The following is a 56,643-nucleotide window of genomic DNA, read 5'->3' on the forward strand; positions in this document are numbered from 1 at the left end:
GTGACATTATCCGGCAGAGAAAATTGAAATTCAGTTAAATCCGGATATGCATTACCGGCAACAGGATGGCTGATTGTTCCATGTACCAATGTTCCGCCATCCACTTCTAAAGCTTCCATTGTAATTACGGGAACCGGAGTCATGTACCCGAGCAGTTCTTCATTTGAGAGAGTACGTTTGGCCAGTGCGTCCGGATCAAGACCTGCTTCAATGTGACTGAGCGGATCCGGCACAACCATTTCAATTACTTTTACAGTGGTCTTATCATCCGCGAAAATGGCAGATTCTACAAAACCGACTGACAAGTTCGGGTAAGATTTGATTGCTCTGTTTGTTTTGAAAAAGTCCGTGTAATCACCGGCTACTGAAAAATGAGTCGAATCAATAAACTGCGGAATCACGGCTTCTCCGCTCTGATCCTTGGGACGCATCCAGCATTCACTGGCCATCTCTTCCCAAGTCGCAGCGGTCATCCTTAAATGGATACGGCTTTCTACAGGGAACGGCATAGCAGTAACGGACTCTTCGCCACGGGAGACAGTCAGCACGTTCCCGTTACGAGCCGTCACGTTAATCCATTCAACCGCACTCGTTGCAGGATTCACCAGCGCACATCTAAAATGATCGCCAGCAAGCAAGCTTGGAAACAGATCAGCATGATCGGCGGGAATCGTGATTTCCGTTGCTGTATCCGAGATAGCGGAAGTGATGAAACTCTCCGCCAGATTTTTAAGACTTATCATAAACTCTTCCCCTCAAAAGTAATTGCCGGCCCGATCCCCTGCCGCTTAACCAGCGAATCTGAGAAAGCAGAACTGACAGAATAAATATCTCCGATCTTCATCAGAGTATGGACGGACTGCGTTGAAATGGATGATTCACTTTCACAATGACCAGTATCAAAAAGTTCAAGTGATCCTGTAAGTTCTGTAGTTGAACGACTCATAGCCTTGCCCGAACCTTCAGCTTCAAAATGGCAGAAACCACCCCCGAAACTGAACTCAGCAACACCATGGCCGCCTATGCATCCAGACAGAATCAAAACTAACCGTCCTCAATAGAAAGGGTTTCAAGACGCACATGGAAGGTGTCACCCATGTAAACAAGGCGGCCCAGCTCCAACTGCCCAAAATACAAAACATTGCCATCAGAGAACGAATCCATGACAGCGAAATGCGAGACAAAACCGGCATCATCAGTGAATTGAGGGAAGCGGATTTCATCACTGTTTAGAAGCTTGCCGTTAACTGGTTCAGTTCCGAAAATGATCTGCTGCCGTTCGTAGTTTGAATCAAACGAAAGTTCCTTAGCTCCGACCAGATCGCCCATACGCAGAGCGGCCAGAATAGCCCCGTTCTTTTGAAGTTTCACAGCTTCGGAATCTGTCTCGATAATTCCAGAACAAAAAAGAGCCAGATAGACCTTTTCAGGAGGCTGATAAACAACCCCTTTGAGAACATGACCAGCCAGTTTGTCTTTCAGATAAGTTGACTTACAGGTATCCATTAAACCTCTCCTTAAAAGTAATTTCCACTGCGCATCTCAAGCTTTTTATTGGTTCCGCCACGCATTTCTTTGACTCTAATCTCAGCCATAGCTCCATCGAACTTGCGCTGTTCAACCTGCGATCTGGCCGGATCTGACCACCCTTTATCGGGAACAAGCATGAGTTCGGCTTTGGCTCCCGCAGCAATGGCCAGTCCGTGAGTCTCTAAAAGAAACTTCGGACAGGTTGCGGCCGTAACAGACGGAGCAAGAGCATTCACAGTTTGGAGCATGGCGGTTGCATCTTCACGCGGACATGGAATCAGACGGACAAAACCCGGTTCTTCAATTTGATAGTAGCCGGGTACACCGGGTTCATCGCGTACAATTCTGTCATCCATTTCAAGCAGTGAATAATCGTTGAAACGGACTTCTAAAGTATCAGCTACAGTTGCATCAGGAGGAGTCACAAACACATAGCGGCACTCACCGTTGTAGACATCCATCAGGTCTGAAACATGTCTCCAGACTCGCGTTTGCTTGCAGTATTTGATTGCTGAATTCCTGAGCTCTGAAATGATTTGAGGAACTGGACAGCGAGACAGGGCAGGTTGAGCCAGTGGCAAAAATTCACGCCAGCCGACAGTAAGCAATTTAACCATTGCCGCCACCCTGCTTGCTTGCGTTTGGACTCATGAGTAGACGCGCCTTGGCTTCTTCACCAAGAGAAACGTACATCTGACGTAGATTATCCATGCCCTTCTGCCAGTTAGTTGGTGAAGTGCTGTTAACAGCCAAACACAGATAGAGAACGTAATTTACGATGGGCCCAAGGAAGATATCCGACAACTCCATGTCCTGTTCACCGTGAGTAAGCGGACCGGGCCTGCGTGAATATTCGAGTTCAACCCGAACATTCTCAGCAGGTGGCGGCGTTACCCAGTAGACAGTCGGCACTTTCTCTTCAAAAGCGTAGTTGTCGATAATTTCGGAAGGTGGATCCATGTGCCAGAGCAGATTTGAATCATCCAGCGAAGAACGATCAACGGACGTAATTGCAGTTCCAGGAGAGCCATCCGCTTTTACGTTCCTGACCAGACCGATAAACCGGCCCTGGTCAGGAACTTCCTGTTTAGTTGAATTCGCTTCCAACTTCACACGCTCTACGCAAGAGTTTGAATCAGGCCGAATCATAACGACCTGACGCTGTGCGCGAGTGAGATGCAGTAGCAACACATCATCACTAAAGCGCACACAGTCAGGGTCGTGCAGAGCTATGCGAATATCTCTAACAGCTTCGCCGGCAATCATTATTCCACAACCTTTATATTGAAACGGGGAACTGGACGGGCAGTATATTCGATATCTTCTCCGTCACCGCTTTCTTCATAAACAGTTGAGGCAGAATCAGTCAGAACCTTGTAAACGGATTTGGGTACTTTCACCTCAACGCCACGCTTAATTTGATATGAAATACCCTGCACACCGACAAAGACATCATCCCGTCCTTCTGAGCCTTCACCTTCCGCAATGACGATCTTCACTTTTTCTTCCGCTTTCTGGCGTTCCATTTCGGAGCCTTCGAGCTTGGCAACGTGGTCATCAAGTTTGCGGTTTTCAGCTTCTGCGTCTTCACGCGCTTTCTTTTCCAGATCAAGATCGCCTTCGAGTTTTACCTTTTCTTCATCAGCAGTTTTCAATGCGGCTTTTGCTTCAGCAAGTTGCTTTTTCAGATCATCGGCTTCAGAATTAACGGGAGTCTCTTGCGCCTTCGCACTAGTAGCCTCTTTTGCCAAATTTTCACTTTCATTTTTACCAGCCATGATATTCATTCCTCTTAACTGTCAGACGGTGTTTCTGTTACTGCCACTTCAAGGCGAATCATCCAGGCGTCATTCAAAATTGCGCCGGTGTAATAGGTAATCCAACCTACGTGACCGCGCTGGCCCAGCTTATCGCTTTTACTTGGAGTCTTTGGATTAACGACTTTCGGAACAATGGAATCTTTGCCCTTTAGAGCAACATCACCGTAGGCATTGGTTCCAATGATATAGATGGGATATACGTCAGCGTTTGTACCGGATTCAGAAAGCATGTCACTGCCTGAAGCTCCTTTTAAGCCCCCGGCATCGACAATAGGTTCAATGGAAGTGGAAACCACATAGCGGGTATCTTCCACCTTGCCGATTTCGTTTTCATAAGGAGTGAGCTGGCCGTATTCTTCAACAGGAACAAATCCTGGCAAATCCCGAATGTCAGATTCACAATCAGAATGAGTGATCCCAATATATGAAGCGGCAACGGGTTTTGTTCCGTAATGGACGGTGGAACTAAGAACCTTGGTGATCTTTCCGGCTCTCTGCTTTTTAAGTGCGCGAGTAGCCAGACGCTGCATCCCTTTAGTAATTGGCTTGACGACAGCGTTTCGAGCAGTTCCACCGGAATAAATTACATTTGTTCCGCCTCTGAGGATTCCTTCCAAAACCATATCAAGAGTAACTCCAGCCTGTTCACCGAGAATATCCATGGACTCACTAAGGACTGGATCCTCGTGAGTATCTTCGATTACATCAGTGAGTTCGATATAATCACCGTACTGTTTCAAAACAGCGGTAACGTCTGTCTTGCTCAGCTTTTTACCGGCAGGGGTAACACCTTCAACAATCGGAGTAAGAGCTGGAGCAAGCGCATTATATTTACGCCATTTAATGGTCTGCCCTTTGTTCTGAGGCATTTTAAGAGACTGCCCGAACATACCGAAAATATTAAAATGTGAAGCCCTTTCCAAAAATCCAGGTACTGCAAAACCAGCAGTTCTGGGGCTGATATCTCCATATTCAGTTAAAGCCATTTTGATCTCCTACTTATCAGCTGCATCATCAAAACCAGCACCGAAATCATTAGAATCCGGCTTTGATGGCGGCGAGCCTTTACGTTTACCGGGAACGGCAATAACGGCTGCGGCTTTATTCCGATCAACCTTATCCACCTTTCCGGAAGTTGCTTTTTTATACTTGGTCAACAGTTCGGACACTTCTGAAGCACTGCCGGATTTTGTTACTTTAAAAGCCAGTTGTGCTTCTTTGTAAGGAAGAGTTTCAATCCAACTGGTAACGTTACTAGTGAACTTCCCGAGTTCCTCTTTCTTTGCAGGATCAGCGACAAGTTCCATATAATCAGGATGAGCCTTGCCTACTTTCGCAAAGTGATTCTTGCGTTCATCCTGCTCATGGCTGCGAGTAACGGCATCAATCCTTGCTGAAACTTCCTGCGACTGCCAAATAGACTCCAGCATAGGAACAGCTGCTTCAGCTCCGAATTCATGCAGGTTCGCTCTAATTCGTTTTCCCTGATCGGAATCCTCCAAAAGGATCTTTTCATAATCAGGATTAACCCGCAGGATATCCTTCACATCATCAGCTATATCTTCATCAGGATCGACCAGAGCTAGTGTTTGCGGATCTTCGCCACCAGCAGTTCCCGTTTGATCATTGAAGTAGCGGTCAAGAACATCGCGCCCTTCAGCCAGAGAATCACCTTCGGAAGTTTCATCGCCTGTGTCCGCAGAATCCTGCACACTGCCGGATTCATCCTCTTCGGATAAGCTCTGGTCTGAAGCGGACGTATCATCGTCGTCCATTTCTTCTGACTGGGCATCACCGTCATGCCCATCATCAAGGTCGTTTTCAGAATCATCATTCAAAGATTCAGAAGCAGATTCAGCTTCCGTGAAACCTTGCTCAAATTCTTCCGACTCTGTTGTTTCGTCCTGTTCAACTACTTCATCCTTTGCGTGTAGATCTTCGCTTCCCATCACTTCCTCCTACGAATATGCGTCTTGACTCTTTCCAGTTTCCGGAACCGGAGTCAGATCATCTAAAATTTCCTGCAACCCTTGAATTTTGCCCTGAGTCTGCGGAACCTTGTCCACAGCAGCCGTTACAAGGGAGTCCTTTTCCTCTAAAATTTTCAGCTCTAAAAATTGTTTAATCAGCCGGATAGATTTACCGGTCCCAAGCTCATTCAGCTCAGCAAGAACTTCACGGCTATCCATCTTCACTCTCCGATCCCTCTTTAAAGCCATCTTCAAAACTTCCATCCGAACCGATACCCATCTTCACGAGCTGCAATTCAATCCTTTTTCCTTTGCCATCCGGTTGAGCACTTATCCCGCACACATAAGCTTCGGCTTGAAGCTTGATAGTTGAGCCGACCTTGATGTCCTTGACCTTCAGCCCAAGCTTGGTGACAGATTCGTCTTCAAGATGAATCCTCAGCCCATATGGAAAATCGTCTTCGGAAACAGCAACCGGTTTCGAATCCGGTTTTTCTTTGGTCGGCTTACGCCGCAAATCCACTAGCTTCATTCTGCCCTCCCTGTTCGGGCATCACCTGCCCAACTTGTTGCTGAAGCGTTTGAAGCAATCCCTGCGGAACATCCATGCCTTGCTTCTGCATCTCTTCAACAAGCGCACCTATGTTTGCTCTGGCTGATTGCATGGCATTTTCCTTTTCCCAGCTTTCTCGTTCCTTAGTGTTTCTGAGAATGCCTTCGGGCAATTCAAGATTGCTGAAAATTTCTTTGATAAGACGCTCATCATCCACCCAGCCCTCGAATCTGGGATTGTCGGTGATGGCTAGAATGGACTGCATCCTTTCAAGCTGAACCTCTTTGGCCATGAGCACCGAGGAGCCTGTAGCAATGATTTCAAAGTCGCCCTTGATATCCCTGCGTTCATTGAACTGCATGTTCCAGAAATACATTTTGCGGAAAAACGGACGGGTGATGTTTTCATCAAATGATTTGACCAGATCCTTTAAAATCTGGTGCGCTGCTCCGATAAGCATGGAAAGGCCACGCGCAGTTTTGCCGGCTCCGCTCATCTGGGAACCGTCACCGGACATAAAACGGGGAACAGACATATCATCAACCATGTCGTTGAAAACACGCACAAGACCAAGCAGCTCATTCGTATAAGAAGGCATTGACCAGAAATGGACCGCGTTACGGGCATCTTCGATGGATTTGAAAGGCCAGACTTTGAAAGCATGAATGTCGCGGAAGTCTTCGCCCTGCATGAAGGCAGAAGCATTAACCGCAGCTTGAGGACCGCAGGAAACAGCAGCATTATCAATCAACATCCGCATGGATGAATTGAGAGCTTTCTGAGGGTGGCGTAGCAAAGTAGGCAATCCGTCACCCCATATAGAATCTTCGTCTTCTACAAAGTAATCGAACTGGTAAGGAATAGTTGCGCCTTCAAGCGGATTAATGACCGCTTTGATAACTTTGTCGCCAATCATCCAGATATTGGCTGGGAAAATTTCTGCAAGATCCTCTTCGGGAATTTCGACTCCCGCACTCTGCAACTGTTCACCGCTGAGAGTTCCCCAGAATTCATACACACGGTAACGGTTCTCGATCTTGCGGCCGGATCCAGTTTTATCGTTTCTGATACGGTATGAAGATTTTGCATCCAGATCGCCATCGGGATTATCGCGAAGATACTGGCTTATGACCTTAGCTTTAAAGCCTGGGTAATCATTTAAATCGCGCACTTCCTGACGATTATAGACGTGATCCTGAATCACATATTCACAGCTCAGAGCATCCGTAGCATTTGGATCAGGGTAGATATTCCAGACTGAAACAGCTTCATAAAACGGGCGCAGCTCTTTTACCTGCGACTTCTCAAGCGTCCACGTCCCATCCTCATCGATAATGTACCCATCTCTGAATTCTTCACGGACAAGCGGCCCTTTTAGGATTCCGGTTCCATATTTAAGCTTCTGATTGATTACGCTCTTACAAACCGAAAGGTATGACTGACGATCGCCACTACCAACCAGCTGGTCAGCAATCTCATTACTCATTGCATCGGAGGATGCTTTTGCCTGCTTCTCAACAAAGGATTCAATGTCATCATCTGAAAGTTCCTGACCATTCTGCAAAGCCTGATTACGATAGTTCTCAATAACCGTTGGATGAAGTTCCGGATTTGGTGAAGGCTTAAGTCCCCAGTTGCGTTCACCGGAAGAAGGAAAAAGCAAATCCATAAGCTGCGAACGAACCGTTGTCATTTTGACTCTGGTAGCCGGAACAAACATTTTGCTACGCTTGATTTTCTCCATCTCTTTCGGACTGTACTCGCCCTTTTCCTGCAAGTAATCCAAGGCCCAAACCGCTTCTTTATCCTTTCTAGCGGCTTCGGCCTTGGTAAACAGACCTTTAAGGAACGTTCCTAAACTCTGGCTCATGCCGCAGCCTTAGCCTTGTTCGAAGGTCTGGAAGAGAACCACCAACCCACAGCAGAACTGGACATGAAAACGGTATTCATGACGATGTAACGAACCATCTCATTTGCTGTATCGCTGCTAACCAGCACATTGGATTCGGCCAAGTAGCCTGTGAAATGTTGATATGTAGACCATGTTATCCAGCATAGAAATACGGTCATAGTTGGGCGCGTGATGCCCCGCACAAAGTCCGCAACAACCAGCAGAAAATCTGCCCAAGTCTTCTCTTTGCCCCGAGAATAGGTTGCGCTGTCATGCAGCAAGGATTGCTGGTAATTCTGGCCGTCGATTATGGTTTCAGTCATGGCCCGTTCTTCACGCGCTTGCTGAACAGCGACTTCGCCTTCAACACGCATGACTTCAATCTGCTTATCCGCCATCACCATTTCTTGCTTGTGCTGAAGCTCAATTGTTTTGCGCTTCTGCCATTCAGTGATCCAACCGGAAATACCGCCAAAAATGTTTTGAGCGATGGTCGCTATGCCGCCGGTTCCGATACCCAGCAAGGATGAACCGATAATATCAAACAGTCCTGCATCAGCCATGACTAAGCCTCCCGAATTTCGAGCAACAGATCCCGGCCATAGGTAGCGGCCAGAAATTTGCGAAAAGTGTTTTTGGAATTACCGACAGCGAGCTGGCCCCAGATCTGACAAACCACTGAGCCTAAAAGCACACAACCCTTAGAATGAGATTTGAAGCCCTTAGATTTTTCACCTGCAACATTGCCCCAGTGAACCTGCACCGCTGAGCGATCAGGCACACGGACAAACTGGTAAACATAGCTTTTCCAGTGATCTGACCAACGAAGGATGAGTTTATAAATACCGATTGGAATGCAGGAAATACCGTTTGCATTATCAAGCCAGGGAAGCTCGATGGTGAAGCATTTGAAATTCACTTCCGGAATAGTCAGAACGCCGATAGTTCCTTGTTCAGTACTGGGGCGACGCACGATAAAAGCGTCAAGAGGAGGTAAATTTTTCATTACTTAGCCGCCTTGACCTTGAACCACTCCCAACAGGCCATACCCACGAAGCCAATGCCGCCAGTTGCAACAACCCTAACAACCGCACGCCAAAACGCCTTGCGACCTTCAAGCATGATACCGATAGCACCGTGATGAGCACGCATAGCCTTAACGCCCTGACAATGATTGCCGTCACCAAGATCACGCACCATGTCCATGAGCGTGCCGACTTCCTTGGCCGCTTCCGGCTCAAGATTGCACGTGCAAGTGCCTGTCTTCTGCATGGCGACAATGATGCCTTCAGTAACGGCTTCAGATATCTCTTTCTTTTGTTCTGGACTAAGATCACTCACAGCAAACTCCGGTTTGCCGTCCGCCCCCAAAGGTACGAGACGGACGACACGAGGATTAGAAGGAAAGCAAAGCCTCCACGCTTATGAAATCAGTAACATGGGGTTTTGGAGTGAGGACGTGAGAGATCGCCACAGATCAGCAGGGATCAGTGAAGGTAGGGTTGACAGGGTATTGGGGAGGAGTATTTGTACAGAAAGACTAGGAGAATTATAATATGAACAGTACAAGTTTAATAATCGAAGCTAAAAGTATGATATTTCCATTGCTAAATCCGGAAAGTTTTAGCGTGATAATTGCGGCAGTGGCACTGTATTTGTCATACAATAACATACGAAAATCTAATATAACAAAAAGAGACAGTGAAATAAGCTCATGCGCAGTGAGAGCTCTTGAACGAGCGTATAACGCACTCACTAATGGGAAGGTAAATATACCTCCAGAGGCAAATCGTTTAAATTGGTTAACAGCAGCACGACTAATTGAAAATTACAAAAAATTAAAAAGCACAATTAAATTAGAAGAATATAAAACTGTCTGTGAAGAATCTGAAGAGCATTGGAGACATCAATTTTATTTAATTCTTAATATGCATAATATTTCAAGTATAGACTATTACAAAGGGATAAAGCCACCCAATTCTTCGAATAGAGAATATTTAGAGCCAAGGTCACTAATCGTTATTTATAATTTTGCACTTTGGAGAAAAGACAAAAAAGATCCTATAGATTCTGTTGATTTAGTAAAAATATTGGAAGAAAAAAATATTTTTGATGGCAACTATGGATTAAGATATTATCTTCTTGAAGAACTTCCAAAGCGAGGCTACGAGATAGAAGAAGATAGAATGAACCAAGTAGTAGTTAAAGCTAAAGTAAATAAACAAAAATAATTTCTTCGATAAAGGCACCCCGCTCCCGCGGGGTGTTTCATTTAATATCATCTCCAATTCCTAACTCATCCTTACCCTACTTCCCAACCCCCTTTACCCTATCCCACATAGCCCTTGCCGCCTTCCGAGATTTCTCCGATCGTGGGGGGGGGGGGTCGATGGCATTGCCTCCGAAACTTGCTATCTGCAATTTCAGATATTCTAGGACATAGAGCATTTGTTCTGTAGTGATGGACACAAGACACAAAAAAGCCGCAAAACTATCGGGAGTTGATACAGCTTGCTAGTTAAGGAGTGTTGAAGTTCCTGAAAAAATAAAGCTAGAAAATGCGGTTTGTGTCAAGGGAGGGGAAACGGAAAAGAGAAAACGTCCCAGTGACTATTAGGGGCGATGAGTTTGGTGCACTTTTGTTTCTGTTTAGATATTGAAATTTTGACATATCTTTCTGGTGGGAAGCTCATCCAATCGACACTGAATGTCTTCAATCATTGGAGCTGCGCCCATCTCTTTATAAAGAGCTAGAGCCTTGCTCCATAGTTCCTCAGCTCCAACAAGGTCACCCTGGGTTTTGCGGATGTTGGCGAAGTTGCAGCAATCCGCAGCCATGCCTTCTTTGCGGCCCAGCTCTTTGTTGATTTTCTGAGATTTCAGATAAAATTCCTCAGCTCCAACAAGATCACCCTGAATTTGGCGGATATTGCCAAGGTTTCCATAATCCATAGCAATACTTTTTTTGCGTTGCATCGCTTCGTTAATTTTCAAAGATTTTAGATAATAGTCCTCAGCTCCAACAAGGTCGCCCTGCGTCTTACGGATGGTGCCGAGGTTACATAAATTCGTAGCAATGCCTTCTTTACGTCCTAGATCTTCGTTAATTTTCAGAGATTTTAGAAAGTAATCCTCAGCTTTAACAAGGTCACCCTGCATTTTACGAATGAGTCCAAGGTTGCTGCATTGAATGGCAATACCTACTTTGCGCTCGATCTCTTCATTAATTTTCAGAGATTTTAGATAATAGTCCTCAGCTCCAACAAGGTCGCCCTGAATTTGACGGATGTTGCCGATGTTGCCGTAATCCGCAGCCATGCCTTTTTTGTGTCCTAGCTCTTCTTCAATTCTCAGAGATTGCCGATGGTATTCTTCAGCTCCCTTAAGGTCCCCCTGAATTTCGCGGATAATTCCGATATTACAGTATTGTTTGGCCATGCCTTCTTTGTGTCCTAGCTCATCATTAATTTTTAGAGCTTTCAGATAGTATTCTTCAGCTGTATTTAATTTTCCGAGTCGTCTCAGCAAACGCCCTAATTTATTCAAGCCATCGGCATTATCTGGATCAAGTTCAACAGATTTTTGATAGGCTTCAAGGGCATTATGTGTGTCATTTCTAAATGCCAATGCGCCTAAACGTCGATAAGCATGAGCTGATTCAATTTTCTCTGCTTGGGATTGTGCATCAGTTTCTTTTGATTTCTTAAATTTATTTTCAGCGATATTACGAAATAAATCCTTTGCCTTGGCTGGATTACCCGTAAGAAGTTCACGTTCTGCTTCGTCTGCAAGTTGAGCTGTCTCGTCGTGCTTTTCTAATTCTCGCAAGCCTTCAACAGCATCTTTCAGGGCGCGGATTTCTTCGTCTTTGGATTGGAGACTTTGAGTTGCTTCGTTGAGTTGCCCCTCTGTCTTTTCGAGGCGATCATAAATTTTTTCTGCAAGAGCCCCAGAGTCTTCTTTTGGGGGAGAGGTGACAGTGATATTGACAGATGAACCGCTTTCTTTCCTGTTACGCTTGCTCAAAAGCCAAGCAATAAAGCCAGCAATCAGACCTAAAGTTGGAATTAAGACTCCCCAAAAAGAAATCTTTTCTGCATTAGGTAAAGCCCAAAACCAATTATATACTTTATCCCATAATCCCATCATGCTATTTACTCCAATCAAAAACTATCTAGGTTATTTTGCATTTTAATATCATTCAAAATATAGTTACGTTGTTCAACGGCAAACATTTTATTTTAATATGAAAGGACATAAAACATTACTTCACTAATAACAACAAGCAATTATTGATTCGCATTCGTAAATATCATGCTTCTCAGGAAACAGGTTGTTATTTTCAATTTATAAACTTTCCACCATTGACAATCGTACCAAAAGTGGTACATTTATAATTAAGGATCAACCTTAAAAAGCAATCACAAGGAAGTGACTGCTAATCAAAATTACAGGATGTACACGTTAATGAAAAAAATATCCGCTGCTTTTTACAAAACTGAAAAAGGAAAAGAACCTGTAAGAGAATGGCTTAAATCCCTGACAATTGAAGAGAAGAAAAAGATAGGGGAAGACATTCAAACAGCTGAATTTGGTTGGCCTATAGGAATGCCAACCTGTCGGAAACTTGGCAAAGGACTTAATGAAATAAGAACCAATGTTGCTGATAAATGGGCAAGAGTTTTCTTTTGTGTCACTGATGATTTTATGATTTTACTTCATGGAATCATGAAAAAAACAAATACGACTCCCAAGCAAGATATCGATTTAGCAAGAAAAAGAATGAATAATTATAATAAAAAATAATTTCATAAATATTTTAACAAAATGTTAGTATGTGGTGTTGTGAGAGACCAAGGTAAAGATGTAGGTAGACAAGGGGTGTGTGAGATGAAAAACGAACATTTAGGATCTTCGTTTGACGATTTTCTCATGGAAGAAGGAATTCAAGAAGAGGTAACGCGAAACGCATTAAAGAGAGTTATCGCGTGGCAAGTAACTCAAGCAATGGAAAGTGCTAAACTTTCAAAGACCGCTATGGCCAAGAAGATGGACACCAGCCGTTCAGCATTAGATAGATTGCTGGACCCAGAAAATTCCTCAGTCACAATTCAGACTTTGGAAAAAGCTGCACGGGCAGTAAACAAAAGACTTGTAATGTGCCTTGTAGATGAAGGTGAAACCGTGCATGACGCATGCTGCCAATGCGCAGCCGTTTAACACGCTATAAATAAGCGGATTTGCCTTAAAAAGCAGGTCCGCTTTTTAATTTGCAACATGGTTATACCCAACCCCAGTATTCTCCTTAACCCACTCCCACAACTCAGCCTTCTCCGCCATATACTTCCCTTCAACTTGGCGGATAGGCGAACCTTCCTCCTGCGCCCATGCCCGAACAGTATTGCGCCCTACCCCGAAAAGCTTGCCGATATTCTCCAGCCCCGTAACAATTTCAACCGGCCTGACAACCATATCAGTACCCTCCTACTGAATGGGTATTACCCGATAGCCGCCCGTTATTCTGCCATGCGCTCATATCTCCGTCTTCCAGATCCAGCCCTGCCAGCGCATAGAGCATTGCCGCCACTACCGGAAACTCTTCCAACTTGCGCCCTAGATCATCCCGATTCAGCGTATTGTATTCGAGCACGGCCTGCGATTCACCGAAAAATAACGTCTTAATATTCCTAGTTCTGCGATCCACCAGCCTGTCATAATCCCTAAAAGACCTGCTGCCCTTCATGGCCGGAGGCGAAGCCAGATCAATGCACGGCAACCGCAAACGCTGCCGCTGATCATTAAAAAGCTGCACTAAGCGCGTACCAGCATGAGCAAGCGGAGTGCGCCAAATATCAACCAACAAAGACTCCTGCACCGCCGCCATTTCACGGCAAAGCGTATCGTGATCCTCGTGCCGAAACTCCGCCACCAGATCCACTCGATGCTGATCAGTACCGGGTACAACATCTTTATGCTCAGCCAGTACCGTCACCACTCCCGGCTTTATGTCGTGTGGCCATGCTACTGCTCCTGAAACCCTACGGTAGATATTACCGGTCACCGGATCTTTCAGGCTTACCGCACCACTCATGCGTGACTTTACTGCTTTAAGTTTCTCAATCGTTCTCATTTTGTACCCTCAAATTCGTCTTCATCTAGGCTGGCCTAACTCATGTCGCGGCCTTCTGTGAGACCACCGCGCCGCTTGAAATATTCTATCGCCTGCGTCATCACATCCACCTGATCCTTGAATTTAGATCCAGGGAAATGCTCAATCTCATCCAGAAACACATCGAGCCATTCAGCTGATTCCGGCAACCAGACATTACCGCTTTCGATTGTGTCAGCTACCGCCTTGGCCCTGTTTTCCTTATCCCCGCCAGTCACGGACCATGCAACAACAGGTACGGTGGTGGACTCCTGTAAATCCTGAATAACGCTTATGCCGCTTGATTTATCTTCAATCACCACCACGTCCGGACGATTAAGTGCATACCGTGTTTGGATGGACCTTTTCAATTCAGGATATTCCATGCGCTTGCGGATCACATCGAGCAGATAATAGCCGTTGTGCGCTTCCGCCCAGATCTGGCCACATGAATACGCGCTGGTGGTATTAGCTTTCTGAGCCGTATCCCAGTGTTCCACAATGCGGTAAAATTTAGGGAGCTTCGTGTAACTCTTGAACCAGTTCAGCTTGAAGATTGCACCGCCTGCTGGTGAAGGTCGCTGCTGGAGCTGCCCTGCGGCTTCGCTCTTTGATGAAAATGATTCTTCGATAGCTGAAAGGGTTACTTCGTCAAAACGTTCCGGCCAAAGCAGTTCGCCCTCTTCGGTGCGTGGATCATCGAAACCAAGCACCGTATGAAATTTGTTACCTTCGTATCTAGCCGGCAAACAGAGATGCACGTAATCGGCCCCGCTCTTTTCGAGAATATGACCGGACAGATCCTGCTGATGGCCGCGCTGCATGACAACCACAAACGCCCCGGTCTTGGGATCATTCAAACGAGTCTGCATGGTGTTATCCCACCAGTCTAAGACTTCCTTGCGCTTAGCGTCAGACTTAACTTCACTCATGTTGTGCGGGTCATCAGCGACTATGCGGTCCCCTATCGTTATAAATGAGTATTTCTCCTGCATGAGCTGACTTTAACCTCTCGAGCCGTGTCCGTCATCTATAGAGCACTTCACTACAGCCAAGCTGATCCGCCGCCTCATTAAAAGAATATCCTAGATCAGTGACTAGTTTAACGGCAGACTTCCTAAATTCTTCTGAATACTTTCGATTACTCATGAGTATTTCTCCTGCATGAGCTGACTTTAACCTCTCGAGCCGTGTCCGTCATCTATAGAGCACTTCATCCCCAACCCCAGTATTCTCCTTACCCCACTTCCAAAACGCATGCTTCTAAACACAAAAACCTCTTGCCGGTATGTCAAATTTGCCATAAATTAAATTCATGAGTGCAAATCAACGTCAGCTGTTCTGGGTCGGAACCAGCCTTAAAGATCTCCTCGGACAACCTGAAGAAGTAAGGCAATGTGTAGGATACGCTCTGCATGTAGTTCAGGACGGAAGAACACCAGAAAATGCTAAAGCTTTTAAACAAGGCGGCTCCGGCGTTATTGAAATCAGCATAGACCATGACACGGATACATTCAGAACCATGTACGTGGCTAAGCTCGATAAAGGGGTATATGTATTGCATTCATTTCAAAAGAAATCCAAAAGCGGCAAAGCTACCCCGAAAGCTGACATTGATAAAATTCAAGCCAGATACAAAGAAGCTTTAAAAGCAGATAAAGATTAAACAAGATAGATAGCAAAATTAGAGGTATCCACTATGACAATAGAAGCTGGATCAGGAAACGTATTTGCAGACCTTGGCCTAGAACAACCGGAAGAGTTAACTTACAAAGCTAACATCATCATGGAAATTCAAAAGGCCATCAAGGTTCGTGGAATCACCCAGACAAAGGCGGCAGAGATTTGCGGCACGGATCAGCCGACCTTATCGAAAATATTAAGAGGAAACATAACCCTCGCAACAACAGACAGACTTTTTACATGGTTGGTCAGACTCGGGTATATCGTTAAGATTACTATCGAGCCATCAGTTACTTCAGGCAACGTACAAATCTGCACCTGTAGATAAAAGGCCACGCTATGATAGAACTTAAAGTAAAGCCAATTGACGATGACTACGCAGACCTCTGCTTAACAGTTCCAGAAAAAGATGCGGACGAATTAGCTGACATGCTTAAGAAATTTCTGCGTCTAGCAAAATATGAAGTCAGGGAAGTAGAAGAATTCAGTACTGATGCATAAGTTCTTTTTTAATTTACAATTTCAGCTTGATCAACCCCAGTATTCTCCTTAACCCACTCCCAAAGCTCAGCCTTCTCCGCCATGTACTTCCCCTCAACTTGGCGGATAGGCGAACCTTCCTCCTGCGCCCACGCCCGAACAGTATTGCGCCCCACTCCGAAAAGTTTGCCGATATTCTCGAGCCCCGTAACGATTTCAACCGGCCTGACAACCATATCAGTACCCTCCTACGGAATGGGTATTGCCTGACAGCCGCCCGTTATTTTGCCATGCGCTCATATCTCCATCTTCCAGATCCAGCCCTGCCAGCGCATAGAGCATTGCCGCCACTACCGGAAATTCTTCCAGCTTGCGCCCCAGATCATCCCGATTCAGCGTATTGTATTCGAGCACGGCCTGCGATTCCCCGAAAAAAAGAGTCTTGATATTCCTAGTTCTGCGATCCACCAGCCTGTCATAATCCCTGAAAGACCTGCTGCCCTTCATAGCTGGCGGCGAAGCCAGATCAATACACGGCAACCGTAAACGCTGCCGTTGATCGTTAAAAAGCTGCACTAAGCGCGTTCCAGCATGAGCAAGCGGTGTGCGCCAGATATCGACCAGCAAAGACTCCTGCACCGCCGCCATTTCCCGGCAAAGCGTATCGTGATCCTCGTGCCGGAACTCCGCCACCAGATCCACTCGATGCTGATCAGTACCTGGTACAACATCTCTATGCTCAGCCAATACCGTCACAACTCCCGGCTTTATGTCGTGTGGCCATGCTACAGCTCCTGAAACCCTACGGTAGATATTACCGGTCACCGGATCTTTCAGGCTTACCGCACCACTCATGCGTGACTTTACTGCTTTAAGTTTTTCAATCGTTCTCATTTTGTACCCTCAAATTCGTCTTCATCTAGGCTGGCCTAACTCATGTCGCGGCCTTCTGTGAGTCCACCGCGCCGCTTGAAATATTCTATCGCCTGCGTCATCACATCCACCTGATCCTTGAATTTCGATCCAGGGAAATGCTCAATCTCGTCCAGAAACACATCGAGCCATTCAGCGGATTCCGGCAACCAGACATTACCGCTTTCAATTGTGTCAGCTACCGCCTTGGCCCTGTTTTCCTTATCCCCGCCAGTCACGGACCATGCCACAACAGGTACGGTGGTGGATTCCTGCAAATCCTGAATAACGCTTATGCCGCTTGATTTATCTTCAATCACCACCACGTCCGGACGATTGAGTGCATACCGTGTTTGGATGGACCTTTTCAATTCAGGATATTCCATGCGCTTGCGGATCACATCGAGCAGATAATAGCCGTTGTGCGCTTCCGCCCAGATCTGGCCACACGAATACGCGCTGGTGGTATTCGCCTTCTGAGCCGTATCCCAGTGTTCCACAATGCGGTAAAATTTAGGAAGCTTCGTGTAACTCTTGAACCAATTCAGCTTGAAGATTGCACCGCCTGCTGGTGAAGGTCGCTGCTGGAGCTGCCCTGCAGCTTCGCTCTTTGATGAAAATGATTCTTCGATAGCTGAAAGGGTTACTTCGTCAAAACGTTCCGGCCAGAGCAGTTCGCCCTCTTCGGTACGCGGATCATCGAATCCCAGCACCGTATGAAATTTGTTACCTTCGTATCTAGCCGGCAAACAGAGATGCACATAATCGGCCCCGCTCTTTTCGAGAATATGGCCGGACAGATCCTGCTGATGACCACGCTGCATGACAACCACAAACGCCCCGGTCTTAGGATCATTCAAACGAGTCTGCATGGTGTTATCCCACCAATCCAAGACTTCCTTGCGCTTAGCATCAGACTTAACTTCACTCATGTTATGCGGGTCATCAGCGACTATGCGGTCCCCACCTTCACCTGTAGCCCTACCGCCTACTGAGGTTGAAAAACGAAAGCCGCCTGCACGATTCTCAAACTTATCCTTGGCGTTCTGGTCGCGCTTCAGCTCAACATGCGGCCACGCTTCCTTGTACCAGGGCGAAGTCACGATCTCGCGAGTTTTCATATTGTCACGCACGGAAAGCGTTGCAGAATAGGAGCTGAAGAAAAATTGTATCCACGGATTGAAAGTCCATTCCCATGCAGGCCAGCACACGGAAACCGAAAGAGATTTCATATGACGAGGCGGCATGTTGATGAGCAGCCGTTTGATCTGACCAGTACTGACGGCCTCCAGATGCTCAACGATCGCCCCGATATGCCAACCGTCAACGTATGTACGCCCCGGTTCGATCACATGCCACGACTGCTTGATGAATTCACGCAGGCTCATATCAGGCTTACCGGTTCCCATAAATTCGGAACCAGTCTGCGGCACGGAATCTTTCAAATCCATGAGCAGGCCGGACATAAGGCCATTCACTTTCGTCAGTTTGTTTGTCTTTGTCATATCGGATTCATGTAAATATCCCTGATTTCATCGGGCTGAACGCAGAGATAATCAAGGGTTTGTTTTGGACTGGAATGATTGAAAATTTCCATCAGCTGAGCAATTCCGACCTTGTAAACAACCCGCTGCTGATAACCAAATGTCTTGCGCAACGAATGAGAGCCGTAATTGCCCTTGAGATTGATTTTAGAACACCACTTCTTCACTAGCTTGTTTACGTAGTTCGGAGCCATTGGAGCCCCGTTTCTGCTGCTAAAAAGGTATTCCTCTTCGAGAGATCGACACTGATTTGCCCAAGGACGAACAGCTTCAAGCACAGTCGGACTCAATGTGATCCTGCGATTCTTGCCAGTTTTGTTTTCCCTCAGCACAATCTCATCACCGACTTTGGCCCCGACAAATTGATCAACACGAAGTTCAACCAGATCCACAGCCCGAAGGTTGGTATTAATCCCGAGAACAAACAAAGCCAGATCTCTCGGATTCTCTTCGAGCAACTTTTTCAAGCTGGCAATGTCCTTGCGCGAAGTTATCGGATCGACCTTGATTGAGCTTCCCTTTTGCGGATGGTTCGGATTCAACGTCATTTTCAGTCTCCTTTTGTTAAAGTCTAAGTTTCATTATTATTTACACATAATTTAAACTTTAGCAAAAGTTTTTCTAACTAACTTTTCATCAAAAACGCAATAAACACCTAAAAACATTAACTTAAAGACCATTTTAACGAGTCTAATCTTTAGGTTAAAGTTAGACTTATTCTGTTTTGTTAAAAATAAAAGTTAGACTTTTAGCCGCTGCCGATTCCGAAATCCAAACTCGAGTGAACCGCATTGATTTCAGTCAAACGAGAAACGATCCGCTGTTGAACATCAGGATCAGCGAGTCGAATTTCCTCCAGAACGATGGATTGGAACTCTTCAACCTTTTTCAGCGAGTACATTTCACTCTGCATTTTGAAGACAAACTCAAGCTGCTTACGAAGCTCAGCCTGCAATTTGATCAAAAAGCCGCCGATATCGCGATTTTGACCCGCCAGCCGTCGCAATTTTGTATTGCTGTCACGATATTCCTGAGTTCCAGGATCGCCATGAAGGACAAGATGAATCATTTTCAGCAAACCGCGACATTGTTCGCCCAGAGCTTCGAGCTGGTCAGAGAGAGTAAGCTTGGCATCAAGCATCTTTCCCGCTGAAAACAATGCAATATCCTTTGAAACAGCAACATCTAAACGCTTTCTTGCCTTCGAAACAGCAGCTTGTGACACTCCAAAGAATCCTGCAACATGTACTTGCTTCATTCCATGCTCAACTAGCAATTTAATTAACACATCATGGTCAATCTTTCCACTGTTGTAAGACGGGTGTTTCTGCAACTCTTCCAACACTACAGAGGTTTCATTATGCATTTTATCAACTCACAAACGTTACAACTTTACTACTGCTTAACTTTATAACCTCAACACTTCACTTTTGCTCGGTTAATATTAACCTACGCTTAACCACCACCAGCGGCACATTTAGCTTGAAACTCTTCTTCACTCATTCCACTTCCGGAAGTTAACTCGTTCACTTCCATTTCCTCTCGGCATTGGAATCCTCCGCCAAATACTTTTGCCATATTGCCACCAGCAATTAGCCAGGGAAGACTTGCCTTCCAGTCCGGCTTCACTTCACCCAGCAAGTATGGGTAATCTCGAATCTGTTCAAAGTACCATCGCCACCAATCAATCCCGTTTCCATCAGGTCCAACATCACAGTCACACCTCTTAACTTTTCTCATCAGCTCTTCAGTCAGTTTCATCGGTCGTGGCAGCTCTGGGAGAACTTCGCAAAAAACCTCCACCAACTCGTCCCCTTGTGGGGGACTTAAGGGGGGTTTTACGTAGAGAGTAGGATTAGGAGAAGGAGAAGGGGCATTGCCCGAATCGCCATTTTGCATTGCGGAAGCATTGCCGCCTTCATGCTCAAGCAATGCATTAGCATCACCATTATTTTCCTTAACATTTTTATCTTTATCAGCCTGTTTTGATTGAGGTTTTTCTTTACCCCAACGTGCAGCAGCTGCCTTCTTAGCCTTCTCCGACCTTTCTCTAGCTTCGGCGGCCCAGGGTTGCATTTCATCCCAGCCACAAACAAAGAAATGACCATCATCTTTTCCAATTATTTCAAGCTTTAAAAGCATTTCTACATAGTCAGTTCTGTCCAATTTAATCTTACATGCAAAAAGAAGATCTTCCTCATCAAAACAGTCAGGGAAGTGCCCAGAATCACTAGGAAAGTGCTTAGCACAGTAGCACCAAAGCATGATGATCCCCATCACACCTTCAACTCCGAACTGCCTCAGAACCTTTTGAATGCGGAAATCTTCAAAAAACTCAACGTCTAATCGGATATCTGAAACGTTTTTGATTCGACTAGCCACAACGGACTCCTTAAATATTTTTCGGCATTGCGGATTTAATGCACTAGGAATGCTCAAGCATTGCATGAGCATTCGTTTACAAATAACCACTTAAAAAGATTCACTAAACCAGAAAAAGGCAAAAAAAATTTCGACGGCGCGCCGTTTTTTTATAAACTTCAGACATGCTCACGTAGTGCGCTAGTAATGCTTGAGCATTGCATTCGCATTACGCGCTTACTTCTTGACAATTTGATGCCTCAAGTGGAACAACGTTGCAGTTATTCTTATTCAAATACGAGGTTTGCTATGAACAAAGATGAAATGATTGAACTCCTTCGGACTGATGTTGAAGGTTGGAATAAATTTCGTAGGGATAATAGATATGACGTCTTTAACTTTCGAGGCGTAGACCTTCAGAAAGCAAACCTTCAAAACGCAAACCTTCTAGGCGCAAACCTTCAAAACGCAAACCTTCTAGGCGCAAACCTTCAAAACGCAAACCTTCTAGGCGCAAACCTTCAAGACGCAAACCTTCAATACGCGGACCTTCGGGGCGCAAACCTTCTAGGCATAATACTTCTAGGCGCAAACCTTCAATACATAAACCTTCAAGACGCAGACCTTCGCAACTCATTTTTTAACAAACCAGACCTTCGATACGCAAACCTACAAGGCGTACATATTCGAGGCGCAGACCTTCAAGGCGCAGACCTTCAAGGCGCAAACCTTCAAAACGCAGACTTCCGAAACGTAAAGCTTCAAAGCGCAGATCTTAAAAACGCAAAACTTAAAGGTGCAAAACTTAAAGGTGCAAAACTTCGAAAAGCACAATTATTTAAAACACATTTTTCATCCAGATCCCAACTAAACGAGCTTTTGCTTCCTTTAACTGAAAACCAACTTGCAAACTGCATATTTGACGACGAACATAACTTTTACAAACAACAAGCTAAAAGTACCATCAAAGAAGATGTTAAAATATCGGAGACAGGAAAACTTATTTGCAAAGCACTTAAAATCAACTTCACAGATCACACATCATGGACTCCTAGAGACCTTTCTCTATTTTTGGGAGCACTACACCTTAGTTACTCAAACTTGTTATATCTAATGAACACAGACGATACAGACTTAGATCGAATTCAATATGTGCTTGAAAAAAATACTTACTTCCCTCCTCTCGAATATGAAATTTCAATAGTCCAAATCCATAGCGGTTCTCTATCTATTGATATTTCCAAACTAGACTGGAGTGACTACCCTAAGCATCTTAAAATAGTCCTAAGCACTTTAGTAATGCTAGGAACACTTTCAGCTTCAATTGCTTATACAGCCAAAACAATCGCAGAAACAAACTTAGTAAATGAACAAACTCACCACCTTGAAACAGCAAGAGAAAATGGTCTACTCGTTATTCCGAACAACTACATTGCTATCCATCAAGAAAATGAACGTCAGCAACAAGCATGCATTGAAAAACTTTATGAAAACAAAGAAATCCATGACATTGTTGCCAAAACAGACCTCAAAAACTCCACCGTTGCAGCCAACCCACCTCTATTCGTTAACGCTACAGCCTCGCTTTCACGCGCATACCTTGAACTGGCCAAAAGTTACAAAACAGATCCAGAAATAACTCTCCCTGAAGTCGAAGACGAATAAACATCAAGTGACCTCCTTACACCATCAAAAATCCAACCAACTCCAATCCTTTTCATTCTCATTAAGAAACTGGAGCCGCTTGCGCCGATACGCTGTTACCAAGCTACCTGTTGTAGAGTTCCTGCTCTTAGCCACATCAAGCGTCACCTCAACAATGTCATCTACTGTCTTCGGATCCCATGGCCGGATAAAAATAACCTGATCCGCATCCTGCTCTATCGCTCCGGACTCACGCAGATCTGAAAGCAAAGGAATCTTGCTCTTGCGATTTTCAACCTCCCGGTTGAGCTGCGCCAGAACTAGTATCGAGATCCCACATTCAGTCGCCGTCTCTTTGAGCATACGCGAGATTTCAGCAACTTCCCTCTCCCGTGATCCGCCGCGTGAATCAGGACGAAGCAATTGGATGTAATCAATAATTGCGTACCTTAATCCGAATTCCTTTTTCCAACGCCGGCACTGAGCGCGCAGCTCAGAAGCAGAAAGTGAAGGCTTGTCCCAAATACGAAGCCACGGATCCTTCCCATCAAACCACTGAGCGAACTCATAGATATGTGCCCAATCAGCATCTGAAAATTTGCCGTCACGAAACCGCATCCCTTCGACTCCATGAGTCGAGGAAAGCAGACGATTGACGAGCAGATATCTCATCATTTCAAGTGAAAAAATACCGACAGGAACTTTTTGATGAATAGCGTGAAGTGCAAAATTTAAGGCAAGTGCGGTCTTTCCGTTGGATGGACGCCCAGCAAGGATAATGATTTCACCGGGAATCATTCCGCCAGTGATACCGTTGAGCTTATAGAGATGAGTTTTAATGCCGTCCCCACCACGATTCTGAAGATCTTCAAGATACTTAACGTAACCTTTCATAATCTCAGAAGGCTTCTGCGCGGCCACGTCCATGCGTCCCTCAAGAACGGAATCGATGGTTTTCTGCGCGGACGCTGCGAACTCAGACGGATCAGCATCTCCGGAATAGGCATGTTCAATAAGATTCTGGCCGAGCTGCGCCATGGTTCTGCGCTGAGCATGACTCTCTAGCTCCTTAGCCCACCTTGTAGCGTGATGCACAGGTTCAATATCATTGGATAACTCAGCAAGAAAATGTGCCCCCCCACACGCCTCAGAACGACCATTGTTCATTAGCCGATTATTGAGCGTGACAAGATCAATCGGAACATACTCCCGATGCATGGCCAAAAAGGTATTCCAAATATTTTGATGGACGGGACTGTAGAAATAGTCCTCTGATTTTATAATAGGAAGCAGAGAATCAATATTTTTACCACTGGTTCGTAAAACAGCACTGATAACAGCTCTTTCAAGCTCAGGATTATTGGGAGGTGCAGACGTGTTCATGAGCGTACCTCAAAACACATTTCTGTATTTTGGGTAGCATTTGGGTAGCAAAAATAAAAGGGTTTACGATGCTTTTGCAACGTAAACCCTTGAATTATCTGGTGGGCAATACAAGATTCGAACTTGTGGCTTCCAGCTCCGGAGGCTGGCACTCTATCCAACTGAGCTAATTGCCCTCAGCGAAAGAATTGATTACATCCGTGCCGCTAACTGTCAAGAAAAAAGGCTTTATTTGACCGATCTAAACCTAGCAATCTTTTAAGATCATCTTTGAATTATAGCCTTAAGCCTGCTATCAAATTCAGTTCTTTTTAAACTTATATGACATCGCGGCTAAAACCAGCAGAACCACATCCCGCACAATTGTTGTCACCATGCCCGACTTCAGGCTCCCGTCAGTGGAGAAACACCCGCACGCTACATCTAAGCCCCTGTAAAGGTTTGCTGACAATACCGCTATGAACAGTACTAGCATGCTTGATATAATGATTGTGGCCGTTTCGGTTAGCACTCCGCAGACTAGCATCGCCCCGCACGTAAACTCAAGCCACGGCAGGAAGTACGCTATTGGCAGAATCATTACTTCTGGCAATACTTGGTAATTCCTTACGATTTCGGCAAACGCTAGAGGATCTAAAATTTTGCCAGTGCATGCTATTATGAATATTAGCCCTAGTATTACGCGTGGTAAAGATTTCATAGACATACTTAATTCGCCTCCAAATCTTTGCCAAGGCTAAGCCAGCCATCAAGCCCATCAGGGTATACAGCAAGCTTAGAGAATCCCTTCTCAACAAGTTTGCGGCCGACTATTTTACTTTTCCCACACGATAGACCATCACAATATACAATTATCATTTTATCCTTTGGAATGGATGCTATCAGCCCGTCCAGTTCCGCATGAACGGCCCATGAAGGAACGTTAATAGCTCCCGGCACATGCCCCATTGCAAAATCACTGCCACTGCGCGCATCGATGATTACAGCTTCGCCAGACTCAAAAGCTTCGATAAAACCGGCCCCATCGATTTGAATAATTTCAACCTGCTGTGCTGCTAAGCCATTCTGCTCTGATGCGACAGGCCGTAAGTAATTAAAAGACAACGAAAGACCAGCAGCAATTGCGCAAATCAGCAAGGCTTTTAATATGAAAGATATTTTTTTTCCGATTTTCATTAAGTATACCTGAGATAAAATTTAGCTACGAGTAGAACCTCTTGCGGGTTCAGCCTGATAAACAATTTCGGTAGTAAGACTTTTCACTGAAGTCTTTAGGAATATGGTAATAAAGGAAGCGCTGAGACACAATATGCCGCAAACCGTAAACGCCATGGAAAAATCTCCAAGATCACCCAAAATTCCGCCCATTGTAGGCCCTACCAGCCCTCCGATGCCAAAGGCTAGATTCACGACAGGATAGTTATCTCCAACTGATTTTGCTCCAAATAGATCCGCTGTGAGCGTAGGGAAAAGAGCAAAGTTTCCACCATAGTTAAACCCTATCAGCGCAGCGCCAAGATAGAGAGTGGTTTCACTTCCGGCAAGTGAAGGAAAAAGTAAAAACCACCCGCCCTGTGTGGCAGCCATCAGCATTACAGATCTTTTCCGGCCCAGCTTGTCGCTGAAAGCTCCCCATGTGACTCTGCCAAGTCCGTTAGCTAAGCTAAAAAAAACGCCCATGGCAGTGCCGGTTATGATGCTTGCAGAAGACCGCGCCATGCCGGAATCCATCAACAGCTCCATAGGGTAAAGTTTCATCAGCCCAATAGCCATTAACCCGGAAGCCGCGCAGCACGAATAAGCTGTAATAATCAAATAAAATTCGCGAGTTCTAAGCATCTGCCTGCGTGTAAAGGTAACCCCTTCGCTAGGTTCTATAACGTCTGGCTCTGTTTCAGGCAATATCATATACCTGCCGCCAAAGGAAATTAATGCAATAATTATTAACCCATAGACTGCAAAAGTATTCGAAAGTCCTATGTTCTCAAGCAAATGTCCCCATGAATCGGCGAGCTTTACCCATCCCATAACGCCGAATCCGAAACCTGCTACAACCACACCTGTAATAAGCCCCTTTCGATCAGGGAACCAGCGCATTGCGACCACAAGCGGAACCATATAGCCAAGTCCGATACCGGTTCCTGCCATTACGCCCAGAAGTAAAAGTATTGGCAAAAATGACGTTGTACCGCTGAGTCCGGCAATAAGATAGCTAGAACTGAGTGTTATCCCGCTAAGAAAGACAAGAGGACGCGGCCCCAGTCTCCTAATCAATGTTCCACCAAATAGCATAGCTATAGAGATGCATATGATAGCAGCGGTAAAGACTAGTTGTGTCTGCGTTTTGGACCAACCGCTCATATGAAGGATAGGAGTAAACACAGACCACGCATACACGCCGCCAAGCGCGAGTTGAACAAATACAGCTCCAACAACTATTTTCCAGCGTGATTCTTTGGTGATGGGAGAACTCATCTCTGCCCTCGTAGTCTGTACTATCGAAATATTTTCAGTGTTGATAAAAAAACGAAATGAGAGTGTCACTTACATTGATTAAAGAGTGCAACCTTTTTTTTAGCGATGGAACAAAATGATTTCACGTCAATAATATAAATTAGGTAAAGCGGGGATTATGAAGATTGTGCGGATAGCAAAAATGAGATTATCTTTAAAAATAAAAAAAGGCGTATTCAATTAAGAATACGCCTTTCTTCCAGCGAGACCAGACACCCGGGATAAACCGTTACCGCTGCTTCCTTTCGGACCTGACGGGGTTCACAGCGCACCCGCCATCTGGCCTCTCTGTAAAGAGAATTCGTCTCAAGGACGAGAGGAATTCCTATTAACTTGAGCTTAAATTGTCAAGCGATATCAGCAAAAAGTGCATATTTTTTAGTTTTTCCTAAAAAAGTGGACCTATCTGTAAATAAAAATCGAATATCCATTCTTGATTCTTAATCATTTGCGATTTAATCTAGAGCATCATTTTCAATTAATTCACATAAAAATTACATTACGGAGACTTATAATGAAAGCCATGCACGTAACTGATGTTGAAGGAATTATTGTTGAGAAAATCCCATACAAGGGCGAAGTTTATGAAGTGAAGGGAGTAACAATCCGTTGGCTGTCGAAGTCTGGTAAAGACGCTAATGGTCAACCGGAATACGGACTACGACATTTCACAGTGGAACCAGGCGGAGAAATTCCAGCTCACAACCACTTCTACTTACAAACTGTGTATATTGAAAAAGGTTCATTCGAATGTTTCAGCTATGATCCTGAAACCGATGAGATTGAGGAAAGTAAAATTTGCGGGCCTGGAGATTTTGTTTACGCAGAAAGCATGGAACCACATGGTATGCGCAACGTAAGCGAAACAGAATCTGCTACATTTTTGTGCTGCATATGTAATGTATATGAATAAATAATTTAGAGCCTGCCGGATGTCCAGCAGGCTCTATTTTTTTGTGTCGGTGATTGATTCAGGTGCCGAGAGTGAATCAATAGATTAGGTCTAATCCAGAAGTGTCATTGAAACTAAGAATCTATTTTAGCAGACTGAAGCCTATACTGAATAATATCATCCACTGTCAGAACAGGCATATCATGCTTGTTTCCGAAGTCGATAATCTCAGAGAGTCTCGACATAGTTCCATCGGGATTAGTGACCTCACATAGTACTCCACAGGGCTTAAGCCCAGCTAGAGTCATAAGGTCTACTGTGGCTTCGGTATGCCCTTCCCTTTCAAGAACTCCGCCAGCTTTTGCACGCAAAGGAAACACATGCCCAGGCTTGTGAAGATCACACGGCTTTGCACCGTCTGCGATAGCGGCTTTTACGGTGGTGACTCTATCCGCAGCAGAAACTCCGGTAGTGACGCCTTCCGCAGCCTCAATAGTAATGGTGAATCCCGTTTGGTAACGGCTTGAATTTTCAGCAACCATCATTGGAAGGTCTAGCTGACTAATTTTTTCTTCAGTCATACACAAACAGACAATGCCGCTACATTCTCTAATGAGCATAGCCATCTGGCTATCCGTCAAATGCTCTGCCGAGAAAATAAGATCACCCTCATTTTCACGATGCTCATTGTCCGTGACAAGAACTCCCCTGCCCTCTTTCAAGGCCAGTAGTCCTTTTTCAACTCTTTCAATGGGATTGCCAAACGTAGATAACGAATTCTGATTCATGGTAATTCTCCGTAATTAGGTACCAGAATCAGGGCGCAAGAAACTGACAGCTGTCTATAGATAAAAGATAGCCACGCCAAACGCAAAAATGCGAATAGCGGGTATTAACTGTCGTATCCTCTTCCATCCGGACTTTAACCGTCGGCTCTGGAATCACACCAGATCTGCTGACCCTTTCTCACGTTGAAAAAGGCGCTCGCGGGCTTTCTTTATTAAAAACAAAGAATCACCGCCGGTGGGGAATTTCACCCCGCCCTGAGAATAAACTGAGCATTTCTACAACAAAAGTTATCACCCAGTCAATCTAATGCACACCAAAGAAGTATATTCTATTGGTCAATGTTTTTTATAAAACGGTGTACATACAATTGAAACTTAAGTATAAAAATAACTCTTAAAGTGCCCTTTGCTGACTTTCTAAACTCTGGGGAGAGAATTCGTGGCGAAACTTAAAACAAAACTCACCATTTTTCAGATTATAGTTCTGACAATCTCGATTACATCATTGTGTTTGATATTTATTTACCAGTTAAATAAGTATGCAAACAACGAAATGACCAAATATCGGGATGTCATGTATGAAGAAAAAATCTCTGAACTCAATGAATTAGTCAATATGGCTGATAAAACAGTCCAGTCATACTATAATAAATCGCAAGATCTAGAGCTCTTGAAACTTAGTAAAGCTAAAACACTTAAGAACACCATTGATTCAATAGCAACGCAACTATCGAGTTTTTATAAAGCGAATTCTAACAGGCTCTCCAAGACTGAATTAGAAGAAGAATTAAAAAAACTGGTCGCCCCCATCCGTTATGATGGAAACAATTATATATGGATAAATGATATGCAGGCCAATATGGTCATGCACCCAATGTCGCCAAATTTGAACGGAAAAGACCTATCAGGCATGAAGGACAGCTCAGGCAAATACCTATTTAAAGAAATGGTCGAAGTATGCCGCAATGATGGTGAAGGGTCTGTTTCATATATTTGGAAAAAACCTGACACGGGTAAGGATACTCAAAAAGTTTCATATGTTAAGCTACTCCCCGAGCTGAACTGGATAATAGGAACAGGCGCATGGGTGGATGACATAACTCAGGAAATGAAGGAAAAAGCTCTTAGCCAGATAGCTGATATGAGAATGAAAGATGGTAACTATTTCTGGGTAAATGATACAGATCTAAAAATGGTTATGCATCCAGCAAGTCCGGCCTTAAATGGTAAGGACATGAGTAATTTCAAAGACACAAAAGGTAATTTTTTATTTCAGGAAATGGCAGACGTAGCGACGAGTAAGGGAGAGGGAACTATTTCATACTGGTGGGGAAAACCTGGTAAAACAGGCGATTTTCCAAAGCTTTCATATGTTAAATTATTCAAACCATGGAACTGGATAATTGGCATGGGCGTTTACACCGACGACATAGATAACGCCCTGCTCGAAAAACAAAAAGAACTGAACACCACAATAAACGGTATGATCAAATTAATCTTGATTGCCGCCATTCTACTCGGCATCACAATAGCAGGAGCCGCAACTTTTTTTGCGAATAAAATCACATCAACAATTGGAGCTGAACCCGAAGAAATATCTGATATCGCAGAGCAGATGTCACACGGTTACCTTAATCTGTCTCCTCTTTGTGCTGAACCACAAGGGGCATATGGTTCCATGGTTCATATGGTTGATAACTTAAAGTCTGTAGTGATGGAAGTACAGCAGGCTACGGAAAACGTGTCTTCAGGCAGCGAAGAGTTGTCTGCCTCAGCAGAAGGGTTATCACAGGGTGCTACGGATCAGGCCTCCTCTGTAGAAGAGCTTAGTTCATCAATTGAAGAAATAAGTGCAAGTATAAAAAATAATGCAGACAACACTCATAAAACAGAACTAATCGCATACTCCGTAGCCGAGAAAACCAAGAAAGGCAGTGAAGGAGTTGAGAGAAATCTGGAAGCAATGACTCATATTTCTGAAAAAATAGGAATTATCGAGGAAATTGCGCGCCAAACCAATCTTCTTGCACTTAATGCTGCAATTGAAGCAGCACGTGCAGGTGAGCACGGCAAAGGATTTGCAGTAGTCGCAGCCGAAGTCAGAAAGTTGGCTGAAAAAAGCCGCTTGTCCGCAACGGAAATTGGGGAAGTCTCAAGCAACAGCCTGATAGTGGCAGAAGAGACTCGTACTACATTAAGTGAACTTGTTCCTGAAATAGAAAAAACAGCCGAATTAATAAAAGAAATTGCTACAACATGTAATGAGCAAAATTCAGGAATAGACCAAATTCAGCAAGCATCAGTCAGGCTTGATCAAGTCATTCAGCATAATGCATCAGCATCAGAAGAAGTAGCTGCGACCTCAGAGGAGCTTTCAAGCCAGGCTCAGCAACTACATGCCGCAATGCTATTCTTTAAAATCGGCAATGGATAATCATTCTACTTCATCCGATGAAAAAGCCTCTGCTTTAGTATGACCTGTATGCCCCCTATCAGGTGGACAGAGTAAAAAAGACCTCTTAGGTTTTAATTACTTTGTCACTTGGTGGGGGCACACCAGATCGGGACTTCTTTTATTCTGTTTCTCGCTAACCTTTAACTTTTTAAAATCTAAACAATTTGGCTTTTTCTTAACTATTTTATGCGCCCCAAAGTACCCTTACCGCCGAAGAGCGGATCCACATACAGATTATCGCCGGGTTTATCGAAATAACCGTCTTTCACCGTTACCACGGGTCCCATTTTCAACAGTTCGCTCACAGTCACAAACTCATACCCTTGCTTCTTTAGTTCCGGCACCAGCTGTGGCACTATTTTGTGTGTCGTTTGCGGCACAGCATTGGCGTGCATCAAGATAATAGCTCCCGGTGTTACCTTTTTCAGGTTCCATGCGACTAACTGATCTATGGTGCGTTTCAGTTCATCCTGTTCGCCTTCTACCGACCATTGAATCATGGGTAGTCCCATAGAGGCCAAAATATTTGCGGTGTGTTCGTTGTTGCGACCATACGGTAAGCGCATCAACCTAAGGGAAGACTGCACCTTATCCATCTCGCGGCTCACGCCTCTTTTTTTCGCACGCATCTGCAATTCCTCGTACAGTAATTCGTACTGAGCCTGAGTCCAGTTTACTTGCTCCCGCACTTCATCCTCGTTCATCAAAGCAAAATTGCCGTGGGTCCAAGCATGGTTGCCCATTTCGAAAAGTGGATCAGCCATAAGCTGCATGGCTTTGTCCGGATGGGTACGCATCCATTTGCCGCCAGCGAAGAAAGTCGCTTTAATATTATGACTTCTCAGATAATTAATGATGTCCTTCTGGTAGCCTGCTATATGAGGGGCGCGTTCGCAGAGATCAAAAGTCAGAGCCATAACCTTACGGCCCCCATCGGGAGTTACCTGCGTAATGACCTGTTGCAACGAAGGCGGAACAGGCGGAAATGTGTGAAGTGGTTCGGTGCGCACAGGAGCACGCAGATCAGGCTCAGGTAAGGTAGCACGGGCCAAATCACTTTCTGAACCTGCCAATTGCTTTTCAAACCACAGGGTATTCAAGAGTGTTTCCGAACCGAAGGAATCGGACGCAGTTACAGTTTTACTGCCGCAACTGCTGAGAAGGAATATGGCGCAGATAAGAATAAGCAATCTAAATCGAAGCAAAAACATGAAGAGGCCTCCGGTCGGACGAGTTCTGTCCTAGTTGATCAGTGAATGTGGTGCCGTCAAGAAAACACATAAACATACCACATAGCAAAACAAATCCCCAATTTACATATATACGAATAACTCTTGCTAAAGAATTTGACACATCTTTACCGCTCTCAAAACATTCTCATTACACAAAAAACTAAAAACCCCCTCACAACTTTCGTTGTAAGGGGCTGTAAAATCGATCCAATAGCCTCCCATTAGTAGCAGTAAGACAATGCCATCAGGACAACAATTTTGAGTGCAATTTATTCAATTGATTAACTACGCTATTAGAAAAAATCCAGAAAAGAGAAGATTGCTTGCACATATCTACTAGACTGAACTCAAGAGTAATTTTATACTGAAAGAGTTGGTGACAAAATAACCTTAAATTCTAAACAACAAATAAATTTTCTTATTTTTTATTTTAAATAAATCAGGATAGTTAAATGAGTAAAAATCAAATTCATCATATTTCATTTATCTGCATTCTACTGATCTGTCTTATAATACTGCCTGCGAGTATTCTCTATGCGCAGAGTGAGAACAACGAAGACCTAACTGTGGAGACCAAAGAATTAGACTCCATAGAAAATACTTCGATGCAGACTGCAACGCTGACCAATTTACTATATTACAAATCTGAACTTCTGAAACAAGCTTCCTTAACTAAAGAAGCAATGAAGAACACGTCCCATCCTGAGGACAAGAAAGCCCTTTTATTAAGATTAAATGACCTGAAAAAACAGCTGAAGAAAGTCACGCAAAACTTCATCAAAGTCGCCACGGGACTTGATACAGCAATATTTAACGAAGAAATACAGCAAAATTTTCAATGGCAAGAAGAAATAGAAACACTGGTCAAGCCGATTTTGTATGAACTGAAGGAAATGACCAAACGTCCCAGACAAGTAGAGCGTTTGAAAAGCAGGGTAGCCTACTTCGAAAGCAAACTTCCCAGAGCAAAGGAAGCTGTAGCAAGTATTGAAGAGCTCATAGCTTCCACAGACTCGCTTCTATTAAAAGCTGAACTTGATAACCTTAAAATTGACTTTCTAAAAAAACGAACCAACATCAGCAATCAACTGGATGTTGCTCATTTTGAACTAAATGAGCTGCAGAAAGAAAAAACATCTTTATTTGAATCAACAAAAAAAGTTATGGCTGTTTTCTTTAAAAGCCGTGGCAAAAATATCCTCATCGCCCTTCTCGCCTTTGCAGGAGTATTTCTATTTTTCCGAATTATAGATCGTGGCTTCAGAAAAATTCATCCCGCATTTAAAGCAAAGCAAAGGCCCTTTTATATCCGTATTTTCGAAATTGTACTATTGTTTATAAGTGTTTTGGCAGCGACCCTAGCTTCCCTTTTCACTCTCTATACATCAGGCGACTGGTTTCTGCTCAGCATCGCACTCATTTTTCTCCTAGGAGCACTTTGGACCGCCCGCGCAGGATTTACCAGATACTACGAACAGGTTAAACTCATACTTAACCTTGGAGCAGTTCGCGAAAATGAACGTATCGTACACAATGGAGTTCCATGGAAAGTGGATAGACTTCAAATTTATGCCAAGCTCAGAAACCCTGTCTTAAGTCCTAGCACTATCAGATTGCCCATTAGAGAACTGGAAAATCTGATTTCACGGCCCATCGGCAACAATGAACCATGGTTCCCATGCCGCAAAAATGATTGGGTAATACTCTCTGACGGCGTACGTGGTAAAGTCATAAGCCAGTCTCCAGACATGGTCGAACTGCTCCAGCGCGGAGGAGCTTACGTGACATATCAAACTCCGGTTTTTCTGGGGCTGAATCCCCTAAACATTTCGCGTAACTTCCGGATCAAATCTGTTTTCGGCATCGACTACGCGCATCAGGCCAAATCGACTACATCCATTCTTGAGCAAGCAAAGAACTTTATATCGACCAAGCTTGAAGAGGACGGCTACAGCAAACACGTTCTCAACTTAAAGGTTGAGTTCGAATCCGCTGGAGCATCATCACTCAACCTTGTGATAATAGCAGACTTCCATAGCGACATAGCAGAGCTATACGGACGGTTAACTAGGGCACTGCAACGGTACAGCGTAGATGCTTGCAATCACTTTGAGTGGAATATTCCTTTTGCTCAGCTTGTTGTCCATAAAGCGAAATAAGTAGAAATCATCAAACACGAAAAAGCCCCTTACAACATTTGTTGTAAGGGGCTAAAATTATTTGTAGCCAAGTCTATAATGGCTCGGCAAAAAGCCGGCAGATCGTCCGGTTTACGGGATGAAACTTGATTACGGTCAACAACAACGTCCTTATCAACCCACGTTGCTCCGGCATTGATAAGATCATCTTTGATTCCAGGGGTTGATGTGCAAGTAAAACCTTTCATAATTCCGGCTGAAATAGGGATCCATCCGGCATGACAGATGTGCGCAACAACTTTCCCAGCATTGTGTATATTACGTGTAAGTTCCAGAACTTTAAGATCACGCCTGAGTTTATCCGGAGCAAAACCGCCCGCAATTACAAGTAAGTCAAAATCCTCCGCCTGTAGATCTGCAATGGCAGCTGTGGAGCGAAAAGGATAACCATTTTTTCCTTTATAAACGGTTCCAGCTTCAGGTCCGGCCACCTCGACCTCTGCCCCTTCTTCGATCAGACGATAGTAAGGGTACAAAAGTTCCATATCCTCAAAAACATTCTCCACAAACATCAAGACACGCATACCTTTCATTTTCATCAAAAACTCCGATTCGTCTAATTTATAGTTAACTTGATTGAAAACAAGGAATAATAATTACGATAATTATAAATTCAGTAGACTTTTATTTATCATAAAAAGATAAGCAGTCACAAGTTTGTCTGAAACAAAATATTGAATTTTATTTGTAGTTTTAAAAATTTAATGAACGCAAAAAAGCCCCTCACAACTTTTGTTGTAAGGAGCTATATAACCAAACTGGCGGAGAGGAGAGGATTCAACCTCTGTCCCGTCTCAGAACAGGTTGATACTAAAAAGACCTATTCTATGAAAACTAAAGAAAAGTTGCCGATTATACTTTACCCAGTGAGTTAGACGTGGCTTGGATAACAGACCCATTTGTGTTGTAAGTAGGAGCAGCTTTAGTCGCAACAAGCTCGCCCGCAAGGGAAGGATCAGCCATGACCTGCCGTTCCATCTTTGCTTTTTTGATGTTCTTAATATCGTTCGCGTTCGATTCGGCACCGCTTTTCTGCTGCTCGGCCACCTTCTGCTCAGCGCTTTGCTGCTTGGGAATTACCATCGGTTGACTGGCTCCACTGATTTCCATGCAATCCTCCTTGGATCTATTTTTTGTTCTTGTAACCTTTTATCGGTACATGCCCTGAAAATCTTTAGGAAGTGGCACAATTATTCGAATGAACCGCAATCGGACGCAAAAAAGCCCCTCACAACTTTCGTTGTAAGGGGCTGTATAACCAAACTGGCGGAGAGGAGAGGATTCGAACCTCCGTTAGCGTTAACTAAACACGCTTTCCAGGCGTGCTCCTTAAGCCGTACTCGGACACCTCTCCGCTTGGTGAAAAAGGATTTAACTAAATCGGATAGACTTAGCAAGCACTATTTCACTTTTTCTCTAATTATTTTGAATAACATTAAAAAAAGTACCTATTTAGGCAATATTAAGCTCCCACGAAACTCATCTAAGGATTTTGCGTTCACTCTTGCTAAAACTTTCGGCAACTCTTCAACTATCTTAAAAGCAGTATCAGGCCGTAAAAAATTAGCAGTTCCGATCTGAACAGCAGTTGCGCCCACCAATAGGAATTCTGCGGCGTCTTCGGCTGTTGCGATTCCGCCAAGACCCATTACTGGAATCTTGACCGCGTTCACAGCCTGATAGACACAGCGCAGTGCTACGGGCTTAACAGCAGGACCGGACAGTCCGCCAATAACGTTTGCCAGGCGCGGAGTGCGTCGTTCAATATCTACAGCCATACCTGAGAGCGTGTTAATCAGTGATATACCGTCTGCTCCGCCATCTTCGGCAGCTCTAGCGCAGGTGGCAATATCAGTCACGTTAGGAGAGAGCTTTATGATTACGGGCTTATTGCCCGCGTTTTTCTTAACGGCTTCTGCTACCTTCGTGATCTGTCTCGGGTCCTGACCGAAAGCGATACCGCCCTCTTTTACATTAGGACACGATACATTCACTTCAAGAGCGGCAACCCCTTCTTCTCCGGCAAGAACAGCGGCTAGCTCACCGAACTCTGCTGCATCTGTTGCGTAGAGATTCACAAGCACAGGTAGCGTTTTCCACGGAAGCTTTGGTAGTTTTTTAGTTAAAAAATCTTCCACCCCGGGATTCTGAATACCAATGGCATTGAGCATTCCGCACGGAGTTTCAGCAATTCTCGGCATAGGATTGCCTTCTCTAGGTTTGAGAGAAAGCCCTTTCACTATGATGCCACCTAGTGATTCAAGATCACCGAATCTTTTAAATTCCAGCCCAGAACCGAAAGTACCTGAAGCTGTTAAGATAGGATTTTTTAACTTCAGCCCGGCAAAATCAACTGACATATCCATATCTAACCCTCCAGATCGATTGCAGTTGCTTTAAAAACAGGACCGCTTGTACAAACTTGAGTGAAATGCCCTTCGCTATCTTTACATACACAACCAAGACATGCCCCAACTCCGCAGGCCATGCGGTTTTCTAAAGAAAGTTCCGCATCTACGCCGTACTTAAGTGCAGCTCTTTGAATTGTGCGTAAGAAAGGAGTCGGTCCGCAGGCCACAACTAGCCCGTTTTTCTCACCATATTCTTTAACAAGAGCTTCAACCCTTGCAATAATGGTATGAATATCTTCGGGCTTATTTTCTTGGATATCTTCCACTTCTACCTTATCTGACAGTGCCTTATAAGGATAATTTTCAAGTGGAGGCCTATGCGCAAAAAACAACTTTAAATTTTCAGGTTGTTGATGGGAGTCGACATAACCGCAAAAGGGCGCTATGCCCATCCCTCCAGCGAGCATCAGTACAGGGCGATCTTTCGGTTTACTGAAAAATGAACCGAGCGGTCCCCATATATTAACTGAATCGCCTTTGGAAAGTTCCATTAAACGCTTCGTACCTCGTCCTACTACTTGAAAAAGAATAGTCAGAGTGGTGTCGTCTGCGCTACTAATGGAAAAAGGACGTCCCCAAATAAGGTCAAGCGGCCACGATACGGGTCTGATCATAACGAACTGGCCTACGCGCCAGCCTGATTCCCAGCCCGGATATTCGAGCTTGAGTTCGACGATTTCCTCACCCGGTGAGGAGTGTCCGAGGGGCGTAATGTCAACGACTTTAACAGCCCTGCAATTGTTTGCACTCATGATTTAATCCTATAGATTTTTGCTACCCGCAGTATGCGGCAAAGCGTGATAAACTATGACTAAGCATAAACCAGAAATTCTTGCCCCGGCGGGCGATAAATCCTCTTTCCTAGCGGCAATAGCTGCGGGAGCGGATGCCATTTACGCCGGCCTTAAACATTTTTCCGCTCGCATGGAAGCTCATAACTTTTCAACAACAGAGCTTGCGGCCCTTGCGCAGCTTGCACGGGATCATGGCATAAAAACCTACATCCCTATGAACACATTAGTAAAGCCTGACGATATCGAATCCGCAGCCCGTCTGCTAGATAGAGTCGCCCAAACGGTTAAACCCGATGGGATTATCGTTCAGGACCTCGCAATGGTTCAGATTGCTAGACAGGTCGGTTACGAAGGTGAAATTCACCTTTCAACCCTTGCCAACGTCAGCAGCCCTTCCGGACTTAAAATTGCCGCAGAAATGGGCATTGACCGCGTTGTTGTTCCTCGCGAACTCAATCTTGACGAAATAAAACAGATGGCAGAAGCCTGCCCTGAATCAATCAGTCTCGAAATGTTCGTACACGGCGCTCTTTGCTACAGCGTATCCGGCCGATGCTACTGGAGTTCCTACTTCGGCGGCAAAAGTAGCCTTCGCGGACGTTGTGTGCAACCCTGCCGTAGGCTTTATGGAACCTCTTCACGTAAAGATCAACCAAAACGTTTGTTCTCATGTCTCGACCTAAGTCTCGATGTGCTTACCAAACCTATGATCACGCTTCCCGAAGTATCTTCGTGGAAAATCGAAGGTCGTAAAAAAGGTCCTCACTACGTATACTATACTGTCACAGGCTACCGTATGCTCCGTGACAACCCGAATGACGCTCAAATCCGCAAAAATGCAACTCAGTTGCTAGAACTTGCGCTGAGCAGACCGTCATCTCACTCAAACTTTTTGCCGCAGCGCCCATTTGTTCCGCTCGATCCGACTAACGAAACCGGCTCCGGTTTCCTGATCGGTATCACCAAGCAGGAAAAAAATGGTAAGTCATACTTTGAATGTCGCCAAGAACTTTTGCAAGGAGACTTCCTGCGTATCGGATATCAGGATCAAGCTGGTCATCAGACCATGAAGATCCGTAAATTCGTTCCTAAACGCGGAAAAGTTACAATCCAAGCTCAGGGCAACGGTCGTTTAAAATCCGGGACTAGAGTTTTCCTCATCGACCGCCGTGAAGAAGGACTGGTTAACGCTCTTAAGAAGCTTGAAGCCGCCCTTTCTAGAATCAAGGTTGCTGAAAAAACATCCAGCTCTGTAAAAATCGATTTGCCGCATCCGTTCAACGTGACAGACCGCGTTAAATTAATGAGCTTACAACGCAATCCTCCTCGCGGAAGAAATAAATATGGCACAGGCATCTGGCTTTCAGCCAACGCGCTGGACCGTACTCCGAAACCACTTGTGTCAAAGATCTGGTGGTACCTTCCACCTGTAATCTGGCCTAATGAAGAAGCAGAGTTTAAACAGATTCTTGCATACTGTCTTGCCCACGGCGCGACAGACTTCGTTTTAGGATCACCTTGGCAGAAAGGGTTGTTCCCCGACGATGACAAGCTTAATTTCCACGCTGGGCCATTCTGTAATGTCGCCAATCCGCTTGCGCTGATGGAACTTTACGAGATGGGCTTTAAGTCCGCATTTGTCAGCCCTGAGCTTTCAAAAGCAGACTTCCTTGCTCTCCCTCAACATAGTCCTCTACCGCTTGGAATTATCACTTCCGGCCTCTGGCCGCTTGCTATTTCAAGGATCGTTGCTGATGAAACAGAACTCATGGCTCCAATCTACAGCCAGAAAAAAGAAGTCTGCTGGGTTCGTAAATACAACCAGAACTACTGGGTTTACCCAGGCTGGGAACTCGAACTTAAAGAAGTAACCAAAAAGCTCGAAAGCGCTGGTTACTCTATGTTCCTACAGATCACAGAAACATGGCCTAAAGCTGTGCCAACCCCGAATAGAACCAGTACCTTCAACTGGGATCTAAGCTTAATGTAAGAAATTACATTACCTAAAAAGCAAAAATCCCGATGCGAATATTATATTCTCGTCGGGATTTTTTTTATTTAATCCACTTAAAAAGTGCGTCCGTCCCAACCTAACATCGAACGTTCAAGATCGCGAAATTCAATAAATACTCTAGTGCCTGAGATTGATAATTTCTCATACATAAAAGCGCAAAATTTTTCTGATAATATTGCAGTGTTATCTTTGTTAAGCAGAATACTGCCGATAGTCACAAACACAGCCGGTTCATTCTTCCCGGAAAGTACCATGCTCAAATTCTGATGCAACATTACGGTCACATATACTTCCGGCTTACCGATTGCCGCCGAGGCAAACTTTGAAAGCCCCGCCACAAAACCTTCCGCCTTATCAGAATCTATTTCTATATTTGTCTCAACCCGTATGAAAGGCATATTCCCACCTCCTTCTTATGAGTGGGTTTCGTTGATAAGTTTTCGAAGAAATTTTGCAGCCTCAGGACCTTTTAATGATCTTGCCCAAAGCTCATTGACCATTTTTTCATGAAGAGACAAAGCTTCAGGTGCTGATGTTATCATCGCTACACCCAAACGAACATTAGGAAACTCGCCAAGCCTGAAGGGACTGACTGCAACACTAGCTCGCCCCGGTTGACGGAAAATCTGAAAGCTTGTGCTTGGAATAGAATCCACCAAAATACCAATCTGAATGCCGATTGGCTGTTTATCTAACATATCAAGAACATTTTCAATTTCTCTGCGCGCAACTTGTTTACGTTCCTGAATAACATCGGCAGGCAAATCATATGCTCCGATAAAGCCATTGCGCAAAAATCTTTCAAGCTCAGTTGCCGAGACTAGACTAACAATGCTCGGCTTACGTTCCCGATAAGCTTTTTTACGTTCTTTCAAAATTGATAAAATCTCATCAATCATATGATCAGCCTGATCCATATCCGGCAAACCTGCGGGTAGCCCCTCGCGCAAAACCACCGCTAAAAATTCGTCAAACTCATCTGTGGTTAATAGATATGAGACTGGTCCGAACATCACAAAAAGGTGCTCGGCAACAGATTCAGCCTGTCGCATTCTTTCGAAAAAACTTACGGCGGAAGCAACGTATTCTACACCTACCCCCATTAGCGAGGTAAGCGACACGCCCAAAAGTTCAGCAATACTTTCAAGGGTTTCAAGCTTAGGAGGGTCTCCCTTTTCATAACGGTAAAGAGCCGCACGCGAGATGCCGATCTTAGCAGCAATATCTTCCGCGCTGTATTCACTTCCAAGCCTAAAAGCCTTAAGCCGCTGGCCTATTTCTTTGGAACAAAGTTCACCCATCAAAAGTCTCCGCTACACTATATTAATATAATAATAAAACCTCAAATATTCAAAAACCGTTTATGCCATCTTTGTTAATTATAATTACTCAAATTCTCATTTTTGTGAACAGTTTTTTTAATTGTGTTAAAAATGAGAATTTTCTTGACAATAAACACACTAGTAATCCAAATTAAACCAATCAAATCATAGCTGCTATAATAAGGAGGCTTCTGAATGAAATTTTCTGCTCGTATTGTTACTACACTTTTGGCTGTCTGTATGGTTTTCGGCGGAGTTATCTCTGCTGGAGCTGCTGAGTTCGAAGCTCGCATTGGTCATCTTGAATCCGCGCTTCAGCCCCGACATCAGGGACTTGAAAAAATTGCCAAGCTCGTAAAAGAGCGCACTGGCGGAGCTGTTGAATTCAAACTTTTCCCTTCCTCACAGCTGGGCAATCAGCGTCAGATGAACGAAAGCGTACAGTTCGGTACTATTGAAGGTACTGTTTCTCCTGCTGCTTTCCTTGGTGGATTCAACCCTGCTGTATCCATCATGGATATCCCTTTCCTGCTTCCTGCTGACCGCGTTAAAGCACAGGAAATTCGTCAGGGTAAATTTGGTAAAGAACTCCTCAAAAGCTTCGATGCTAGAGGATTCACTGCCATCGCAACATGGCCTAATGGACGTAAAAACTTCACTTCTAACAAACCTCTCGGTTCAGTTGAAGCTTACAAAGGACAGCGTTTCCGCGTAATGGATTCCAAAATCCTCATCGAGCAGTTTGCTGCAATCGGTGCTTCCGCTATCGCTCTTCCTTTCGGTGAACTTTACACAGCTCTCCAGAACGGAGTTGTTGACGGTGAAGAAAATCCTCTTGATACCATCCAGCGCATGAAATTTTACGAAGTTCAGAAGTACCTTGTTCTTTCCGAGCACGGCGCAATGGAAGACTTTGTACTCTTCAACCCTTCATGGTGGGACAGCCTTCCTGCTAAGTACCAGAAAGTAATCGTTGCGGCTTTCCTTGAAGTTATGCCCGGCGTTGAAGCTCACAAAGAGCAGGCTCAGAAAGACGCTCTTGCTATTATCGAAAAAGCAGGCGTGAATGTTAGCCCTCTTTCCGGTGCAGACCGCGCAACAATGCGTGAACTTATGTACCCTAAAACCATCGCAGCTTACCTTGAACGTGCAGGCAACGAAGGTGAAAAACTCGTAAAGCTTTACGAAGCGGAATACAAACGCATCGTAAAATAATTACTGTATATTCAGGCGGGAAAGGGATCCCCCTTTCCCGCCTATTTTTTTCGGGAGAAAATTATGCGGAAGATCTTAGGTTCCATACTATCAGGCATTAGAATCGTTGAACGAGTTCTAGTTATTTCCATAAATTTGATTATGGTTGCTCTGTATACTTTTAATGTTCTAGTGCGCGAAATCCTTCCGCAATACTCAAGTTCTTTCGCATGGATAGATGAAGCAACGCGGCTTCTAATGGTCTGGGCAGTATTTCTCGCCCTCGGCCTTGCTCTTGAGCGCGGCCGCCATGTTGCAGTTACAACTTTACTTGAAAAGCTCCCGAAAACTCCGCAAAAACTTGTATGTTTATTGATCAATACTACTGGCATAGTTTTTAGCTGCTACCTAGCATGGCTAGGATATTCGCTTGTTAAATTCGTAATGCGTACAGGACAAGTCAGCCCGACTCTAGGACTGCCCATGTACTGGCTATACGTAGCTCCTACGATTGGATTCATACTTCTCGCTCTCCGGTACGGGCTCGAACTGCTCAATATTAACAATCGTCGCACCAGACCCATACTCGCAAATCCAAGCAACTAAGGTGGTATCATAATATGACTCCTGTAATTATTCTCATCGCCTTTGCAATGCTGGTTTGCGGCTTCGAAATGCTGCTCGTTCTCGGCGTTCCGGCTTTTTTGACCAAAGCATTCTTATTTCCAAGAATCCCTGATCCGGTCCTTATTCAAAAGCTAGTCGGCGGAATCAATTTTTCTACACTACTCGCTATCCCATTTTTCATTTTCGCAGCTGAACTTATGGCTTCCGGTCAAATCGCTAAACGGCTAACGGACCTTATCAAACATTTCACAGCTCACAGGCTCGGTGGAATAGGACATACAACTGTTGTTGGTTCTATGGCGTTTGGTTCTGTCTCAGGCTCGGCTCCTGCTACCGTAGCCGCCATGGGCAAGCTCATGTATCCAGAACTGCGCAAATCAGGATTCAGCGAGAAATTCAGCCTCGGGCTAATTGTTTCCAGTGCAGAAACAGCCCTGCTCATTCCTCCAAGCATTACCTTAATTATTTATGGCTGGATGACTGGCACATCAATCACTGGTCTCTTCATAGGTGGACTTGGTGTCGGAATTACGCTTGGCCTTGCCTTTTGCGGACTGGTCATATTTGAAAGCATCAGAAACGGTGTTGGAAGAGGCGAAAAATCTACTATACCTTTCCTTCAAACATTCAATGCCGCGTCATGGGCTTTAGGATTACCTGTCATCATTTTAGGTGGTATTTATACAGGACTATTCACCCCAACCGAAGCCGCGGCAGTGTCCGTTGTATATGCAATTTTTGTTGAGGCAGCAATTTACAAAAACCTTACCTTCTCGCGCTTAATCAGGATCACAGAAAGAGCTTCTATTTCCACCACTATTATTTTCATTCTGCTGGCAATGGGAAGTGTACTTTCCTACTTTGTAACGATTGCTCAGGTCCCTGTTTTGATCACTAATTTCCTAACAGACATTCAGGCCGGACCAATAACATTTCTGATTATCGTAAACATCGCGTTCTTTATTGCAGGCATGTTTATCGATCCGAACTCAGCTCTGTTAATTCTCGTTCCGCCGCTTTTCCCTGTAGCCCTTACCATGGGAATTGATCCAATTCACTTTGGAGAAATAGTTTGTTTGAACATTTGTATCGGCATGATTACCCCGCCCTTCGGACTTGATATATTTGTGGCATCGTCAACACTTGATAAGCCCGTCATGTCCATTATTCAAGGGGTATGGCCTTTCCTTTTCATCAACATCCTTGTGTTGATGCTCGTAACTTACGTACCGGGTCTTGCTACTTTCCTTCCCGGACTGCTTGCTCCTTAACAAACTGAATATATTCCAATTATAAAACATGCACACAATAGCTAATGAACACTCAACAGGGGCAAAAACAATGAATCCGCATACGGTCACTGAAACTAAGCCCAGTCTTGAACATCTTACAAATGATGCAGAAAAGCTCTTTGCCGATCTTGAAGAATTATCGAAAGACACTATCGGAGTATCGCGCCCTTCCTATGGTGAAGGCGAAACGCAAGCCCTTGATATGGTTGAAAGCATTGCGATAAAAGAAGGGCTAATTACCTATCGAGACTCTGCGGCGAATCTTGTTATTGAACTTGAAAGTATTCCTGACGATCAGGAATACATAATGATAGGTTCACACCTCGACACAGTTCCGCAAGGTGGGAATTATGATGGAGCCGCAGGCGTGCTTGCTGGGTTACTCTGCCTTATTAATTTTAAGAGGACAGGAACGTCTCCGGAAATCCCTGTTAAAGTCATCGCCCTTAGAGCGGAAGAAAGTGCATGGTTCGGAGCATGTTACCTTGGATCGAAAGCACTTCTCGGCCAATTGGCAGCTTCCGAACAAGAACTGACTCAGCGAGATGATGGTAAATCTCTCGGCACACATATGGCTGAGTGTGGTGCAGAAATAGACAGGATTTCAAAAGGCGAAAAGCTAATTGATACTTCCAAGATCAAGGCCTTCTTCGAACTTCATATTGAACAAGGTCCCGTAATGATCGCGCGCAACTTACCGGTTGCGGCTGTTACAGGTATTCGCGGCAATATCAGACACCGTGAGATTAAATGTGTTGGGGAAGCTGGACATTCGGGCGCTGTGCCACGCTGGCTCAGAAAAGACGCCGTATTTGCTACAGCGGATCTTATTACGCGTATTGACGATCACTGGACAACAATTTTGCAGCATGGTGGCGATTTAGTTACGACCATGGGTATGCTTTCTACAGATCCTAAGCACCATGCTATGTCTAGGATTCCGGGCGAAGTCACTTTCAGTTTTGAAGCACGAAGCCAGTACGATCATACCTTAACTGCAATTGACGCATTGCTCCATTCTGAGTGTGCAACTATTACTTATGACCGCAAAGTTCAGTTCGAATTTGATAAACCTGTAAAAACTCCACCCGCAGTGCTTGACCAAAGCATTGTTGAGCGCATAAATAGAGCTTGCGAGGATGAAGGTTTGCCAATAGAACCTATTCCAAGCGGAGCGGGTCATGATGCGTCACTTTTCGCCAATGCTGGAGTTCCTACGGGAATGATATTTGTGAGAAACCGTAATGGCTCCCATAATCCTGAAGAAGAAATGGATATTGCTGATTTTATTCGGGGTACGTCTGTACTTTACCGCACTATTACGGAGTTCAAATCGTGAACACTGAAATTACCATCATAAGACCTGATGACTGGCATCTTCACCTGAGAGATGGGAAAATGCTTGCGGCAGTACTTCCATACACTGCAAAAATTTACGGCAGAGCTATTGTTATGCCGAACCTCATGCCCCCTATTACATCAGTAAATGAGGCAGAGGAATACCGCAGAAGAATCATAGCGGCGCGTCCTGAAGGATCAAACTTCGAACCGCTCATGACCTGTTATCTGACTGATGCTACCGACCCTGAAGATATTCGGGCCGCCTGCGCTGTTAAAGCTTTCCATGCAGTGAAACTATTTCCGGCAGGAGCTACCACCAATTCTGATAATGGTGTAACTTCGATTAAGAATGTTTATCCCGTACTTGAAGTGATGCAAGAACTGGGAATACCCCTTTCTGTTCACGGAGAAGTAGTCGACCCTGAAGTGGATATTTTTGATCGCGAAGCAGTTTTCATTGAGAAGGTGCTGATTCCCCTTCGTAAAGATTTTCCTGAACTGAAAATCATTTTCGAACATTTGACTTGCAAAAAAGCAGTTGATTATGTTCTTGATCAGGACGAGTTCACGGTTGCGACAATAACTCCGCACCACTTGGTTCTGACGCGCAACGATCTTTTTAAAGGCGGAATGAATCCTTACATGTACTGCTTGCCGGTTGCAAAAACATTTGAAGACCGCAAAGCTCTGCGTGAAGCGGCAACTTCAGGTAATGAGAAATTTTTCCTAGGTACGGATTCTGCGCCGCACGCATGTAAGAATAAAGAAAAAGAAGGAGCATTCGCAGGGATATTTAATGCTCCGACTTCTATCGGTTATGTCACGCAAGTTTTTGAAAGATGTGGAGAGCTTCCTAGGTTAGAAGGCTTTACATCGATATTCGGAGCCAGATTCTACGGACTTTCTCCCAATGGCAGTACTATTACACTGACAAAAAGGGATGAACCTGTTTCTATGAATTGGCTTTTTAAAGCGGGTGAAGACGAGGTTAAAATATTTAACCCGGACACGCCCCTTTACTGGGAATTAGTTGATTGATATAAGCTGAGTCGCTTTTAGACCCGGCTTTTTTTACGTATAACAACAAAGGAGAAACAATGGTTCCTACCGGCTTTCCAGACAAAGCAACCATAGCTGAAATAACAGCTAAAATGCTCATCGAAGTTGAAGCTGTCCGCTTCAGAGCTGATGAGCCTTTCAAATTTACCTCAGGCTGGGCCAGCCCGGTATATATTGACTGTCGTAAACTTATTTCCTACCCGCGCGTTCGTTCGACATTGATGGACTTCGGAGCTTCTGTCATTCTAAGAGACGTTGGCTTTGAATCCATCGACTGTGTTGCAGGCGGTGAAACAGCAGGTATTCCTTTCGCAGCATGGCTGTCTGAAAGACTGATGCTTCCTATGCAGTATGTACGCAAAAAAGCGAAAGGTTTTGGTCGTGATGCACAGATCGAAGGCGATTTTAAGGAAGGCTCCAAAGTTCTTCTAGTTGAAGATTTGTCCACAGACGGACGCAGCAAAGTTACTTTTGCTGAAGCTCTTCGTCGTGCCGGCGCAAACGTGACCCATACGTTTGTACTTTTCGAATACGGAATTTTCCCGAACTCAGAACAGACTCTCGCTGATGCGGGTCTTGAAATGCTCTCACTGGCTAACTGGTGGGACATTCTGAATGTTTGTAAGAAAGAAAATTACTTTGATACCAAGTCCTTAGGCGAAGTTGAAAAGTTCTTGAATAATCCAGTAGAATGGTCTGGAGCTCATGGCGGAATTTCTACTTACCCAGAGTAAAAGCTTTTTAGCCCTTTTCTTACTTCTATATTCAAGTACAAAAAAACCCCGAATAACTAGTTATTCGGGGTTTTACTCATTTTAAGATAGGAGGATGTATTTAAAAACGCTCGAAATCATCACTTAGCCCCGCAGAGGGAAGAGCTTTAATCTTATTGCGAGAACTAGAGTTTATTTGATTGCGAACTAAACGTGAATCTCCACAATCGAAAAACAGCATCATTTCACGAAGACTTTCCGCCTGACTTGCAAGTTCTTCTGATGTTGAAGCTACTTCTTCCGATGAAGAAGCACTTATCTGCGTTGCTCTTTCCACCTGACTCACTGCCGATCCTATCTGCTGAATTGCTGAGTCCTGCTCTGCACAGGTTGCGTTGATCTCACTAATAAGTTCGGAAGTGCTCTCAATATCAGGGACAAGCTCATCAAGCATGACAACGGCTTGATCAGCGACAATGACAGTAGATGAAGAAAGCTCGCTAATTTCACTTGCGGCAGTACCACTTCTTTCAGCAAGTTTACGAACTTCGGCTGCGACAACAGCAAATCCCTTACCATGCTCACCTGCTCGCGCCGCTTCAATAGCTGCGTTCAATGCAAGAAGATTAGTCTGGCGAGCAATATCTTCAATGATGGTAATTTTATCAGCGATATTCTTCATGGCCGTAACAGCCTGAGTAACAGCACTACCACTTTCGCTAGCCTTAGCGGCAGCTTTGGAAGCAAGCGCTGCGGTCTGCTGAGAATTGTCTGAATTGCGCGCTATGGATGACGTTACTTCCTCAATGGCGGCGGAGAGCTCTTCAATAGATGCAGCTTGCTCAGTTGCCCCTTGCGATAAACTTTCAGAAGCAGAAGACAGTTCCTGACTACCAGCGGCAATATTATCAACAGCTCCATTTACACCGTAAACCACACTTCGGAGCTTCTCTACCATCTGTCCCATAGCTGAAAGCATGGAGCCAATTTCATCACACCCAGTGGACTCAACATCCTTACTCAAATCTCCATTCGCCATGGCAGAGGAGGTATCAACCGCCAAAGAAAGAGGCCGGACAATCAAACGCGCCAAAATAATACCAATCATTATAGCAAGTGCCATCGCGACACCGACACCTGTAAAAATAGCACCGTTTACCTGCATAAGACTGTTATTGAAAACGTCTTTCGCGCCCTCTTCAACCTGACCAATCATGGTGAACATTTCTTCACCTATGTTGTCTGCTTCAACATCGACTTTAAGAAGATCAACAAGAATATCATTATGCCTGTGTTGACTCGCAATTAGGATTGCAGCGGCAGGCTGGAGCTCTTGATCATGCACCTTATCAAGCCTGTTCACGGCATTACGCAAATTAAGGTCATTAACTTTAGTAATTATATTTCCATCGGCATTACCACCATTTAAAAGAGACTGTACGAAAACATCAAACTTCTTCAAAGTCGCTTCATACTTTTCCTCGAACTTATCAATATCAGCATCATCGGAGCTCTGTACTAATTCTTCCAAAGCAATTCTAGTTTCACCCATAATTACTTTAATTTCCATGACCATATCTGACCATGAAACTTCTGTGAAAAGTATTTCTTCCGCAGATCCGCCAGAATTGAGCCTACTTTCTATGTAATTAGAAATAGCAACTTCCAAAACTTCAGCCAGCTCTATTACTGAATTATAAGCTTCTTCAGTTTTTTCCATTGCAGCATTTCGTTCTTGGATAACAATATATGATTCGAGCATTAGATCATTCATTTTTCTAACGCGGGGTTGAAATTCATTACTGTGAAAACTATCAGCTTTTTCGACAATTCTACGTAACTCAAGATCAGTGGTTGCATGTATTAATCCTGCTGGAGTTTCAGCTCCCTTCAAAATACCATCACTATACAAATCAAAATCTTCCACGAGTCTTTCATGCTCGGCCCAAACGTCTGCCACTCCGTCCTTATCTTCAGCGGAAAGCATTTCCATCAGCATTTGCATGTCAGTCCGAACAGAAATTTTCATCTCCATAGAAGCATCAACAATCGAAGATGCAGCTACCATATGGCCTTGATAGTACTTAATACATATTCCAGTTACCAAAAAAAGTAATACAATAATCCCAAACCCACTCAAAATCTTTGTGCCAATTCTAACATCACCTAATTTCATATGTATCTCCAAGGATGCATGATAATTTTATTACTAAACTTAAAAAGTCTTAACTGTTAAGAGCAACAACTAACTCTATCAAGATACATGCTTTGATAAAAAAGTATTGTAACTTAACTATTTAACTAAAACGAAATTAATAAAAACTTAATTTAAGATATAGACATATCCTATCGAACCAACTTCGAACAATAGATTATCTGAATTGCAAATTTATGTACATAAAAAACAATAACACCTTTTCTAGGAGGGATAAAAGACAGTACGAGCGGAAGGGATAATATATTCTACTAATAATAAAAAAAAGCGGCCCTGTAAGAAAACTTACAGGGCCGCAGATATATCTAACAGCAAACTCCTTTCATTAAGAAAGGAAATCTTTAAAGCTATAGCCTAGAAGGTCTGCTTGAACAGATCTTCACTAGATGAACCACCACCTTCGGAATCGTCACCAGCGCCTCCAGCAGTTTTAGTCGGCTGTGTTCCTTCCTTAAATGGCAGAAAGAATGTCTTGGTTGATCCCGGACCAGCAAGCAGCCCGGAAGAAGCATCTACCTTCGCCATGACAACTCCATCGGGCTGAGGAAAGTCCATGTATGGATAATCTTTCTCAACCTTCTTGCGATAGGCAACCCAGATTGGACTTGCTGCGCGTGAGCCTGTTTCATATTTACCCATAGGAGTAAGCTGATCAAACCCAACAAACACGCCCGTCAATAAATACGGGGAAAAGCCCATATACCAAGCATCCTGTTCATTATTAGTTGTACCTGTTTTACCTGCAACCGGACGCCCGAGAGCTCTTGCTCTCCAACCAGTACCGTGCGCAACAACTTCTTTTAACAGGCTACACATTATGTACGCGGTTTGAGGACTAATAGCATCATGCACTTCAGGTTTGGATTCGTACAACTGCTCACCCCAAGGACTATTAACCGAAAGAACTAGTCTAGGTTTAATCCGAGTACCACCACGAGCAAAAGCTGAATAAGCTTCAACCATATTAAGTAAAGTTACAGAACCAGAACCGAGCGCAACAGATAAATCGGCAGGAAAATCACCATCGAGACCCATCACTTTTGCGCGCTCAATAATCTTCTTAACACCCATTTTCTGAGCAAGCCTGATTGTTACCAGGTTTCTGGATTTTACAAGAGCGGTACGCAAAAGCGTAGGCCCATAAAATACGCCTTCAAAGTTTTGAGGCTTCCAGAGCTTACCGGCAACCATATCTGTGTAAACAAATGGAGCATCCATAAGAATTGATGCAGTAGTAAATCCATTGTCCATTGCTGTGGAATAAACAACAGGCTTAAAAGCAGAACCAGGCTGTCTTTTAGCCTGAGTTGCGCGGTTGAACTGACTACTGTGGAAGGAATAACCACCAACCATAGCTTTTACTTCACCAGATCGAGGGTCCATGGACACAAGCCCACCCTGAACAACCGGTCTTTGAACTAAGCCCACAAGCCAGTTCAGTTCGCCAAGTTCCGGAGTATCAGGATCAACTTGGTTAAAGTTGACTTCACTACCGTCTTTAAAGAAAGCTTTAGTTAATTTAGCCCAAACGACATTGCCGACCTTCAATATTTTAGTCGCATCCTTAACGGGACGAACGTCTTCAGGAGCCTTACGTATATTAGGCTCACGGCACCACTTCATGCTGGTTACGGGCATTTTGGCAGTATATTTACCGAACTTAACCAGTGCTTCTTTTTTAGAAACTTTGGTCACCAGAACTTTAACCCATTTATCAGGTCTAAGGTCTGAGAATGGTATTACTTCAGAAGTCAAAAAGTTTGCATATTCTGCAGGAGTAAGCTCAGCCAAAGGACCGCGCCAACCGCGTCGAAGAGTCGAACTCTCAAGTCCATTTCTAACGGCAAGATCGGCAGCTTTCTGATGTTTTAAATCACATGAAGTAACAACATTCAGCCCGCCATTATATACTGTGTCCTCACCGTACTGATCTATGAGCCAGCGTCTGACTTCTTCTAGATAGTACGGACCGGACTGCCATGATGGATCTTCCATACTTTTGTATACAAGCTGCTCATCTACAGCATTATTGTACTCGTCCTTACCTATCCACCCCTGCTCATACATCTGACCAAGAACGTACAATTGACGAGCTCTTGCTTTTTCAGGGTGCTTATAAGGATCATAGCGACTTGGAGCCTGAGGAAGTCCTGCCAAAAGAGCAGACTCTGCAATAGATAAATCACCAACATGCTTAGCAAAGTAAATACGAGCCGCAGCTTCGACACCGTAAGCTCCGGCACCAAGGTAAATTTGATTGAGATAAATTGTGAGGATTTCATCTTTTTCAAGATAATGCTCAAGTCTAAAAGCGAGGATAGCTTCTTTTATTTTTCGCTTATAGCTTTTTTCAGGAGTCAGAAGCAGTCTTTTAATTATCTGCTGCGTAACAGTACTTCCGCCCTGCCTGATGCCGCCAGTTCTGAGATTGGCAACAAAAGCTCTCGAAATAGCAGAGAAATCAACTCCGTCATGCTCATAAAAAGATGCGTCTTCGGCTGCAAGAAAAGCTTTAGGAAGAAGTGGAGTCATCTCATCGATTCTAACCAAGTAGCGCTTTTCTTTATAGAAATAACCAAGCACTTTATTATCATGAGTGTAAACAGTCGTCACAAGTGGAGGACTGTAATCTGTGATATTTTTAAAACCTGGTAAATCTCTGGATGCCCAATAATAAAGACCAGCCATAGAAGAAATTCCGAGAATCCCTATCAGGAGCATTACTATAAGACTAACTTTATAAACTTTCTTCATCTGTAAATCTCACAAGCCACCTAAATCGGCAGCTGATCAGGATAACAATTATTCAAAATTTGAAATTCATATTCGCAAACGCACAAATTAATCAGGGTCGGAATCAAAACCCCATGCAATGCAGAGTTTTTCATGCATCTTTCTGGCTTTCACCAAAGAAACGTCGAGAGCCTTAAATAATTTACCCGTAGTTTTATTTTCTTGCTGAGCAAGGCACCCAGGAACTTCAAGAATGCTGATTTGTCCATTCTCACAAGTCCAGAAAGGAAACAGGCGGCAATAAAAGGGGCGAGCATCCTGAGGAATACGACATCCTTCAGGGCCTAAAAACAAACATTTTCCAAATTCATCCAACCCCAGACGGTAATGCGTCTCATCCTGAGGAAACAGCGCTCTCACAGTTCGGCGTTGATCTGGAAATAATCTCAGTAAATTTTCAATAAAAATGGCGGAATTCGGCTGTAAAACGAACCCGCCTAAATCGGGAGCGCACTCTAAAATGCGCTCCCGTTCAATTTTCGATATAGGAAAACAAAGATCTTCACATCCCGGAGTTAATTCGCAACATGTCGGACCTTTAGCGGCACAACGTGCACAAACAAAAGGATCATTCATAGACAAAAACACTCCGTATGATGGATCCTAGCATTTATCTTCCAGACACATTTTACCACCACCTTTGCAAGGAGGAATAGGGTAATTGCCGTCAAAACAAGCTAGACAGTATGAATCCTTATCTTCTACGGATTCAAGCAATCCTTCGATTGAAAGGTAGTGAAGTGAATCAAGGCCGATGAAACGTGCGATTTCCTCTTCAGTACTATTGGCAGCGATAAGTTCACCTTTGGATGAAAAGTCGATCCCGTAATAACAAGGGAAGCGAATAGCAGGACAACTAACGCGCATGTGAATTTCACGTGCACCAAGTGCTCTCAACTCTTTAACTCTTGTACGAATAGTTGTTCCACGCACAATAGAGTCTTCAATGATCATAATGCTCTTGCCCTTAATCATACTGCGGACAGGGTTAAGTTTCATCTTAACACTGAAGTCACGCATATCCTGCGAAGGCTGAATAAAAGTACGGCCAACGTAGTGATTTCGAATCATAGCAAGTTCAAGCGGCAATCCTGATTCCTGCGAATACCCGACTGCGGCATAGTTACCGGAATCCGGGAAAGGCATTACAAAATCAACATCCTGCGGCATTTCTTTGGCGAGTACTTTTCCCATTTTTTTGCGTCTTTCATAAACAACTTCATCAAAAATAATGGAGTCTGGACGTGCAAAATAAATAAGTTCAAAAATACACTGTCTTTTGGGAGTCTTGTCATCATATATATATGATTTCAGATTACCGTTTTCAACAACGACCATTTCACCCGGTTTTACAGGACGAATAGATTCAGCGTCGATAAGATCAAAAGCACATGTTTCAGATGCAAAAACATAGTTATCACCAAGACGTCCAATAACTAGAGGGCGGAAACCATGAGGATCTTTAACAGCAATCAGTTTGTCATTAGCTAAAATTAAGAGAGAGAAAGCACCCTTAACTTTTTTACAAGCCTTCATGATCGCATCTTCGATGGTATTGCCATTGAGGTTCTTTGCAATCAGATGAACGAAAACTTCTGAATCCATGGTGGTCTGAAAAATAGACCCCTGCGATTCAAGCTCTTCACGTAGTTCCTTGGTATTAACAAGGTTTCCGTTATGGGCAATAGCAAGGCGTAAATCACCAAATCTTACGATGAATGGCTGGGCATTTCTAATAAGCGACGCACCAGTCGTAGAATAACGAACATGACCAATGGCTATGTTACCTTTCAGTTCTTTGCTCAAGTGACGTTCATTAAAAACGTCTCCAACAAGCCCCATGCCTTTCTGCTCACGAATCTGCTCGCCGTCCCAAGTGACGATTCCGGCAGATTCCTGGCCACGATGCTGCATTGCGTAAAGACCAAAATAGGTCATGCGCGCAGCTTCCGGATGATGATATATTCCAAAAAGTCCGCAGTATTCTTTTTTCATATTTCCTGCTTTTGTATTAAAAAAGGAAAGGACCGGAGCGTTACGCCCGGTCCGTTAATTTCCAGTTTAGTAAATTTAAATATCCATATTATGGTAGTGCTGCAAGCACCTTACATCAAGCCCTTTGCCACGGTGCTCTTTAATGGCCAAGGACATGGCATGTGCACCAGCAACTGTTGTTGTATACGCTAATCCGTATAACAACGCGGTCTGTCTGATTTGCTTAGAGTCACTTACAGTCTTTTTATCTGACGGCGTATTAATCAAAAGATCAATGTCGTTGTTTTTAATGTAATCAACAACATGTGGACGCCCTTCGTTCACTTTTAGAATCTTCTCATTCTCAATACCCTTGGCACTGAGGAAGTCAGCTGTCCCGCCAGTAGCAAGAATCTTGAATCCAAGTTCCTTGAAAATCTCAGCAGTTGGAACAATGCCTTCTTTATCCCTGTCTTTAACAGAAATGAATACAGTTCCTTCTTCAGGAAGTTTTAGTCCTGCACCAAGCTGAGCTTTCATGAAAGCAAGTCCGGGCAGAACATCCATTCCCATAACTTCGCCAGTTGAACGCATTTCTGGTCCAAGCTTAACATCAACATTCGGGAACTTGTTAAATGGAAATACGGCTTCCTTAACTGAGTAGAACCCTTCTTTGCGCATGGACCATGGGTCAAGATCGACAAGTTTTTCGCCGAGCATAACTCTGGTTGCCAATTTCGCAAGCTGAATACCTGTTGCCTTACTTACGAAAGGAACAGTCCTTGATGCTCTTGGGTTAACTTCAATGATGAAAACAACATTGTCCTTAACTGCGAACTGAATATTCATTAATCCGACAATCTCAAGCTCTACTGCGAGAGCTACTGTCTGGCGCTCAATCTCTTTTACAATTTCAGGGCTAAGAGTATGAGGTGGCAAGACACATGCTGAGTCACCGGAATGAATTCCAGCTTCTTCAATATGTTCCATCACGCCAGCAACATAAGTCTGCTCGCCATCTGAAAGAGCATCAACATCAACTTCAACAGCGTTCTCGAGAAACTTATCAATCAAAATTGGATGCTCAGGAGAAACAACCGATGCTTCGCGGAAGTATGATTCAAATTCATCATCACTCCAAACGATATCCATTCCACGTCCGCCAAGTACATATGAAGGACGAAGAACGAGCGGATAAGTAAGCTCAGTAGCAATCTTCTGTGCATCTTCAAGAGAACGTGCAGTTCCATTCGGTGGCTGCTTCAGATCAAGCTTATTAAGCATAGCCTGAAATCTTTCTCTGTCTTCTGCGCGGTCAATACTGTCTGGGGAAGTTCCCAGAATCTTGACTCCGGCTTTAAGCAACGGAATTGCGAGATTCAGCGGAGTCTGTCCGCCGAACTGAACAATGATTCCATCAGGTTTTTCAAATTCAATAATATTAAGCACATCTTCATAAGTAAGAGGCTCAAAGTAAAGTCTATCTGAAGTATCGTAATCAGTTGAAACTGTTTCAGGGTTTGAGTTAACCATAATAGACTTCACGCCCATCTCTTCTAGAGCAAACGCGGAGTGACAACAACAGTAATCAAATTCAATTCCCTGACCGATTCTGTTAGGACCGCCTCCCAGAATCATAACCTTGCGGCCTTCCATCTCTTCCGCTTCCTGCCCTGTTTCATACGTAGAGTAGAAATACGGAGTGTAAGCTTCGAATTCAGCGGCGCAAGTATCAACCAAGTAATATGTAGGGATAAGATCAAGACTCTTTCTGAAGGTTCTGACTTCTTCTTCGCTCTGCTTCCATAGTGTAGCAAGCTGCGGATCAGAATACCCAAGCTCTTTCGCCTTCTTAAGCATATCAGGAATTTCAGGATTATCAGAGTACATGCCGACTTCGAGAGTGAACTTCTTAAGCTCTTCTTCAAAACGGACAAGCTCTTCACACTGATTCAAATACCACGGATCAATCTTGGTAATATCGAAGACTTCTTCTACAGTAAATCCGCAGAGGAATGCATCGCGAAGTGCAAAAATACGTTTGGAGTTAGGCTTACGGAGAAGGCCTACTAACTCGTCACGGTCAATATTGCATGCTTCAAAATCTTTACCGAAACCGGGCATTCCGACTTCCAAAGAGCGTAAACCTTTTTGGAGCGCTTCTTTAAAAGTACGCCCAATAGCCATAGTCTCACCAACACTCTTCATTGCGGTGGTAAGGTAATCTTCAGCTCCAGGGAACTTCTCAAATGTGAAACGAGGGATCTTGATTACGCAATAGTCAATGGACGGCTCAAAGGAGGCCATTGTCTCACGGGTAATATCGTTTGGCAGTTCATCGAGAGTGTAACCAACTGCAAGCTTCGCGGCGATCTTTGCAATCGGGAAGCCTGTTGCTTTGGATGCAAGAGCTGATGAACGTGAAACACGAGGATTCATTTCAATGATTGCAAGCTCACCATTCGCAGGGTTGATTGCAAACTGAACATTCGATCCACCGGTTTCAACACCGATTTCACGCATGATCGCAAGAGATGCATCTCTCAAAATCTGATATTCAACATCCGTAAGGGTCTGAGCTGGAGCAACTGTTATAGAGTCTCCAGTGTGAACGCCCATCGGATCAATATTTTCAATAGAACAAATAATTACGCAGTTATCTTTCGTGTCGCGCATGACTTCAAGCTCGTATTCTTTCCATCCGAGAATGGATTCTTCGAGCATGACTTCGTTTTGGAGACTTGCGTTAATCCCCTGCATGGCGATATCTTCAAGATCATCCATATTATAGGCAACGCCACCGCCAGTTCCACCTAAGGTGAAAGCGGGACGAATAATAATAGGGAAGTCAATTTTTTTACCCCAGTAACGAACATCATCAATATTGCGAGCAATA

60 protein-coding genes, 2 tRNA genes, 1 other RNA gene and 1 riboswitch (1 of these 64 only partly in view) are annotated in these 56,643 nt (G+C 44.2%); of the genes, 18 read left to right on the forward strand and 45 right to left on the reverse strand.

The genetic code is table 11. The features are described 5' to 3' along the window. The 14 genes from BR06_RS19425 to BR06_RS0117555 form a co-directional block, all read right to left on the reverse strand. Positions 1–743, reverse strand: a 743-nt coding sequence (locus tag BR06_RS19425; RefSeq protein ID WP_034603140.1) for a hypothetical protein, incomplete at its 3' end; no start/stop codon positions are given. Further along, positions 740–1,042: a hypothetical protein gene (locus BR06_RS0117495; protein WP_031484415.1), complete on the reverse strand. Its 303-nt coding sequence runs from the start codon at positions 1,040–1,042 to the stop codon at positions 740–742. The genes BR06_RS0117495 and BR06_RS19425, both read right to left, overlap by 4 nt. A 2-nt stretch (positions 1,043–1,044) precedes the next feature. Further along, positions 1,045–1,506: a phage tail fiber protein gene (locus BR06_RS0117500; protein ID WP_031484417.1), complete on the reverse strand. Its 462-nt coding sequence runs from the start codon at positions 1,504–1,506 to the stop codon at positions 1,045–1,047. Positions 1,507–1,517: 11 nt separating this feature from the next. Beyond that, positions 1,518–2,147: a hypothetical protein gene (locus tag BR06_RS0117505; protein WP_031484418.1), complete on the reverse strand. Its 630-nt coding sequence runs from the start codon at positions 2,145–2,147 to the stop codon at positions 1,518–1,520. Next, complete coding sequence (locus BR06_RS0117510) at positions 2,140–2,796, reverse strand: phage adaptor protein (RefSeq protein ID WP_031484420.1); 657 nt, start codon at positions 2,794–2,796, stop codon at positions 2,140–2,142. The genes BR06_RS0117505 and BR06_RS0117510 overlap by 8 nt, the downstream gene beginning before the upstream one ends. Then, a complete protein-coding gene (locus tag BR06_RS0117515; RefSeq protein WP_031484421.1) occupies positions 2,796–3,308 on the reverse strand; it encodes a hypothetical protein in 513 nt (170 codons plus the stop codon). The genes BR06_RS0117510 and BR06_RS0117515 overlap by 1 nt, the downstream gene beginning before the upstream one ends. 14 nt (positions 3,309–3,322) lie before the next feature. Continuing rightward, positions 3,323–4,336, reverse strand: coding sequence for a N4-gp56 family major capsid protein (locus tag BR06_RS0117520; RefSeq protein WP_031484423.1), 1,014 nt, complete (start codon positions 4,334–4,336; stop codon positions 3,323–3,325). A gap of 9 nt (positions 4,337–4,345) precedes the next feature. Next, a complete protein-coding gene (locus BR06_RS0117525; protein WP_031484426.1) occupies positions 4,346–5,299 on the reverse strand; it encodes a hypothetical protein in 954 nt (317 codons plus the stop codon). A 9-nt stretch (positions 5,300–5,308) separates the two neighbouring features. After that, positions 5,309–5,539: a hypothetical protein gene (locus BR06_RS0117530; protein WP_031484427.1), complete on the reverse strand. Its 231-nt coding sequence runs from the start codon at positions 5,537–5,539 to the stop codon at positions 5,309–5,311. Next, positions 5,532–5,852: a capsid staple protein gene (gene gp10, locus BR06_RS0117535; protein WP_031484430.1), complete on the reverse strand. Its 321-nt coding sequence runs from the start codon at positions 5,850–5,852 to the stop codon at positions 5,532–5,534. Before gp10 ends, BR06_RS0117530 begins: the two co-directional genes overlap by 8 nt. Continuing rightward, on the reverse strand, positions 5,827–7,743 hold the full coding sequence (locus tag BR06_RS0117540; protein WP_031484432.1) for a portal protein: 1,917 nt from the start codon (positions 7,741–7,743) through the stop codon (positions 5,827–5,829). Before BR06_RS0117540 ends, gp10 begins: the two co-directional genes overlap by 26 nt. Beyond that, positions 7,740–8,327: a hypothetical protein gene (locus tag BR06_RS0117545; RefSeq protein WP_031484434.1), complete on the reverse strand. Its 588-nt coding sequence runs from the start codon at positions 8,325–8,327 to the stop codon at positions 7,740–7,742. The genes BR06_RS0117540 and BR06_RS0117545 overlap by 4 nt, the downstream gene beginning before the upstream one ends. Before the next feature lie 2 nt (positions 8,328–8,329). Next, positions 8,330–8,770: a DUF5675 family protein gene (locus BR06_RS19945; RefSeq protein ID WP_051677120.1), complete on the reverse strand. Its 441-nt coding sequence runs from the start codon at positions 8,768–8,770 to the stop codon at positions 8,330–8,332. Continuing rightward, positions 8,770–9,105 (reverse strand): hypothetical protein, encoded by a 336-nt coding sequence (locus BR06_RS0117555; RefSeq protein WP_031485410.1) that lies wholly within the window; start codon positions 9,103–9,105, stop codon positions 8,770–8,772. Before BR06_RS0117555 ends, BR06_RS19945 begins: the two co-directional genes overlap by 1 nt. 215 nt (positions 9,106–9,320) lie before the next feature. Here BR06_RS0117555 and BR06_RS0117560 point away from each other — a divergent pair, with 215 nt between their 5' ends. Next, positions 9,321–9,995, forward strand: a complete 675-nt coding sequence (locus BR06_RS0117560; protein ID WP_031485412.1) for a hypothetical protein — start codon at positions 9,321–9,323, stop codon at positions 9,993–9,995. 418 nt (positions 9,996–10,413) lie between these two features. Here the strand turns inward: BR06_RS0117560 and BR06_RS0117570 are convergent, their stop codons facing one another. Beyond that, positions 10,414–11,913 carry a tetratricopeptide repeat protein gene (locus BR06_RS0117570; RefSeq protein ID WP_051677177.1) on the reverse strand — a complete coding sequence of 500 codons (1,500 nt, stop codon included), beginning with the start codon at positions 11,911–11,913 and terminating at the stop codon, positions 10,414–10,416. A gap of 318 nt (positions 11,914–12,231) precedes the next feature. On the opposite strand from BR06_RS0117570, the gene BR06_RS0117575 reads away from it, so the two are divergent. Both BR06_RS0117575 and BR06_RS0117580 read left to right on the forward strand, forming a co-directional pair. Beyond that, entirely contained in the window at positions 12,232–12,570 is a 339-nt protein-coding gene (locus tag BR06_RS0117575) for a type II toxin-antitoxin system RelE/ParE family toxin (protein WP_211252489.1), read from the forward strand. 84 nt (positions 12,571–12,654) lie between these two features. After that, a complete protein-coding gene (locus BR06_RS0117580; protein ID WP_051677178.1) occupies positions 12,655–12,984 on the forward strand; it encodes a helix-turn-helix domain-containing protein in 330 nt (109 codons plus the stop codon). 45 nt (positions 12,985–13,029) lie between these two features. Here the strand turns inward: BR06_RS0117580 and BR06_RS0117585 are convergent, their stop codons facing one another. The 4 genes from BR06_RS0117585 to BR06_RS20390 form a co-directional block, all read right to left on the reverse strand. Next, the gene (locus BR06_RS0117585) at positions 13,030–13,236 is read right to left on the reverse strand and encodes a hypothetical protein (protein WP_031485422.1); all 207 of its coding nucleotides are present in this window, start codon (positions 13,234–13,236) and stop codon (positions 13,030–13,032) included. 1 nt (position 13,237) lies between these two features. Then, positions 13,238–13,825: a hypothetical protein gene (locus BR06_RS0117590; protein WP_156952733.1), complete on the reverse strand. Its 588-nt coding sequence runs from the start codon at positions 13,823–13,825 to the stop codon at positions 13,238–13,240. Between the two features lie 104 nt (positions 13,826–13,929). Further along, positions 13,930–14,907 carry a phage terminase large subunit gene (gene terL, locus BR06_RS0117595; protein WP_051677179.1) on the reverse strand — a complete coding sequence of 326 codons (978 nt, stop codon included), beginning with the start codon at positions 14,905–14,907 and terminating at the stop codon, positions 13,930–13,932. Positions 14,908–14,938: 31 nt separating this feature from the next. Further along, positions 14,939–15,061, reverse strand: coding sequence for a transposase (locus tag BR06_RS20390; RefSeq protein WP_235727755.1), 123 nt, complete (start codon positions 15,059–15,061; stop codon positions 14,939–14,941). Positions 15,062–15,227: 166 nt separating this feature from the next. Here BR06_RS20390 and BR06_RS0117605 point away from each other — a divergent pair, with 166 nt between their 5' ends. From BR06_RS0117605 to BR06_RS20395, 3 genes are read left to right on the forward strand one after another with little or no spacing between them, the layout of a single operon-like run. Continuing rightward, positions 15,228–15,578, forward strand: a complete 351-nt coding sequence (locus BR06_RS0117605; RefSeq protein WP_031485425.1) for a type II toxin-antitoxin system RelE/ParE family toxin — start codon at positions 15,228–15,230, stop codon at positions 15,576–15,578. 33 nt (positions 15,579–15,611) lie between these two features. Continuing rightward, on the forward strand, positions 15,612–15,923 hold the full coding sequence (locus BR06_RS0117610; protein WP_034603142.1) for a helix-turn-helix domain-containing protein: 312 nt from the start codon (positions 15,612–15,614) through the stop codon (positions 15,921–15,923). A gap of 11 nt (positions 15,924–15,934) precedes the next feature. Further along, positions 15,935–16,096 carry a hypothetical protein gene (locus BR06_RS20395; RefSeq protein WP_156952734.1) on the forward strand — a complete coding sequence of 54 codons (162 nt, stop codon included), beginning with the start codon at positions 15,935–15,937 and terminating at the stop codon, positions 16,094–16,096. An 8-nt stretch (positions 16,097–16,104) separates the two neighbouring features. Here the strand turns inward: BR06_RS20395 and BR06_RS0117620 are convergent, their stop codons facing one another. From BR06_RS0117620 to terL (BR06_RS0117630), 3 genes are read right to left on the reverse strand one after another with little or no spacing between them, the layout of a single operon-like run. After that, complete coding sequence (locus tag BR06_RS0117620) at positions 16,105–16,311, reverse strand: hypothetical protein (protein WP_031485427.1); 207 nt, start codon at positions 16,309–16,311, stop codon at positions 16,105–16,107. A gap of 1 nt (position 16,312) precedes the next feature. Next, entirely contained in the window at positions 16,313–16,969 is a 657-nt protein-coding gene (locus tag BR06_RS0117625) for a hypothetical protein (protein ID WP_031485428.1), read from the reverse strand. Positions 16,970–17,004: 35 nt separating this feature from the next. Continuing rightward, entirely contained in the window at positions 17,005–18,090 is a 1,086-nt protein-coding gene (gene terL / locus BR06_RS0117630) for a phage terminase large subunit (protein WP_169738259.1), read from the reverse strand. A 129-nt stretch (positions 18,091–18,219) separates the two neighbouring features. Between terL (BR06_RS0117630) and BR06_RS20580 the strand changes: the two genes are divergently transcribed. Further along, positions 18,220–18,507: a hypothetical protein gene (locus BR06_RS20580; protein WP_169738260.1), complete on the forward strand. Its 288-nt coding sequence runs from the start codon at positions 18,220–18,222 to the stop codon at positions 18,505–18,507. Here the strand turns inward: BR06_RS20580 and BR06_RS0117635 are convergent. The 3 genes from BR06_RS0117635 to BR06_RS0117645 form a co-directional block, all read right to left on the reverse strand. Beyond that, the gene (locus tag BR06_RS0117635; RefSeq protein ID WP_031485430.1) at positions 18,489–19,079 is read right to left on the reverse strand and encodes a tyrosine-type recombinase/integrase; all 591 of its coding nucleotides are present in this window, start codon (positions 19,077–19,079) and stop codon (positions 18,489–18,491) included. The two genes, BR06_RS20580 and BR06_RS0117635, sit on opposite strands and share 19 nt — an antisense overlap. 200 nt (positions 19,080–19,279) lie before the next feature. Further along, positions 19,280–19,789 (reverse strand): hypothetical protein, encoded by a 510-nt coding sequence (locus tag BR06_RS0117640; RefSeq protein ID WP_156952735.1) that lies wholly within the window; start codon positions 19,787–19,789, stop codon positions 19,280–19,282. Positions 19,790–19,986: 197 nt separating this feature from the next. Further along, positions 19,987–20,913 carry a hypothetical protein gene (locus BR06_RS0117645; RefSeq protein ID WP_031485432.1) on the reverse strand — a complete coding sequence of 309 codons (927 nt, stop codon included), beginning with the start codon at positions 20,911–20,913 and terminating at the stop codon, positions 19,987–19,989. A gap of 288 nt (positions 20,914–21,201) precedes the next feature. On the opposite strand from BR06_RS0117645, the gene BR06_RS19950 reads away from it, so the two are divergent. Continuing rightward, a complete protein-coding gene (locus BR06_RS19950; protein ID WP_169738261.1) occupies positions 21,202–22,557 on the forward strand; it encodes a pentapeptide repeat-containing protein in 1,356 nt (451 codons plus the stop codon). Positions 22,558–22,581: 24 nt separating this feature from the next. Here BR06_RS19950 and BR06_RS0117655 read toward each other — a convergent pair whose 3' ends face one another. The 6 genes from BR06_RS0117655 to ffs form a co-directional block, all read right to left on the reverse strand. Continuing rightward, positions 22,582–23,919, reverse strand: coding sequence for a replicative DNA helicase (locus BR06_RS0117655; RefSeq protein ID WP_051677182.1), 1,338 nt, complete (start codon positions 23,917–23,919; stop codon positions 22,582–22,584). A 99-nt stretch (positions 23,920–24,018) separates the two neighbouring features. Next, positions 24,019–24,095: transfer RNA gene (locus tag BR06_RS0117660), tRNA-Arg, on the reverse strand. A 125-nt stretch (positions 24,096–24,220) separates the two neighbouring features. Continuing rightward, positions 24,221–24,625, reverse strand: coding sequence for a MauE/DoxX family redox-associated membrane protein (locus tag BR06_RS0117665; RefSeq protein ID WP_031485435.1), 405 nt, complete (start codon positions 24,623–24,625; stop codon positions 24,221–24,223). 2 nt (positions 24,626–24,627) lie between these two features. Then, positions 24,628–25,095, reverse strand: coding sequence for a rhodanese-like domain-containing protein (locus BR06_RS0117670; RefSeq protein ID WP_031485436.1), 468 nt, complete (start codon positions 25,093–25,095; stop codon positions 24,628–24,630). 21 nt (positions 25,096–25,116) lie between these two features. Beyond that, positions 25,117–26,394, reverse strand: coding sequence for an OFA family MFS transporter (locus BR06_RS0117675; RefSeq protein WP_031485437.1), 1,278 nt, complete (start codon positions 26,392–26,394; stop codon positions 25,117–25,119). A gap of 233 nt (positions 26,395–26,627) precedes the next feature. Further along, positions 26,628–26,725: signal recognition particle sRNA small type (ffs, locus tag BR06_RS20215), an RNA gene on the reverse strand. Between the two features lie 222 nt (positions 26,726–26,947). Between ffs and BR06_RS0117680 the strand changes: the two genes are divergently transcribed. Continuing rightward, positions 26,948–27,346, forward strand: a complete 399-nt coding sequence (locus tag BR06_RS0117680; RefSeq protein ID WP_031485438.1) for a cupin domain-containing protein — start codon at positions 26,948–26,950, stop codon at positions 27,344–27,346. A gap of 113 nt (positions 27,347–27,459) precedes the next feature. Here BR06_RS0117680 and ribB read toward each other — a convergent pair whose 3' ends face one another. Next, a complete protein-coding gene (ribB, locus tag BR06_RS0117685) occupies positions 27,460–28,113 on the reverse strand; it encodes a 3,4-dihydroxy-2-butanone-4-phosphate synthase (protein WP_031485439.1) in 654 nt (217 codons plus the stop codon). 111 nt (positions 28,114–28,224) lie between these two features. Further along, positions 28,225–28,380: riboswitch (FMN riboswitch) on the reverse strand. 172 nt (positions 28,381–28,552) lie between these two features. On the opposite strand from ribB, the gene BR06_RS0117690 reads away from it, so the two are divergent. After that, positions 28,553–30,547, forward strand: coding sequence for a methyl-accepting chemotaxis protein (locus tag BR06_RS0117690; protein ID WP_051677183.1), 1,995 nt, complete (start codon positions 28,553–28,555; stop codon positions 30,545–30,547). 200 nt (positions 30,548–30,747) lie between these two features. Here the strand turns inward: BR06_RS0117690 and BR06_RS0117695 are convergent, their stop codons facing one another. Then, positions 30,748–31,779: a polysaccharide deacetylase family protein gene (locus BR06_RS0117695; protein WP_051677184.1), complete on the reverse strand. Its 1,032-nt coding sequence runs from the start codon at positions 31,777–31,779 to the stop codon at positions 30,748–30,750. 473 nt (positions 31,780–32,252) lie between these two features. Between BR06_RS0117695 and BR06_RS0117700 the strand changes: the two genes are divergently transcribed. Beyond that, on the forward strand, positions 32,253–33,959 hold the full coding sequence (locus BR06_RS0117700) for a YoaK family protein (protein ID WP_031485444.1): 1,707 nt from the start codon (positions 32,253–32,255) through the stop codon (positions 33,957–33,959). A 29-nt stretch (positions 33,960–33,988) separates the two neighbouring features. On the opposite strand, the gene BR06_RS0117705 is transcribed toward BR06_RS0117700, so the two are convergent. The 5 genes from BR06_RS0117705 to BR06_RS0117725 form a co-directional block, all read right to left on the reverse strand. Further along, the gene (locus BR06_RS0117705; protein ID WP_031485445.1) at positions 33,989–34,537 is read right to left on the reverse strand and encodes a type 1 glutamine amidotransferase domain-containing protein; all 549 of its coding nucleotides are present in this window, start codon (positions 34,535–34,537) and stop codon (positions 33,989–33,991) included. Between the two features lie 313 nt (positions 34,538–34,850). Beyond that, the gene (locus BR06_RS0117710) at positions 34,851–35,081 is read right to left on the reverse strand and encodes a hypothetical protein (protein ID WP_084154256.1); all 231 of its coding nucleotides are present in this window, start codon (positions 35,079–35,081) and stop codon (positions 34,851–34,853) included. 181 nt (positions 35,082–35,262) lie between these two features. After that, a tRNA-Ser gene (locus BR06_RS0117715) sits at positions 35,263–35,352 on the reverse strand. Positions 35,353–35,446: 94 nt separating this feature from the next. Continuing rightward, positions 35,447–36,364: a dihydroorotate dehydrogenase gene (locus BR06_RS0117720; protein ID WP_031485449.1), complete on the reverse strand. Its 918-nt coding sequence runs from the start codon at positions 36,362–36,364 to the stop codon at positions 35,447–35,449. 2 nt (positions 36,365–36,366) lie between these two features. Then, complete coding sequence (locus tag BR06_RS0117725; RefSeq protein ID WP_031485451.1) at positions 36,367–37,161, reverse strand: iron-sulfur cluster-binding protein; 795 nt, start codon at positions 37,159–37,161, stop codon at positions 36,367–36,369. A 55-nt stretch (positions 37,162–37,216) separates the two neighbouring features. On the opposite strand from BR06_RS0117725, the gene BR06_RS0117730 reads away from it, so the two are divergent. After that, positions 37,217–39,193, forward strand: coding sequence for a peptidase U32 family protein (locus BR06_RS0117730; protein ID WP_031485453.1), 1,977 nt, complete (start codon positions 37,217–37,219; stop codon positions 39,191–39,193). A 77-nt stretch (positions 39,194–39,270) separates the two neighbouring features. Here BR06_RS0117730 and BR06_RS0117735 read toward each other — a convergent pair whose 3' ends face one another. Continuing rightward, complete coding sequence (locus BR06_RS0117735) at positions 39,271–39,615, reverse strand: phenylpyruvate tautomerase MIF-related protein (RefSeq protein ID WP_031485455.1); 345 nt, start codon at positions 39,613–39,615, stop codon at positions 39,271–39,273. A 15-nt stretch (positions 39,616–39,630) separates the two neighbouring features. Continuing rightward, positions 39,631–40,518 carry a helix-turn-helix domain-containing protein gene (locus tag BR06_RS0117740; protein ID WP_031485457.1) on the reverse strand — a complete coding sequence of 296 codons (888 nt, stop codon included), beginning with the start codon at positions 40,516–40,518 and terminating at the stop codon, positions 39,631–39,633. Between the two features lie 216 nt (positions 40,519–40,734). Here BR06_RS0117740 and BR06_RS0117745 point away from each other — a divergent pair, with 216 nt between their 5' ends. The 6 genes from BR06_RS0117745 (at position 40,735) to BR06_RS0117770 (ending at position 46,786) form a co-directional block, all read left to right on the forward strand. Further along, positions 40,735–41,754 carry a TRAP transporter substrate-binding protein gene (locus BR06_RS0117745; RefSeq protein WP_031485458.1) on the forward strand — a complete coding sequence of 340 codons (1,020 nt, stop codon included), beginning with the start codon at positions 40,735–40,737 and terminating at the stop codon, positions 41,752–41,754. A 63-nt stretch (positions 41,755–41,817) separates the two neighbouring features. Then, positions 41,818–42,339 carry a TRAP transporter small permease gene (locus BR06_RS0117750; RefSeq protein ID WP_031485460.1) on the forward strand — a complete coding sequence of 174 codons (522 nt, stop codon included), beginning with the start codon at positions 41,818–41,820 and terminating at the stop codon, positions 42,337–42,339. A gap of 14 nt (positions 42,340–42,353) precedes the next feature. Next, positions 42,354–43,631, forward strand: a complete 1,278-nt coding sequence (locus tag BR06_RS0117755; RefSeq protein ID WP_031485462.1) for a TRAP transporter large permease — start codon at positions 42,354–42,356, stop codon at positions 43,629–43,631. 70 nt (positions 43,632–43,701) lie between these two features. Next, positions 43,702–44,991 carry a Zn-dependent hydrolase gene (locus BR06_RS0117760; RefSeq protein ID WP_051677187.1) on the forward strand — a complete coding sequence of 430 codons (1,290 nt, stop codon included), beginning with the start codon at positions 43,702–43,704 and terminating at the stop codon, positions 44,989–44,991. Then, complete coding sequence (pyrC, locus tag BR06_RS0117765) at positions 44,988–46,031, forward strand: dihydroorotase (RefSeq protein ID WP_031485469.1); 1,044 nt, start codon at positions 44,988–44,990, stop codon at positions 46,029–46,031. The genes BR06_RS0117760 and pyrC overlap by 4 nt, the downstream gene beginning before the upstream one ends. Positions 46,032–46,090: 59 nt before the next feature. Next, positions 46,091–46,786 carry an orotate phosphoribosyltransferase gene (locus tag BR06_RS0117770; protein WP_031485475.1) on the forward strand — a complete coding sequence of 232 codons (696 nt, stop codon included), beginning with the start codon at positions 46,091–46,093 and terminating at the stop codon, positions 46,784–46,786. A 100-nt stretch (positions 46,787–46,886) separates the two neighbouring features. On the opposite strand, the gene BR06_RS19955 is transcribed toward BR06_RS0117770, so the two are convergent. The 5 genes from BR06_RS19955 to carB form a co-directional block, all read right to left on the reverse strand. After that, the gene (locus tag BR06_RS19955) at positions 46,887–48,941 is read right to left on the reverse strand and encodes a methyl-accepting chemotaxis protein (RefSeq protein WP_051677188.1); all 2,055 of its coding nucleotides are present in this window, start codon (positions 48,939–48,941) and stop codon (positions 46,887–46,889) included. Between the two features lie 393 nt (positions 48,942–49,334). Then, positions 49,335–51,734 carry a penicillin-binding protein 1A gene (locus BR06_RS0117780; protein ID WP_031485484.1) on the reverse strand — a complete coding sequence of 800 codons (2,400 nt, stop codon included), beginning with the start codon at positions 51,732–51,734 and terminating at the stop codon, positions 49,335–49,337. A gap of 87 nt (positions 51,735–51,821) precedes the next feature. After that, on the reverse strand, positions 51,822–52,349 hold the full coding sequence (locus BR06_RS0117785) for a YkgJ family cysteine cluster protein (RefSeq protein ID WP_031485487.1): 528 nt from the start codon (positions 52,347–52,349) through the stop codon (positions 51,822–51,824). Between the two features lie 27 nt (positions 52,350–52,376). Continuing rightward, complete coding sequence (purF, locus tag BR06_RS0117790; protein ID WP_031485488.1) at positions 52,377–53,768, reverse strand: amidophosphoribosyltransferase; 1,392 nt, start codon at positions 53,766–53,768, stop codon at positions 52,377–52,379. A 75-nt stretch (positions 53,769–53,843) separates the two neighbouring features. Next, positions 53,844–56,643, reverse strand: the 3' portion of a protein-coding gene (gene carB, locus BR06_RS0117795) for a carbamoyl-phosphate synthase large subunit (RefSeq protein ID WP_031485491.1). The gene runs 440 nt beyond the window's last position; the window shows 2,800 of its 3,240 coding nt (coding positions 441–3,240); its start codon lies beyond the right edge, outside the window — the gene reads right to left on this strand; it ends in the stop codon at positions 53,844–53,846.

The organism is Maridesulfovibrio frigidus DSM 17176 (assembly GCF_000711735.1).
GTDB lineage: Bacteria > Desulfobacterota > Desulfovibrionia > Desulfovibrionales > Desulfovibrionaceae > Maridesulfovibrio > Maridesulfovibrio frigidus.

Excerpts from the sequence above, each read along its gene's own strand:
- BR06_RS0117500 (WP_031484417.1), bottom strand. The coding sequence starts at position 1,506 with ATGGATACCTGTAAGTCAACTTATCTGAAAGACAAACTGGCTGGTCAT.
- BR06_RS0117505 (WP_031484418.1), bottom strand. The coding sequence starts at position 2,147 with ATGGTTAAATTGCTTACTGTCGGCTGGCGTGAATTTTTGCCACTGGCT.
- BR06_RS0117510 (WP_031484420.1), bottom strand. The coding sequence starts at position 2,796 with ATGATTGCCGGCGAAGCTGTTAGAGATATTCGCATAGCTCTGCACGAC.
- BR06_RS0117515 (WP_031484421.1), bottom strand. The coding sequence starts at position 3,308 with ATGGCTGGTAAAAATGAAAGTGAAAATTTGGCAAAAGAGGCTACTAGT.
- BR06_RS0117520 (WP_031484423.1), bottom strand. The coding sequence starts at position 4,336 with ATGGCTTTAACTGAATATGGAGATATCAGCCCCAGAACTGCTGGTTTT.
- BR06_RS0117525 (WP_031484426.1), bottom strand. The coding sequence starts at position 5,299 with ATGGGAAGCGAAGATCTACACGCAAAGGATGAAGTAGTTGAACAGGAC.
- BR06_RS0117530 (WP_031484427.1), bottom strand. The coding sequence starts at position 5,539 with ATGGATAGCCGTGAAGTTCTTGCTGAGCTGAATGAGCTTGGGACCGGT.
- gp10 (WP_031484430.1), bottom strand. The coding sequence starts at position 5,852 with ATGAAGCTAGTGGATTTGCGGCGTAAGCCGACCAAAGAAAAACCGGAT.
- BR06_RS0117540 (WP_031484432.1), bottom strand. The coding sequence starts at position 7,743 with ATGAGCCAGAGTTTAGGAACGTTCCTTAAAGGTCTGTTTACCAAGGCC.
- BR06_RS0117545 (WP_031484434.1), bottom strand. The coding sequence starts at position 8,327 with ATGGCTGATGCAGGACTGTTTGATATTATCGGTTCATCCTTGCTGGGT.
- BR06_RS19945 (WP_051677120.1), bottom strand. The coding sequence starts at position 8,770 with ATGAAAAATTTACCTCCTCTTGACGCTTTTATCGTGCGTCGCCCCAGT.
- BR06_RS0117560 (WP_031485412.1), top strand. The coding sequence starts at position 9,321 with ATGAACAGTACAAGTTTAATAATCGAAGCTAAAAGTATGATATTTCCA.
- BR06_RS0117570 (WP_051677177.1), bottom strand. The coding sequence starts at position 11,913 with ATGATGGGATTATGGGATAAAGTATATAATTGGTTTTGGGCTTTACCT.
- BR06_RS0117575 (WP_211252489.1), top strand. The coding sequence starts at position 12,232 with ATGAAAAAAATATCCGCTGCTTTTTACAAAACTGAAAAAGGAAAAGAA.
- BR06_RS0117580 (WP_051677178.1), top strand. The coding sequence starts at position 12,655 with ATGAAAAACGAACATTTAGGATCTTCGTTTGACGATTTTCTCATGGAA.
- BR06_RS0117585 (WP_031485422.1), bottom strand. The coding sequence starts at position 13,236 with ATGGTTGTCAGGCCGGTTGAAATTGTTACGGGGCTGGAGAATATCGGC.
- terL (WP_051677179.1), bottom strand. The coding sequence starts at position 14,907 with ATGCAGGAGAAATACTCATTTATAACGATAGGGGACCGCATAGTCGCT.
- BR06_RS20390 (WP_235727755.1), bottom strand. The coding sequence starts at position 15,061 with ATGAGTAATCGAAAGTATTCAGAAGAATTTAGGAAGTCTGCCGTTAAA.
- BR06_RS0117605 (WP_031485425.1), top strand. The coding sequence starts at position 15,228 with ATGAGTGCAAATCAACGTCAGCTGTTCTGGGTCGGAACCAGCCTTAAA.
- BR06_RS0117610 (WP_034603142.1), top strand. The coding sequence starts at position 15,612 with ATGACAATAGAAGCTGGATCAGGAAACGTATTTGCAGACCTTGGCCTA.
- BR06_RS20395 (WP_156952734.1), top strand. The coding sequence starts at position 15,935 with ATGATAGAACTTAAAGTAAAGCCAATTGACGATGACTACGCAGACCTC.
- BR06_RS0117620 (WP_031485427.1), bottom strand. The coding sequence starts at position 16,311 with ATGGTTGTCAGGCCGGTTGAAATCGTTACGGGGCTCGAGAATATCGGC.
- BR06_RS0117625 (WP_031485428.1), bottom strand. The coding sequence starts at position 16,969 with ATGAGAACGATTGAAAAACTTAAAGCAGTAAAGTCACGCATGAGTGGT.
- BR06_RS20580 (WP_169738260.1), top strand. The coding sequence starts at position 18,220 with ATGACGAGGCGGCATGTTGATGAGCAGCCGTTTGATCTGACCAGTACT.
- BR06_RS0117635 (WP_031485430.1), bottom strand. The coding sequence starts at position 19,079 with ATGACGTTGAATCCGAACCATCCGCAAAAGGGAAGCTCAATCAAGGTC.
- BR06_RS0117640 (WP_156952735.1), bottom strand. The coding sequence starts at position 19,789 with ATGAAGCAAGTACATGTTGCAGGATTCTTTGGAGTGTCACAAGCTGCT.
- BR06_RS19950 (WP_169738261.1), top strand. The coding sequence starts at position 21,202 with ATGAACAAAGATGAAATGATTGAACTCCTTCGGACTGATGTTGAAGGT.
- BR06_RS0117655 (WP_051677182.1), bottom strand. The coding sequence starts at position 23,919 with ATGAACACGTCTGCACCTCCCAATAATCCTGAGCTTGAAAGAGCTGTT.
- BR06_RS0117665 (WP_031485435.1), bottom strand. The coding sequence starts at position 24,625 with ATGTCTATGAAATCTTTACCACGCGTAATACTAGGGCTAATATTCATA.
- BR06_RS0117670 (WP_031485436.1), bottom strand. The coding sequence starts at position 25,095 with ATGAAAATCGGAAAAAAAATATCTTTCATATTAAAAGCCTTGCTGATT.
- BR06_RS0117675 (WP_031485437.1), bottom strand. The coding sequence starts at position 26,394 with ATGAGTTCTCCCATCACCAAAGAATCACGCTGGAAAATAGTTGTTGGA.
- BR06_RS0117680 (WP_031485438.1), top strand. The coding sequence starts at position 26,948 with ATGAAAGCCATGCACGTAACTGATGTTGAAGGAATTATTGTTGAGAAA.
- ribB (WP_031485439.1), bottom strand. The coding sequence starts at position 28,113 with ATGAATCAGAATTCGTTATCTACGTTTGGCAATCCCATTGAAAGAGTT.
- BR06_RS0117695 (WP_051677184.1), bottom strand. The coding sequence starts at position 31,779 with ATGTTTTTGCTTCGATTTAGATTGCTTATTCTTATCTGCGCCATATTC.
- BR06_RS0117700 (WP_031485444.1), top strand. The coding sequence starts at position 32,253 with ATGAGTAAAAATCAAATTCATCATATTTCATTTATCTGCATTCTACTG.
- BR06_RS0117705 (WP_031485445.1), bottom strand. The coding sequence starts at position 34,537 with ATGAAAATGAAAGGTATGCGTGTCTTGATGTTTGTGGAGAATGTTTTT.
- BR06_RS0117710 (WP_084154256.1), bottom strand. The coding sequence starts at position 35,081 with ATGGTAATTCCCAAGCAGCAAAGCGCTGAGCAGAAGGTGGCCGAGCAG.
- BR06_RS0117720 (WP_031485449.1), bottom strand. The coding sequence starts at position 36,364 with ATGGATATGTCAGTTGATTTTGCCGGGCTGAAGTTAAAAAATCCTATC.
- BR06_RS0117725 (WP_031485451.1), bottom strand. The coding sequence starts at position 37,161 with ATGAGTGCAAACAATTGCAGGGCTGTTAAAGTCGTTGACATTACGCCC.
- BR06_RS0117730 (WP_031485453.1), top strand. The coding sequence starts at position 37,217 with ATGACTAAGCATAAACCAGAAATTCTTGCCCCGGCGGGCGATAAATCC.
- BR06_RS0117735 (WP_031485455.1), bottom strand. The coding sequence starts at position 39,615 with ATGCCTTTCATACGGGTTGAGACAAATATAGAAATAGATTCTGATAAG.
- BR06_RS0117740 (WP_031485457.1), bottom strand. The coding sequence starts at position 40,518 with ATGGGTGAACTTTGTTCCAAAGAAATAGGCCAGCGGCTTAAGGCTTTT.
- BR06_RS0117745 (WP_031485458.1), top strand. The coding sequence starts at position 40,735 with ATGAAATTTTCTGCTCGTATTGTTACTACACTTTTGGCTGTCTGTATG.
- BR06_RS0117750 (WP_031485460.1), top strand. The coding sequence starts at position 41,818 with ATGCGGAAGATCTTAGGTTCCATACTATCAGGCATTAGAATCGTTGAA.
- BR06_RS0117755 (WP_031485462.1), top strand. The coding sequence starts at position 42,354 with ATGACTCCTGTAATTATTCTCATCGCCTTTGCAATGCTGGTTTGCGGC.
- BR06_RS0117760 (WP_051677187.1), top strand. The coding sequence starts at position 43,702 with ATGAATCCGCATACGGTCACTGAAACTAAGCCCAGTCTTGAACATCTT.
- BR06_RS0117770 (WP_031485475.1), top strand. The coding sequence starts at position 46,091 with ATGGTTCCTACCGGCTTTCCAGACAAAGCAACCATAGCTGAAATAACA.
- BR06_RS19955 (WP_051677188.1), bottom strand. The coding sequence starts at position 48,941 with ATGAAATTAGGTGATGTTAGAATTGGCACAAAGATTTTGAGTGGGTTT.
- BR06_RS0117780 (WP_031485484.1), bottom strand. The coding sequence starts at position 51,734 with ATGAAGAAAGTTTATAAAGTTAGTCTTATAGTAATGCTCCTGATAGGG.
- BR06_RS0117785 (WP_031485487.1), bottom strand. The coding sequence starts at position 52,349 with ATGAATGATCCTTTTGTTTGTGCACGTTGTGCCGCTAAAGGTCCGACA.
- purF (WP_031485488.1), bottom strand. The coding sequence starts at position 53,768 with ATGAAAAAAGAATACTGCGGACTTTTTGGAATATATCATCATCCGGAA.